The sequence below is a fragment of the Thiohalomonas denitrificans genome (assembly GCF_016841685.1).
GTDB classification, from domain to species: domain Bacteria; phylum Pseudomonadota; class Gammaproteobacteria; order Thiohalomonadales; family Thiohalomonadaceae; genus Thiohalomonas; species Thiohalomonas denitrificans_A.
In genome coordinates, this window is sequence record NZ_JAENYR010000016.1 from 1 (window position 1) to 56456 (window position 56456).

A 56456-nucleotide genomic window follows, 5' to 3' on the forward strand; every position below is an offset into this window, starting at 1 on the left:
TCGCTGGGGCTCCTCGCAATGACGGCTGAACGTTCGTCACCGATTCGGGGCCGCATGCGGCGGGTACGGCTCGCAATGACGGCTGAAGGTTCGTCATTGATTCGGGCCTGCGCAGCAGGGGGTACGGCTCGCAATGACGGCTGAACGTTCATCACCGATTCGGGGCCGCGTGCGGCGAGTACGGCTCGCAATGACAGCTAAATGTTCCCCAGTCGATTCGGTGTGCGGAGAGGGCTCGCAACCAAAAAGCCGCGCTTATCGTGAAATTAGCTGGTCAAACGAGGCTGTCCACCACCGGAAGGAAAGGCAGAGCATTGACCGGCATCCGTTCCGAATCGTTGCCGCACAATAGAGGATCCGGCAGGCGCACACCAAGCGCTACGGGGTCATTCGGCCGTTGCGAGGATCGCGCGCGCGTCGGCACTGAGCGGGATCAAATCGCTGCTGCTGACCTGGCCGATTCGGTGATACCCCATTGCTTGCAGATACATTCCGAGAATCGCCTGTGTGCCCTGGAAGAAATTCGCCACCCGCCGGGCGCCGGTATCCAAGTCAATCCGTCCGCGCAGCACGGGGTCCTGAGTAGCGAGGCCCGTGGGGCAGTGTCCACTATCGCATGCGCGGTAGTACTCACACCCCAAGGCAAACAGGGCGGCGGTGGCCAGCGCGCAGGCATCAGCCCCCAAGGCCTTCGCCTTGATGATGTCAGCCGGTGTGCGGATACCTCCGGTGGCGATGAGGGATACGCCTTTTCCCGGATGGCTGCGATTGTGCACATCGACCATTCGCCGCGCGAGCGGTAATGCCTGCACCAGAGGCATGCCGAACTGATCGCGGACCGCCACCGGTGCCGCCCCGGTTCCGCCGCCGAAACCGTCGAGCGTGATGAAGTCGGGCGATAGCGAGAGCGCCGCGGACATATCGGCTTCGATGTCGCCGGCGACCAGCTTGATACCAATCGGCTTATCGGGGAAAAGCGAGCGGAGGTGGTCCACGCGTGCCTCGAAGGCGGCCAGGTCGGGCAGGTCGGGGAAGCGGCCCGGAGAGTGCGCAGGCTGCCCGGGCTGGATCCCGCGAACCCTGGCGATCTCATCGGAGACCTTGTTGGCCGGGAGTTCGCCACCCAGGCCCGGCTTGGCGGACTGGCCCAATTTGAATTCGAACCCGTCCGCCAGAGCGCAATTTTCTTCGTTCCAGCCGAAGTATCCGCTCGCCATCTCCAGCAGGTAGAGCCCGGCAGCTTCGCGCTCCGCGGGCAGCATGCCGCCCTCCCCCGAGCCGATCAGCGTACCGGCACGCCGTGCACCTGTCGCCAGCGCGATCTTGGCTTCCCGGGAGAGGGCTCCGAAGGACATGTGCGAGACGAAGGCGGGCAGCGCGATTTCGAGCGGTTTGTCCGCTCCCGCGCCGATGACTACCGTAGTATCGATCGGCTCGTCCGATAGCCGCGGCAGATGGTGGAGCTGTGCGGGGCGAAGATGGAAATGGTCGAAACCGGGGAATGGTGAAAGATCGGTGGCCTCTGAACCCATGGCCTCAACGGCCGGGCCCTTGCCCTTTGCCAGCTTGCGGATTTCCGCCTTGCCGCGGGTATCGTCCGACCAGCGGCGCCAGCGCGCCTGATAACCTTCGAAGGTGGAAGCAGGCAGCGGTGGCACAGCTTCCGCATCCACCAGCACACGCCCCTCTTCGAGGCGGACGGGGAAAACCGAAATCCGGTCGCCGGGGTTATAGGGCGAGATCCCGGTCTCGAGATCGAAGTTCCAGCCGTGCAACGGACAGACCGCATCGCCGTCTTGCACCGAACCTTGCGACAACTGCCCCTCCCGGTGCGGACAGCGGTCATCCAGGGCGTGGACGGTGTGGCCCTGGAGGAACAGTGCCAGAGGTCTGCCGTTGACCCAAACCTCATGTCCCTTATGCTCCTCGAGTTCGTCGAGATCACACACCCGTTGCCAGTTCGCCATGAAAATAAACACCCTTACAAAGTAGACAACCGTTCCGCGCAATCTAACAGCTTCCGGCAGCGAGCGTCGAATCAGCACTGCGCTATCGGTTCACTGGCTCAAAATGGCATTCAGCATCCGCTTCCTACTGCCTGGGCCAGGTGAAACGAAAGGTGGTGCCGCGTTGCGCAGGGCTGGACTCTACACTGATGCTGCCGCCGCGGCTGGCGACCAGCTTGCGTACCAGGCCGAGCCCCATACCGCTACTAATGCCATTTCCCTGATCGAAAGAACGAAACATGTCGAAGATCCCCTCCTGCTGCGCAGGGGGGATCCCCGGACCGTCGTCGGTGATAGTGAATTCAAAGAAATCACCCTGTTCCTGCGCGTCGATTCGAATCCGGCCGTTGTCCCTGTCGTGGTGCTGAATGGCATTGCCGATGAGGTTAACCAGCGTCTGACGCAAGGGGAGGCGCTCGGTCTCCAGGGTGGGCACGGCTTCGCCGATTTCGATTCGAAACCCGCTGGCGGCAGCGCCCACTTCGGAAGAGATCTCGCGTATCAGTGCAGCAACGTCAATCAGCTCGGTTCCGGCCTCCGGATTATCAGCTTTGGAGAAAGCCAGTACGCGGTTGATCAGGTCATCCGCCTGCCGGGCACGATCGCGCAGCATACGCAGATACCTCCGCGCTTCGGGATCCAGGTTTTTGCCGTAGTCCTCTTCCACCACCATGGCCAGATTGGACATGGCACGTAGCGGCGCTTTCAAATCGTGGGAGAGCATATGGGAGAAACTGCGCAGCTCGTTATTGACGTGAGCCAATTGCCGCGCCCGATGCTGCAGCGCAGCTCGACTGTGAGCCAAGGCATTTTCCGTACGTTTGCGATCGGAGATGTCGAGCAGCATCGTGCGACACCTTTCCTGGGAACGGCTACTGTGTTCCGGTACGCTTTCCAGCAACGCATCGAAATCGCTGTAATCCTTCCTTCGCAGGCGCAATTCCGTAGCCCCAAAGTGGCCGGAATCCAATACCTGACGAAGATGACGAAAGAAGACCGATGAGTCTCCCGGGGCGACATGAGGCGCCAACGGCTGTCCAATCAGGTGTTCACGATCGACACCGAGCATGGCGGCGGCGGTGAGGTTGATCTCCAAAACCTGCCCGAGCCGGTCCAGGGTGAGATAGCCGACCGGGGCATAATCGTAGAGGTCCGCGTAACGCTCGCGGGTCTCCTCCAGAACCTGCTGAACTTCGCGTAGCTCACGATTCTGCGCCTCCAGCAGCTCCCATTGTGAGAGACTCCCGTTGCTTTCGCCCTGATTTTCCTGATTGCGTTTCATGGTTCCATAGGCCGGGGGTGCGTCCCGACTATTCCGGATCAAGGCCGACGACCGGTTCGGCGGTAATCACGGCGGCGGGAGTGTCGCTGTCACTCCGTAGCGGCGAAAGGGTCAAGTCCACGGTGTGGCGGTCCCCGTGACGAGTGAGATGACAAAGACGGAGCTGCTGATCCTCCGATTCGAGCCCGGCGCGTGCGAGGGCGTCGCGCAGTGCTCTCTGAGCATCGTTTACGAATAATTCGAAGATGCTCATGTCCATCGCCTCCCGTTCGGTATACCCATAGAGCCGCTCGGCGGCACGGTTCCAGCTGACGATGCGCCCATCCAACTCGACGACTGCGATGGCATCACTGGTCTCGTGCACCATGCCCGCGCGGCGGCAGGCAGTGGTCACGTCCTTGAGATGAGTAATGTCGACATAAGCCAGTACGGCCCCGTCGATGCGGTTGTCCTGTGTCTTGTATGGCCGTATTTTGATGTAATAGAGCCGTCCACTGTCGTCTTCGGCCTCGCGGGTGGCCGGGGTAAGGGTGTCCATTACCCGATGCGCCAGCTTCTCCAGGTCGGGCACCGCCACTTTGGCCCGGATGTCGCTGATTGGCCGGCCGATATCGCTGGGAATAAGATTGAGCACATCCTCGGCCATGGGCGTGAAGTAACGGATGCGCAGGTCGCTGGTGAGCATCACTACCGGAATACTGACGCAGGTCAACAGGTTCTGCAGATCAGCATTGAGCTGGCCCAGCTCACGGTTGCGCGCCTCCAGCTCCTGATTCACAGTGGCTAGCTCTTCATTGGTGGATTGCAGCTCCTCACGACTGGTTTCCACCTCCTCGTTGTTGCTCTGCAATTCCTCATTGCTGGAGAGAACCTCCTCATTGGCGATGCGCAATTGCTCATTGACCTGCTCCTGGTCATCGATGATCGATTGCAGGTATTCGCGAGTCTCAGCCAGTTCGTGCTCCAGCTCGGCCACTCGGGCACCGACAGCGCCGCTCTGAGTGACTGGCCGATGTTGCATCAGCACAGGCTCGAACACCACCAGGTAATAGGCCGGAACCCCCGCGGGCGCCTCCAGCGGCCGCACGGCCAGATTGACCCATTCGCCGCCACCCTCGTTGTGGAGCGAGATATGCTCCTTGCGGGCGGCCTGGCCGGTCTTGATCGCCTGATTGAGCAAGCTGCGCAGGGGAATAACCAGATCCCCCTTTACCAATTTCAATAGATTCAGACTGGCAGCGCCGGGGGCGGGTTGCAGGTAATGGCCGGCACGACGGCCGCGAAAGTGACAGACTTGTCCGGTCTCGGTGACGACCACCGCCGGCGGTGCGAAGTAGTCGAGCAAGCAACGGTCCGCCGCCTGTTCCGGACTCCAAGAGGTGCGTGCCGCAGGTGCGGGAGCGGTCTGTGGTCTTTCCAGAGCCGCCGTATTGCCGAGCGCGCGGCTGTCGTAATGGACCCGGGTCGTCACCGCCTTCTTGCGATAGATCTTATTCCGGGTGTCAACGGCCGAGAACAGATCCGCCGCGCGTCCGGTGCTTTCCGAATGGCCCAGGAGCAGGAAGCGGTCGTGGTTCAGTGCGTAATGGACCACTTGCAGTGCGCGCTTCTGCCAAGCCGGCTGAAGATAGATCAGGAGATTGCGGCAGCAAACCAGATCAATGTGTGAAAAGGGCGGATCGCGCAACAGATTATGCACAGCGAAGACACACAGGTTGCGCAGCGGCTTTATCACCTCATAGCCTTCCGGGCTATGGACAAAGAAACGCTGCAACTGGCTTCTGGAGAGCTTCTCCACCGCCTGTTCGGAATAGACGGCACGCCGGGCCTGCTCGATAACCCCGGCGTCCAGGTCGCTGGCGAAGATCTGGATGGAAACCCGGTCGGCTTGATCGCCGAGGAATTCCAGCAGACTGATCAGCACCGAATAGACCTCCTCGCCACTGGAGCAGGCGGGAACCCAGATACGTACCGGGGCGTTTACCGGTCGTCCCTGAATCAGGGCCGGGAAGACCTTTTCCTGCAACGCCTTGAAGCTCTCCGGCTCGCGGAAAAACTCGGTCACATTAATGAGAATGTCCCGGAACAGGGCATCCACCTCCGCCGGTTCCCGTTTGAGGAGAGCAACATAATCCGGCAACCGATCACAATGCTTCGACACCATATGTCGCCGGACCCGACGCCAGATGGTGGCTTCCTTGTAGCCGGAAAGGTCGTGACCGGTACGGCGCCGAAGGAGCTCGAAGAGATCATCCAGCTCCTCGCCTTCAATCTCCTTGAAACTCGGCTCCTTGAGCGTTCGCAGGTACGGGTGACGAGCGAGGCGGGCCAGCTCGGTGGCGATCTCGGCCGGGGGTAATACCCCATCGACTCCCACGCTTGCGGCGTTCTGCGGCATGCCCGGCTGGGTGGCGGACTGGGCATCCTGAGCAAAGGTAAGACCGCCGGCATTGCGGATGGCCTGGAGGCCGACGGCACCGTCGTGACCGGCTCCCGAAAGGATAACACCGATGGCGACACTGCCCCGATCCCGGGCCAGGGAACGGAAGAATCGATCGATGCGATCCGGCGAGATTTGCTGCTCTTCCGGCTGCACATGAAGTCGGCCCTTTGAGAGACTCACGTTGCAACCGGGCGGGACTGTATAGATATGATTGGGTTCGATCTCGAGGCCGTCAGTTGCCTCCTGCACCGGCATGTCGGAGTGGTCCTGCAGCAACTCCGAAAGAATACTCCGGTGCCCCGGAGCCAGGTGCTGAACCAGCACGAATGCCATACCGGTATCGTCAGGCAGGGCCCCCAACAGTTCGCCGTAAGCGCCCAAACCGCCGGCGGACGCACCGATCCCGACTACCGGGATGTCAGCGCTGCTTTCGTCGGAGCCCACGTCTTCAGTTTCTCTATTCATCTCCCCGCGTCATCCGAGCCAGTGCCAAATCACCACCCTCCGCAGGCGACCGCATATTTTGAAGCGAACGGTGCAAGCCCTTGATATCGGGTCGACAGCCCTACGACGGCATGGACGGGAGGTAGAGCAACGCATGGAGCAGCTGCCGAGGGATGCGGCCGTCGAACGTACAGGGACTCATTCACAAACACCCCGATATCAAGGACTTATATCGCTCGCCAGCATGGAAGGTTAGTATGCGCTACCCTGGAAGGCGAGCGGGCGAGATTTGATCACGACCGTATGAGAATAAAAACCCCATACAGAATAAGTTTAATACGAAACTCCGTCCACAAAAAAACGGGCCGAGCCCCGGATCCTCCACAATCGGAGGGCGGGGCATCGGCCCGTCCTTATTGGCGAGCTCGAACGCGCCTTCTGGCGCGTTTCGGCTCAGCCGGTCAGCAACGCTTTACTGAGGGGTAACGTTGCTGGCCTGGGGACCCTTGGGACCATTTTCCAGGGTGAAGCTTACGGGCTGACCTTCGGCGAGGGTTTTAAAGCCGGAGCCCTGGATTGCACTGAAGTGAACGAAAACGTCTGCGCCGCCATCATCCTGAGAGATGAAGCCAAAGCCTTTGGATTCGTTAAACCACTTCACGGTACCTGTAGACATAATAATCTTTACCTTTGAAAATCAAATATATAGAGGGTTGTGCGTACAGGTAATGAAGAGGCGATTCGAGGAGTATCTCTGAGGCACTGCTGAAATTACCAATAACAATATCTGTAGCAAGCCAAACTATAGGCTGATTTCCGAGGGAATGCCAGAACTATTTTCAGGCTGCACTCACTCACCCCCTGTCCGGCCGCAAATCATAACCGGGGCCGCACCTCCATGTGCCTGATTTATGTTCCCTATTCGACCTTTATGTAGGCGAATTCTTCCGATTGTAGCTCAGCGATCCGCACGACCCCGGAAGGGACCGCTTCGACCGGCTCATAGAGCTGATCTTCAGCGACTCCGGCCTGGCGGCGGGTAATGCTGCATAACTCCAGCTTCACTCCCCGGTCGCTCAAGGAGAGCAGTCGGCCCCTGATGCTCTCCCGACGCTCCGCCAGTTCGGCATCCTCGGCGAAGGGGGTGTCGGCCAGCTTGTCGTCGGTGAGAAAGCGGATACCGTGGGCGACGAACACAATGCGCAGGTCATAATCGACCAGTTCGTTCTGGTAGTGGTTCACCATGTTGTTGATGCTGGTCAGCATGGCGCTGAAACGGCGCGGGTCGGCAAAGTCGGCGTGGTAAACGACCTTGACCACATCATCGGAGAAATCCGCAGCATTCGTCCGCCCGGAAACCCAGCTCGTTGCGAGCACAAGGAGCGACACAGCCGCCAATAACCCGCCGCGTCCGAGAGCCGTGCCGGTCGGGATCACTTTCATAACGCCTCCTGTAGATGACCGATCATCGATGCACTACTATTTCGTGCCGGGCGCCCTTGCTCGCACGAAGACTGAAAAAATGACGGTATCAGGATGCGGCCCGGGACTCTAACAAGATAGCCGAAACGACCGGCAAGGACATCCCCTCTTCCGGCCCGATACGGTCGGTTGGCTCGCCGGCCAGCCGGAAAGCGCCAACTCGGCTAACATGAGAATCATGCAAGGAATTCAGGAGTGACCATGGAAGTCGGAAAGCCCGTTCTGGTTGTTTTTGCCGTTCTCTTTTTGGCCGTGGGGTGCCTAGGTGGCGGCGGGGCCGCTGTTGATAACGACGGGAATACAGGCTCCACTGACGGCGCGCACTCGGTCACGATGACAGTGGTAGCCGATGGGCTGGAGAATCCCTGGGCACTCGCCTTTCTGACCGGCGGCGATATTCTGGTGACGGAGCGCCCGGGCCGGTTGCGGCTCATTCAAGACGGCAATCTGGTCGAGGAGCCGGTCACCGGGCTGCCGGAGGTGTGGGTTGGCGGGCAGGGGGGACTCCTCGATATCGAGCCGCATCCCGACTTCGCGAATAACCGGCTCATTTATTTCTCCTATAGCGCAGGAACAGCTTCGGAACAGACCACCCGGGTGGCTCGGGCCCGGTACGAAAACGGTGGTCTGTCGGAGTTACTGATGGTCTTCGAGGCGGAACCCTACCGGGACAGCAGCAAACACTTCGGTTCGCGCCTCGCTTTCGATAGCCACAATTTCCTTTATATCAGCCTGGGAGAAAGAGGTGAGCGTGACCAGGCCCAGGACCGGCTCGACCACGTCGGCTCGATCATCCGCATCCATGACGATGGACGGGTACCGACCGACAACCCCTTCCTCTCTGCACCGGACGCCCGCTCCGAACTGTTCAGTATCGGCCACCGTAATCCCCAGGGGCTCGCCCGGAACCCGTTCAGTGGCGATATTTGGAGCCATGAGCACGGACCGCAAGGTGGTGACGAAGTCAATCTCATCCGTGCCGGTCTCAACTACGGCTGGCCCGAGATCACCCATGGCACGAATTACGACGGCACCCCCATTGGTCCGACCCAACAGGAAGGAATGGAACAGCCGCTTTACTACTGGGTTCCAACCTCGATCGCACCATCGGGCATGACGTTCTACACCGGGAATCGATTCTCCGCCTGGCAAGGGGATCTCTTCCTCGGAGCACTCGCCGGACGTGCACTGGTACGCCTGCAAGTAGCGGGGAACGAAATCACCGGGGAAGAGCGGCTACTGGAGAGCGAACAGATGCGAATACGGGATGTGGCCGAGGGACCGAACGGCTATCTATGGATTGTGACCGACCATAATCCGGGACAGCTGATACGCCTGGAACCGTCGGAGTAGCAGCCCGGTTCATCCCGGCTTTACCGAGTACGGAGATAGAGCTTTTCGACCTTTTCCCTGGCCCAGGGTGTACGGCGCAGAAATTTCAGACTGGAGGCGATACTTGGGTCGTTGGTGAAGCATTTAATCTTTATGCGTCGACCCAACTCTTCCCACCCGTACTCCTCCACAAGTCGGGTAAGCATCATCTCAAGCGTCACACCGTGCAACGGGTCGCGGTTACTCCCCTCACTCATCGCCGCCACCACCGCCCGCGCCGTCCATTTCCGGTTTAATCTCAACCTTTTTTACCCGAATCGGGTGACCGGCCAGCATGGTGCCGTTGAGGTTCTTCATCGCGGCCTTGGCCTCACCGGACCTGGGCATCTCCACGAAACCAAAGCCTTTCGAGCTATTGGTCTCTTTGTCCATGACCAGTGAACAGGACTGCACACTTCCGTAGGCCTCGAACAGCTCCCTGAGCTCTTTCTCTGTGGTGGTTCGGGCGAGGTTGCGAATCAAGAGTTTCATGTACCAAATTCTCCGATTGGGAAAGCGGGGCGAGCCGTGAGACCCGGCTGGCATTTAGCCATCAGCAGCCGTTTAGCTTAACCGAACCGGCCCGCAAATACCGGCTAGCGCATTACCGCCATCCATGGCGGCATGCTTCGCTCTAACTCCTCCATCCATGGAGTCGTGCGGCCAAGCCTGATTGGCCTCGTGACGGTCGCTATTCTCGGACAAGTTCCTAGCAGGCTCACTACTGGTGTCCGATCAACAAAAAGACCTTCGAGTCGTTGATCCGCCCCAATATCCACGTGTTGGGCAACGCCTCCGTCTCTGCCGGCATGCCCAAATCCGGCTATAGCGCCAATGTGCAGGCCAAGGTCTGCGCAAGGACCATATCGGACATGCTCAACAATCGGGACCCGGGTGATCCTTCCTACATGAACACCTGCTACAGCATCGTTCGCAAGGATTACGGGATATCGGTCTCCGTGGTTTACTCCTTTGATGAAACCAACAACCAAATCGTCAAGGTGAAGGGCGCTGGCGGGCTCACCCCCTCCGACGCCAGCGATGAAGCCCTGGCCCGGGAATCCAGGTACGCCCACGGCTGGTTCCACAACATCACCAATGATATGTACAGCTGATTCCAACCTGCCAAAACCGAAAAGAAACGGGGCCTGCAGGCCCCGTTTCTTTTCCCGCATCCGACCCCCCCCGCACGACGGCGAAGCGGCAAATGCACGGGACTGAACTACTATCGGGAAAAGAGATAGCGTTGATTGCAGCCATGGAGGGTCTCCACCATGCACAAGACACTGGACGATTTCAAAAACCACTTTCCGGATGCTTGGGCAGCCTACGAAAATCTACGGAACACCTGTGATCACGACGGGCCACTCGATAAGAAGACGGTCGAATTGATCAAGGTGGGGATTGCCGCAGCACAAGAACATGAGGGCAGTCTGGTGTCCCATGTATCACAGGCGCAAAAAGCAGGCGCAAGTCCCGAGGAGATCTATCACGCGGTGCTGCAAGCGACCGGGATTGCCGGCTTTACCGTCACCCTGCACGGGATGCGTACCGCAAAGACCTACATCGAACAGTGAACCAGCTGGCGGCGAGCGGGTTCGGGTTGCCGGGAACATCGACCCGCTGGCGACCATCGTCTCGGAAGCGCTGCAGTTGACTGCAGCCCCCGAGGTGCCGTTCACATGAAGCGGCCCTCCGGTTCCGTTCGAAGGAGGTCTCCTGTTCCAGAACGGCGCGGCTGAGCACCGACCCCTCCTCCCTCTATTCGGCCGGTTCGATGGTCGACTCTTCAACGAGTGTGGGATAGAAGTAGCCCATACCGAAATCGATATCGAGCTTAACCGTACCGGTGGCGCGCACCCGATCGCCGACGTCTGCGGTCTGTTGGCTGGTAAAGATCAACGGATCGGCATCACCCGACTCGTCCACATCCTGAATATGGACGAAGTTGCGGTTCATGATGCCATTATTCGCCTTGACCACCTCCCCTATGACAGAGATCTGCTCGCCGCCCAAGTCCGCGCGGTTGGCATGTACATCGGCTACCGACAGGGTTTCGGCCGGCGCGGCCGAAGAGAAGAAGAGTGCTGCAAAAGCAAGCGCAGAACACGGCATCGATTTCATAGGCATATCCTCGTTGGTGAACCCCCGTTCTACCACACCGACGCAGTGAGAAAAACTTGCCGCTGAAGATTAGACGATGTCTGGAACGGCAGGGCCGGGTGATACCGCCGGAGTTTCGGCCATGAGGTGACCTTGAGCGAGGTTACAGGGTGGTACCAGGGAACTTACCGCTCTGGACGAAAGCCTGGTGCAACAAGGAACCAGAACGAAGATGAGTCAAATAGATTGACTATTCTGAACGAAGAAGGAATCTGGGAGGGACCGCAATGGCTAAACGCATCGTAATCTGTTGTGACGGGACCTGGAATGACGAAGAAGACAACACCAATGTTTTCCGAGTCAACGAATTAATCCCCGAGAGCGTAACCGATGGAACGGAACAGGTGGTGCGTTACGACAGAGGAGTGGGAACGGGCTTCGGAGAGCTCATGCGGGGAGGAATTGGTGGTTACGGGCTTTCGGCCAAGATCCTGGAAGCCTATGAATTCCTGGTTCGGAACTACGAAGAGGGTGATGAAGTCTTTCTCTTAGGATTCAGCCGCGGTGCATTCACCGTTCGCAGCCTATGCGGCTTTCTGGGTGCGGTAGACGTACTCGCGCCGAGTGAGATTGGCCTTATTGACGAGGCCTATGAGTTCTATCGCCACAAGGCCTACGATCGCAGCCGTTCGACTTTCGCATCGAAACTGCGCGACATCCCCCGGCGCCGGTTCTGCGCCAAATTCCTTGGAGTCTACGACACGGTGGGTTCGCTCGGCATTCCGATTCCCACCTTCGCCCGCATCCTGCCGGACCGGCTGGTAGACTTTCATGACACGAATTTGGGCGACAATGTCGAGAACGCCTGCCATGCCATGGCCATTGATGAACGCCGAGGTCCATTCAAGGCAACCTACTGGACGGATGCCCCCGGGTGGGCCCGGCACGCCGACGATTCAGTTGTGCGTCAGACCGTCTGTCAGGTGTGGTTCCCTGGAGTGCACGCTGACGTTGGCGGCGGATACAAAACGCGGGATCTTTCAGACATAGCCTTACGCTGGCTTTTGCGACAGGCTGAGGGAAATGGACTGAAAGTCGACTGGGATGCGTTCGACTCGAGTGCTCGCCCCAATCCTCTCGGAAAACTACACGATTCGATGACCGGGCTCTGGAAGATGATTCACCACCTCTCATGGTCAGTCGATCCCTACGTGCGTCCCATTGGACCAACTCAGCGCCAGCAGCGTGGTGAGCCGTGGTCGGTGGTCACCGAACGGATTCACGAGTCCGTCTTTGAACGGTTGCAGGCCCTTGGAGAAGCGTACGCGCCCCCGAACCTCGTGCTGAACGGCAAAATCCGAACGGATCTCCGTTCGGTGGACCGCTTCATCGAACGCAAATATCCACGGTGTGAAGCCCATGAGGAAGCCCAAATCGGTGAGGCCCGCTGCACAGTTATTGATTGGTCGAACGCTGGAGTGCGCTTGTCTGTAGACGCCCGAATGAAGGTCGGAGCTTCTGTGCTGATCGAGACCCAGCAAGGAAATCATCCCGGCTGGATAGTATGGAGCCGTGGCAATCAGGCTGGTGTGGCGTTCGAGGAGGCGGCGTGATGACAGCCACTGGTCCGGCATGGAGTCCTGGCTTCGTTGCAGGCAGCCAGCGCTACGGCGGAGCCTCTGAGATAGCGGGGACCAAATAAGGGAAGGAGAGTCAATGTTCTGCTTCCCCGGTTGACGGTGCGGCATTCGACCAGCCATCTTCAGTGCTATGCCCTTCTCGATTGGAAAACTGCGCCACGAAGTCCTCGCCGAGCTACTGGAAAAGATCCCGCTCGACGATCCCGCGATTGTGGTCGGGCCGGGGATCGGCATGGACTGTGCCGTTTTACGCTTCGGCAACCGGCTTCTGGTTGCGAAGTCCGATCCGGTTACCTTCGTGAGCGATGAACTCGGCCATTACCTGGTTTCAGTCAATGCCAACGACATCGCGACTACCGGCGCCCGTCCCCGCTGGCTTCTCGTCACTCTTCTGCTGCCCGAGCAGAAGACGGACCATGCCCTTGCCAGTGGTCTCATGGATCAGATAAACCGCTCCTGCCGGGAACTCGGCATTGCCCTGGTAGGCGGGCATACGGAGATTACCTGGGGGCTCAACCGACCCATTGCCGTTGGCGCAATGCTGGGGGAGGTTGACGAGGGGCAGCTGATTACGCCCCGCGGGGCTCGCCCCGGCGATCGGATTCTGCTGACCAAGGGCGTCCCTATTGAGGGTACGGCGATTATAGGTCGGGAGTTGGCAGCGGAGCTGACAGCAAGGCTCGATAGCAAAGCCGCCGCCGCTGCCAGGGCCTTCCTGCATGATCCCGGAATCAGCGTAGTGGCAGACGCCCGAATTGCCACCGCTGCCGGACGGGTCACGGCCATGCACGATCCCACCGAAGGGGGTCTTGTCATCGCTCTGTGGGAACTTGCCGTGGCCAGCGGCCGCCACCTTGCCGTCGATCCGACAGCGGTTCCGGTTCCGGAATTATCGCGGCAAATCTGCAGCAGCATGAATATCGACCCGCTGGCGACCATCGCCTCGGGAGCACTGCTGGTAACCACGCCCCCCGACGATGCCACCCGCATAAAAGCGGCCCTCCTGTCGGAGAAGATCATCTGCGCAGACATCGGTGAAGTGGGCGAAGGACCGGCCGGCCTGGAGCGGCTCACCAAAAATGGCCCTGAATCCTGGCCGTTGCCGGAGCGCGACGAATTGACCCGCCTGTTTGAAAATCGGGATGGCTAGGAGCCTGCTAGCGGTTACCCGGACGGGCGCTCCACCCGCCGGAATGTTCGGCACTGCCAAGCCGCTGCTACCTGCTTTGACGCCTCAACCGGTGTCGGGGCTACAACTCCGAAGTGCACACCTGCACATCTTTTAAAGTGGAAGCAACCTCCACACAACGCTTAAGGTTCCTATAGTCCGTCACCGTGCTCTCATAAACACCCACAAGTTCGTTATATCGGTTGGTCAACTCGTTCTGTTTGTCGAGTAGACCTTCATATTCATTGGCCAAATCATCCAATTCTGATTTGCAGACGAATCCTTCCTGGCTGCACTCAAAACGATCGAAGCAAACGGCATTGTCACCGACAATCTTGTCGCCATAACCAAGACAGACCATCTTCTGGCTGTCAGGGCACGACAATCCGGCTCCGTATGCAGATGCGCTGAACGAGATCATAAAACCGATGAACGACACTAATCGTTTCGATGCGCAAACAGATTGAATCATTTTCCTGGTACCTGGTTGGATTTATTGACTTTATCCGGGCCTCCAAAAAACCGGCAAAGTGTTTTCATTTTCGTGTAACTGCTCACTCCCCCGTCATTCCCGCGGAGGCGGGAATCCAGAGAGCGGCGGCATGGCTCAAAATGGATCCCCGCCTGCGCGAGGATGATGAATCTCCTATGCCGCGCATGATCAACCGGGGCGAGCAGTTACGTTTTCTTTTCCTAACCAGGACAATGTGCAATTCGTTGCGAACTATCCGTGACAGCATCGACGAAAAACCAAAGCGGTTAATGTGGCATATATGAAGTGCTACTGAGCGCAGCATCCGAGTGTGATTCGAATCACGCATTCACAACGAGAGAGAAAATATCGGGACAAAAAAGACGACCAGTGCACGATACCCCGCATCTGCAATGTTCAACACAAATCGCCTCCTCATAGGCCGGCCCGCCACTAAAGGCGGTCCCCAACCCCTCTCCTTGGAACCGTGGAACAAAACATACAGCGCACTTCGATGCACCATTTTCCAATCTACAGAACCTGGCGTTCGCGATGTCGGAAAAAGGTTTTCTCAATCTCCACCAGGATGAGCAGCACCACTCCGAAGGCCAGGATGCGGCCCCACTCGGCCCAGCCGAGCGCAGCGGTACCGAACAGAAACTGAAACGGCGGGGCATAGGTGAACAAGCCCTGCAGAATCACCAGCACACCCACGGCTATGAGTACTGCGCGGCTGCCCAGGATTCCGGCGCGGTTGAGCACGGGCTCCAGGATGTAGCGGCTATTGAAGAGATAGAAAACCTCTCCCATGACCAGGGTATTGATGGCCACCGTCCGAGCAATGTCCGCATCCGCTCCCCGCCACTCCATCCACAAGAAGTGGCCGAAGGTGCCCACCACCAGCAGCGCCGAGACAAATGCCACCCGCCAGATCAGGAAACCCGCAGCAGCTATCCTCCCGGGCGGACGCGGCGGGCGCTGCATCACTCCGGGCTCCGTGGGCTCGAAGGCCAACGCCAGCCCCAGCGTTACGGCAGTGACCATATTCACCCACAGCACCTGGGCGGGGGTGAGAGGCAGGGTGAGGCCGAGCAGAATGGCGGCCATAATGGTTAAGCCCTCGCCGCCATTGGTGGGCAGCAGGAATAATATGGCCTTGCGCAGGTTGTCGTATACCGTGCGGCCTTCCTCCACCGCGTGGGCGATGGAGGCGAAGTTGTCGTCGGCCAGCACCATCTCGGCGGCCTCTTTGGAAGCCTCGGTGCCCTTGATGCCCATGGCCATGCCCACATCGGCACGTTTCAGCGCCGGGGCATCATTGACGCCGTCACCGGTCATGGCCACCACATGCCCGTTGGCCTGGATGGCCTTGACCAGCCGCAACTTGTGTTCCGGAGTGGCGCGGGCGAACACGTCCAGATTGCGTACGATTTTCTCCATCTCTTCGTCGGAGATCGATTCCAGCTCATGACCGGCCATCACGCCACCCTCGGTGCGGATGCCGAGATCATTGGCGATGGCCCGGGCGGTGACCGCGTGATCACCGGTAATCATCTTCACCACGATGCCCGCCTGCTGGCACTGCCTGACTGCCTCGATAGCCTCGGTACGGGGCGGATCGATGATGCCGCAGAGCGCCACCATGGTGAGTCCGCCGCCCTCCACGTCGGTGAACTCCAGCGTAGTCTTTCCCGGGTCGACGTCCTTGGACGCCAACGCCAGGAGCCGTTGGCCGCGTGCGGCGATTTCGTCCATCCACCTTTCCCAGCGCCGGGGGTCGATCTGCCGGTCACCATCCGGTGTTCGTTCCGTGCCGCACAACGCCAGCACCCGCTCCGGTGCCCCCTTGAAGTACAGGATGCTCTGATTACCCTCGTAGTGGTGGTGGTGGAGTGTGGCCATGAACTTATAGGAAGAGTCGAAAGGGATCACATCGTCACGCGGATAGCGCTCGTTGATTTCCGTGTGGTTCAGGCCGCCCTTGAGGGCCGCCGTGACCAGTGCACCCTCCGTGGGGTCGCCTTCCATTACCCACTCGCCGTCCCGCTGATAAAGCTCGGAGTCGTTGCACAGCAGGATCCCGCGCAGGGCCTCCCAGAGCACCGGGTGGTCGGCGGGGTCCACGTCCTGACCATTGCGGCTGAAGCCACCGCGGGGCTCGTAACCTACCCCGCCGAGCTCGAATGTATCCTCGGCGGTGACCAGTAATTTCACGGTCATCTCGTTGCGGGTCAGGGTGCCCGTCTTGTCGGAGCAGATGGTCGTGACCGATCCGAGAGTCTCCACGGCCGGCAGGCGGCGGATGATGGCGTTGCGCCCCGCCATACGCTGGACGCCGATGGCCAGCGTGATGGTCATGATTGCGGGCAGGCCCTCCGGGATGGCGGCCACCGCCAGGCTGACAGCCGCCAGAAAGGTCTCCACGACGTCGTAGTCGCGCACCCAGAAGCCGAAGGCGAAGGTAAAGGCAGCTAGCGCGATGATGACCACCGACAGCCAGCGCCCGAACACGGCGATGTCGTGCAGCAGCGGCGTGGTGAGCGTTTCCACCTCGCCCAGCATGGTAGAGATGCGCCCGATCTGGGTGTCGGCCCCGGTCGCGACCACCACACCGCGGCCCTGACCGAAGGCCACCAGTGTGCCGGAGAAGGCCATGCTGAATCGGTCGCCCAGGTCCGCATCTTCGCCCACCGGATCGGTCTGCTTGTCCACGGCCACCGACTCTCCGGTGAGTATCGCCTCGTCGATGCGCAGGTTATGGATGCGGATCAAGCGCAAATCGCCCGGCACCTTGTCGCCCGCCTGCAGGAAAACGATGTCGCCCGGCACCAGCTCCTCGGCCGGAATGGTGCGACGCTGTCCATCACGCAGCACCTGCGCCTTGGGAGAGAGCATGTCGCGTATGGCATCCAGGGCGCTTTCCGCCTTGCCCTCCTGGATGAAGCCGATAATGGCGTTGATGAGCACCACACCCAGGATCACGCCGGTATCCACCCAGTGCTGAAGGTACGCGGTGCCGATGGCGGCAACAATGAGGATGTAGATGAGTACGTTGTGGAACTGAAGCAGAAAACGCTTGAACGGTCCAGTCCGCTCCGGAGGCGGGAGGCGGTTGGGGCCGAAGCGCTCCAAACGCTCCTTCACCTGATCTGCGCCGAGTCCATTCGTCGAGACATCGAGGATGCCCAGGACATCGTCCGCCGCCAGACTGTACCACTGCGTATCCGGATGTTGCATGTCGGTCATCAAGGGTGTCCTATAAGGATCGTTTTGAGCTCGACGACGACAATTCGCCAAGTAAAATCACAGTATACGTCCCCGGTCGGAGACAGGCGGGCCCGGTGTTTTCCTTCGGACTCCATCGGTCGCGGAAAACCCGGGAGGCTGTCCACCAAACCATGGTAGGCCTACACTTTAGGCTTGAATAACGGAACTTTCGTTCACAGAGCCAGAGCGTCGTCTCGCGGCAGACAGACGAACGAACGGGAACCAACTCGGAGTCGATATGGATTCTTCCGCGAGGGAGCGGCTGCTCGCTACCGCTCTTTGGACACTCATCGCCTTTGCAGTTGGTTACCTTCTGGTGGCAGCGCAGGCGCTTATCATCCCTTTCATTGTCGCCATTTTCGTCTGGTACCTGCTGAATGCGCTCGCAATCTCATTCGGCTCTATCAGCGTGGCCGGGGTCCAGGCGCCTCGCTGGCTGCAGTTCGTGCTTGCCGGCTTGGCTCTTCTCGTCGCCACCAACCTGGTGATTGGCATCATCGCCGCCAGCGTCGGTGAATTGATCGACGCTGCACCGATCTATCAGGAGAATTTGCGAAGCCTTATCGAAAGACTGCAGCAACGGTTCGGATGGGCCGGTCAGCCGGGAGCTTCGCAGTTGTTGGGCGAGTTTGATCTGGGCAGGCTGATCCGCAGGATCGCTGCCGGATTCGGCAGCCTGATCGGCAATCTCGGTTTGATCGCGGTCTACCTTCTCTTTCTCTTCCTCGAGCAGCGCTACTTCGGAGCGAAGCTGGCTGCAGTGCTGCGCACCGAGGAGCGCCAGCACCGCGCACGCCGCCTTCTCCTTGAACTCGACCGCGACGTGCGCACCTACCTGGGAGTCAAGACCCTGGTAAGCGCTCTGACAAGCCTCGCCTCGTGGGCACTCATGCACTGGGTGGGTTTGGATTTCGCCGCCTTCTGGGCACTGCTGATCTTTGTGCTCAACTTCATCCCCAACGTCGGGTCCCTGGTCGCCACGGCCCTGCCCACCCTATTGGCGCTGCTCCAGTTTGCCTCCCTAGCGCCCTTTCTGATCCTGCTGTTCGGCATCGGCAGTATCCAGATGCTGGTTGGTAACGTGCTCGAGCCGCAAATCATGGGCAGATCGCTGAACATGAGCCCTTTGGTAATCATCCTTTCGCTGGTTATGTGGGGCTTCATGTGGGGAATCGCCGGAATGTTCCTGGCCCTGCCGATCACCATGATCGCCATGATGATCTTTTACAACTTCGAGAACACCCGCTGGATTGCCCTGCTGATGTCGCGAGACGGACAACTGCGCAAAGGCTGACAATGTTACGGCGGGAGGACCGGGGCCTACGATGCGGAGAGGACCGATACCTGCACCATTGGGTATTTGCGTGCCTTTGGTGATCACAGTCCGCCCCTGCTGTTACCGGTGCATGGTAGAATTCTCGGCCTTCCTGTCTTTTTTCCTTGCACAAGGCCCAATCCCGGAGCAACAAATCGATGAATACTGAACAGGCGCTGCAAGAACGCAGCGAGTCCAAATGCGAGCTGTGCGGTTCGACCGATGCTCTCGGCCATTATGACGTGCCGCCCGACTCAGATGGCAGTGCCGATCAGTCGGTGCTCGTCTGCAACGCCTGTCGTGAACAGATCGAGGATCCGACGAAAGTCGAAGTGAACCACTGGCGCTGCCTGAATGAGAGCATGTGGAGTCAAGTGCCGGCGGTGCAGGTGATGGCGTGGCGGATGCTCACCCGCCTTGCTGCGGAGGGTTGGCCGCAAGAGCTGCTGGATATGCTCTATCTGGACGACGAAACGCTGGCTTGGGCGAAGGCGAACGGTGACGGAGAGAACACTGAAGAGGGGGTCGTGCACCGCGACAGTAACGGCGCGAAGCTCGCAGCCGGCGATACGGTCACCATCATCAAGGACCTCGACGTGAAGGGGACCAGCCTTACCGCCAAGCGGGGCACCGCAGTGCGTAGAATCTCACTGGTGCCGCACAAACCGGAACAGATCGAGGGGCGGGTCGAAGGGCAGCAAATTGTCATCCTTACCAAATTCGTAAAAAAGGCAAACTGAGGCCCGGCAAACAGATGGTGAGCCACCAGGGACTGGTTTCTCCCGGAGGAATTGGGAGATGCAATCAACAATAGGAATGAGATTGCCTTCCGGCTAAGACACTGCAGAGAACCAGCGACCAATGAATGAATGCCCTGGAGTTCGGAGGGAAAACAGGACGGATGGCCGCCGGGTAGGATCTGCGATGAGCAACGGAAATCTGCGCCGATCCGGGAGCGCCTAGCTCCCTGACTATAATTGCGGCAAATACGGTAATATTCCATTTACATTTAGGAATGGAATTGTGCAAAAGGAAGGGCGGACGCTCCCGATCTCGATGGCCGTCGTGTTCCTGAGCCTGGTGGGCTTCGCCGTGGTTCAGGAATACCCGTTCGCATCCAAGCGGCCACAAGAAGGGCAACAGCCCGCGGAACCCACCCTCGAGATTGTCGAAGTCTCGGCCCGCCTCTGGCAGGACCCGTTCGCCGCAGTTGCCCGGCATCTGCAAAAGGAAGCATCGCCTCAAGGCATGGATAAAGCGCGTCACCCGGAAAGCGGAGAGCCCTCCGCAGTGCAGACCTTTGGTATGGATTCTCCTTCCAATCCCCAAACAGAACATCATTCTGTCACGCGCCTTCACGAGGAGATACACACTCACCTGAAACAGGCCGAATCACTGACCGTTCTCTGCGGAATGCTGTTCGGCGCACCTTACGCCGAAGAGGCGGAGCTGCGCCGGTGGTGGCGCTATGCGATTGTATCGGCACTGGGTAAATCGGGTTACGTTCCCGAGAGCGGTGATAGCATCAAGTTCTTCCGTCCCCCTCAAGAACCATCCGCACCGCCTTTGCCGCCGGCGCCCTATGAATGGTTTGTGCCCACCCGGAGTACGACCGGAGAAGACCCGGTACTTCTGCTTTGGCTCAACGACGATGCCATATCCGCGGATCGCCGCCCACTACGCCGCCTGACGAGACTCCTGTCCGGGGTTGTGGATACGACGACAAACCGGCAGTTCGACATCAGGGTTATCGGCCCGGCCGGCACCACCACGCTGTCGCACATGGCTCGTGAGGTCCTCAGATTGGCCCACCCACCCATCGAACCTGAGGGAGACAAAGGGCGACCAAAGCGGCACTTGGCCATCTCCACGCAGAGCGCTGCTGCCGACGACCGGAGCTCACCGGGCGATGGCGTATCGGACGGCAGCTCCATCACACAATACAAGGACGCGTTGAAAGGACTGGGAGGATTGACATTCCTCACGGCTACGGCAACAGCTGACGACTGCCTGATTCTTAATCGGGCGCTCGGTTGCGGTCAGTCGATCAACGATGTATTCGGCAAATTCGGAGAAGATGACGCGGGAAACCCCCTGCTACGGTTCACACGCACCATCCCCACCGACACTGACTTGGCGCGCAAGCTCGCACGCGAACTCGAGCTTCGAGGCGCCCTCCGGGTTTCGAAGCCTTCAAACATTGTGCTGATATCGGAGTGGGACACGCACTACGGCCGCGCTCTGCCCGACGTCATGGAGCGGCAGTTCAAGGCGCGGGCACGGTATGTCAGGATTGATCGTTTCAACTATCTGAGAGGACTGGACGGCCAGTTACCCGGCAATGACATCAGCGATGACAAAAACCCGTCCGAGAACGCCGAGGATGACGAAGGGTTTGAGCAGGAGCGCGCCGCCGGGGTCTCCCGCTATGATTACTTGCGCCGACTGGTCGCCGCCATCCAGCGCCTGAATGATCTCGCACCGAGTGACAATCGGGTACGGGCGATCGGGATCCTCGGCAGCGATCTCTATGATAAACAGCTTATCCTGCAGGCCCTCAGTCCCGTATTCACGGATGTCCAATTCTTCACGACTGATCTCGATGCGCGACTACTGCACGCGGCGGATTTCTCCTGGAACAGGAACCTGCTTGTCGCCTCCGGATATGGGCTCGAGCTGGCCCGCGAATACCAAGGCGGCGCTCCGCCATTTCGCAGCGGCTACCAAACCGCCGTTTATCTATCGGGCCTTCTGGCGTTTGGCGGCGGGATAGAACCTCCCTCCGTCTGTCCCTCTCCCCGAATCTTTGAAGTCGGCAGAAGCGGAGCGTTCGATCTCAGCGCTTCCCCCGCCCCGAAGCCTTGTCCCGCCGGAGCTTCAATTGGGGCAGCCGCCTCCGTGCACCCGAATCCGCCCGACTTCTTTCCCTCGACCGAAAAATGGCTGGAAGCACTCTTTTTCCTCATCGCCGGGGTCTATTTTGTTTACTACACCTCATCTTCCGTGAAAGACACGCTCCACGCGATGACGGAAAACCGGTCTCCCTGGAAAGTGGGGCTGTTATGGATAACAGGCGTTACGATTGCCACTTACCTGGTTGTCCATTTTGTGGGTGGGGCACTCGAAAACGAGCCATTTTCGCTTACCGACGGCGTCAGCGTGTGGCCCAGCATTTTGCTGCTGCTAACGGCAATTGCGCTTTCCATAACACTCATCTACTTTGCCGTGCAAAACCTTTGGCTTTCCTCACAAAGGCTTGACGCGCGGCTTTCTTTTGGCGCAACCGGCAACAAGAGCCCGAGCCGGCATTCACTATGGTCTTACATCCAATGGATTATTGATGCGCTGCGACAGATTTTTCAAAGGAGGCGCACACCTCGGGAACCTCACGCCACCGGCGACACGGGTGCGGGACAGGCAAGCGACAGCTTGGCGTCATTCGACAGGGCATTCATCTATCCTTGGCGAAGAAACAGGGACAGCGATAATCCATGCGGGGAAAACATCTGGGCAGAATATACCTTCCGCGGCCGCCCTGGTTTACGCTTCTTTCGAATTTCGATCCCGTTTCTGGCCTATTCGGCCGTCGTCTTCCGGATTCTCTCCACCAGCGACTACCAGATACCTGTCCGCGGTGCCCTGGCCTCCGTCTACGCGGAATCAATAAGCCTTGCTGCCTTTTTACTCATGAGCCTTCTGACGTTTCTAGTGGTCGACGCCGCCCGTCTGTGTCGCCGTTTCACCCAACTCCTGTGCCGACCCCGGGTCACCTGGAGCACCGATTCCAAGGAGAAATTCAAGGACACGGCGGGAGAAACCATACCGCATGACGAATGGGTATCGCTTATCATTGTCTCCGAGCGCGCGAACAGAGTCGCCCGCCTCATCGTCTATCCCTTCTTTGTCCTTCTGCTCCTCATCGTTTCGAGGCTCTCCTATTTCGATAATTGGGACACGCCGCTCGGGATCATCCTCATCTACCTGACACTCGCCACATACGCCTTCGTGAGCGTGTTCATTTTGCACCGTGCGACAGAGCAAGCGCGTCGATCGGCTATCGATTCTCTCGAGGACAAAATGATAACGGCCTATCACAACAACCAACAGGCCGATGAGTACCGCATCGTTATCGATCGAATAAAAGGGCTACGTGAGGGCGCATTCCGGCCACTGGCCGAACAGCCCGTGATCCAGGCCCTGCTCCTCCCCTTCGGCGGCGGCGCCGGTCTGATCCTTCTTGACTATTTGGATTGGCTTCGCTGATCGTTCCGGTGAGACGCTTGCCGTTACTTCATGCTCCACACACCGCGTTCCTGATTGGACGGCCAGGAGACCGAAAGTGGTTGGCGGCAATAACCACCTGCTGCGGGAAGCGACGATGGTCTATCGGGATATGATGCCTGGATAGTAAACGAAATCGTCCGTCCACCGACCTTGGTCGATTGGTCGCCCCTGAGCCCGGACGAACAGTTCCATTTGCTGCGAGCCTGCTTGGCAGTTCGTTTCTTACTTTCCGTTACTGTCTGTTACTCCTTGCCAGTTGATTAGCAAACACTCATTCAGCTAACGTGTGCCCAATCCGATTTGGCCCCAGATAGTAACCTTTCTTTCCCGAATCCCGGCATCTTCTCCAAAAAGAACAGAGAGATGAATAATGCTCTACCAATCCCAATCCGGTCCGCTCAAGGGGATGAACCCTCGGGTTACCATCATTGCCACTTCGACCATGGTGTTTGCCCTTATCGCCGGGGTCTTCCATACCGAGCGTACCGCAGCGGTCATCAGCAGTGTGCGCGCCACGCTAGACCCGATGCTTGGGTGGTATTACCCCCTGCTGGTGGCCTTTTTGCTGTTTTTTATGTTGTGGCTGGGGACGGGCCGCTACAAGAACGTGCGGCTGGGTCATGATCGGGAGTTGCCGGAGTTTACCTTCTTTTCCTGGATTACCATGCTGTTCGCGGCCGGCACCGGCATCGGGATCATCTTCTGGGCGGTGGCCCAGCCGATTCTTCAATTTCAGTCGAACCCGTTCAGCGGCGAGAGCACAGCGGCAGAAGTGGCGACCATCGCGATGCGCCTCTCCTTTTTTCATTGGGGCCTCCATGCCTGGGCCATTTTCTCATTCGTCGCCATGGTACTCGCCTACTTTGCCTACCGGCATGATCTGCCCCTGACCATCCGCTCGGCGCTCTACCCGTTCCTCGGTGATCGTATCTACGGACCGATTGGCGACGCCGTAGATACCCTGGCCGTATTCGGTACCGTGTTCGGCATCGCCACCACCCTGGGTCTGGGGGTGCAACAGATGAATGCAGGTCTGGGTTTCGTGTTCGGGTTGCAGTCTTCAGTGGAACTGCAGCTTGCCATCGTCGGTGGACTGATGCTCATTGCTACCATTTCAGTGGTTTCCGGTGTCCATCGGGGAGTGCGCATGCTGTCCGTTGCGAACTTCTGGATCAGTCTGGGCGTGGCGCTATTTGTGCTGTTCTTCGGACCTACCCAGTACCTGATCAGCTCGACCATTCAGGCCACCGGGGATTACCTCCAGAACCTTCTGAGCATGGCCTTCTACACCCACGCGAATCATAATAGCGATTGGCAGGCGGATTGGACCATTTTCTTCTGGGGCTGGACCCTGGCCTGGTCTCCGTTTGTAGGCATGTTTATCGCCCGCATCTCCCGCGGCCGCACCCTGCGGGAGTTTGTCATGGGGGTGCTGCTCGTCCCAACCCTGATCAGTATCGTCTGGATCGGACTGCTCGGCGGCACCGCCTTGCATCAGGAGCTGTTTGGCTCGGGTGGCGTGGTCGAAGCGGTCAACCGGGACGTTACCTCGGCCCTTTTCGTGACTATCGAAAAGATGGAGCTCGGAACCCTGGGCATTTTCGTCAGCGCGGTGGTGAATATTCTGATCGGTACCTACCTGGTCACGTCGGCTAATGCCGGCACTCTCGTGGTCACTACCATCCTCGCCGGCGGCGATCCGGAACCGCCGACCGCGCATCGTATCGTCTGGGGGATAGTCCTGACGCTACTGACCGGCGCATTACTGCTTGCCGGTGGACTGGAAATCCTTCAATCAGCCGTCATTACCGCTGCCCTGCCGTTTTCGGTGGTCATTATCCTCATGATCCTGGGAACCCTTCGAGCCCTCGAAGCCGAGGCCTTCGCCCCGCTGCCGGGCGTGCGCTCCGAGACACCACACGAGCTCTGGATCGTGCCCGCGGAAGCCGGCGAAGAGGCATTGGCCTACGCGATCAAACAACCGGGCCCCGCCCAGCCCGGGGAGGGAGAACAGGCTTCGACGACTTCGGAGGACGAAACCGTTCCGGCAAAACAACGGGCGAAACCGGCTCTTGAAGACCAATCGATAGCCTAGGAGCCTGTCACACGTCTAATGGCGCCTTTAGCGAGGCGAGAAGCGGCAAGATGCAAGGCACTTGCCGGCAAAATCCTGCTGCTCAGTCCCGCCTTCGTCAGGAACGTGGAATGGACAGGCAACGATTTCGAGCCGATGCCCGGGTTTGAACATCCCGAAATCTATCGGGCACTGGATGGCTGGGGCCATGGTGCGATCACCGGCAAAATCCGCGAAGCCTGTGAGAGGCTGATTGCGGCACTCGGCGAAGAACGGGCCCTACGCCTGGCTACCGACTTGCGCGTGACGAGCCCGAAGGACTGGATTAATAGAAGTGCCCTTTAGGGCCGGGACCAGGAATTCAATCAACTCTCACCCTTTATCGAACTCTGACCCTGTATCGGGCGGGATATGGAGTGGCCGAGGTTGGGTGTCAAAGGAGGAATAGTCCCCCGATACTGCACCGGGGAATTATCGCCGTACTCTGTTTTGGTCGCGATAGTAATCTGCGGTTCTGATTATTTGGCGAAGCCAATTTTTCGCTATCTGAGGTCATCGATATATTTTGTGATATCGACAGGCTCCAAATTTGCATTCCAGCTTGCGGCACCGTGATCTGAAATGCGTTTTTCCCATTTTTTAATGCGTGAGCGGAAGACTTGTGGGTCGGTATTGTCTTCGCTCAATTTTATTACATTCATCGCAGCGATATTAATGTTTTCAAATTCATTCTTGTCGAAACTGCGCTTGATACCTGGCTTGAGTTCCTCTTTCATGTCGCTGAAGATAAAAATAATCTGAGTGCCCGCCATTGTGGTCTCGAGACGACCTTTGCATAGCATCATCGCGCCACTGATGTCTGTGTATCTGGCACTGGTCTGTTCCTTCTCAAACTTGTCAAGAACCTGCGCAAACTCAATCCTCTGCTGGTTGGCTTGCGAAGGCCGGTAATTAAGCTTCAGCTGCCCCTTTATGTTCTTTTCATCGTAACTGCTGCTGTCAATGGCAATAAGAAAAAGGCTGTCGCCGGGTAATAATTTCGGCAATATTCCCGCCTGGATGATCTTGACTATCTTTTTCTTTTCCTTCACATAAGTGCCGGAAGTGTCGGCGAGCGCGCATATTGCTGTCTCATATTGCTTGTTATCTGAACATGAAGAAAGCAATAGTGCTGAAGCCGCGGCAAAAAGAGTAAGAAGTATTATCCTGAAAGACACTGTGTTGACACCCTGCATAGAATTCAAATTCATGACTTGCGTTTGATAAGATTGCCGATCTGTGTCGGGATAATGATGTAGGCATCATATAGATGAGTAACGGCTTTCATGATGGTGTTGATCAAGTGGCCCAACATGCCAATTAAATATCCCAGCAGAGTCGTAAGCAAAATCAGCAGTTTACTAAAAACGTGTTGGCTGGTTTCGATCAGCATCTCAAGGGGAACCGCGACCATCGCAAGGATCCACGGCAATACGAATCCCAAAGTGGCCTGCCCGATAACGGTGATTTGAGAATTGTCGGTGTTGGTGGTCGTAATCTCTTTGTTGGCTAATGCCTGTGTTGTTGCCGCGTTCGTTTCGGCTATATGCTCGCGTAACACAGCAAGTGCTGCCTCAACCGATGCGAGGAAGAATAAACCTAACAGCGATGCGTATAAAAGAATACGTCGTTTGCCGAGGGTCATCCCGGCTATCTGAGGAAAAATACCCGTTATGCCCAGCGCCTCCATCAAGAAAATCCCAAGCACGACTTCCAGTGTAACGATTACCAAGGCAGAAACGTCGGAAACTTGTAGTCCAAGAACGCGCGTACCCGCTGGAACGAGCTCCGACATGGGTAATGCTATGAGTTGGAAGTTAATGAAAGCGCCGAATCCAGCGACGACAATCACCAGCATTGAGAAAATAAATAACTTCATCGCCTTGGAGGAGAGCATATCGATGGAGTCAGCCCCTCCATTTCTAACGCTGTCATACTCCTGCATATATTTTTCGATCTTGCCGGTTGTTTCGAGAACCAGCGAGATCTTGGAGTTTACGACGTTCATTACTTTCAGAACCTTATTCCATGTCGGAGATAAGGAACTGAGTATTTTGTGTCTTTTGGCGGCGGTTTTGCGCATTTCGGCCAGAGCTGTCTTTTCACCGTCGATAGCGGATTTATGCAGCTCCTTAAGCATTTTCTCTATGACCCTGTCTCCAGAGCCCGCCCCTTTAATCCGCGCAATGGATTCGACGGCATCGGTCCAGCCGGGAGCTTCAGGGACAACCTGACCACACTCCTTGAAATCGGCATCGATGTTGGCAACACTTTCATCGAGTTTGAGATGTAGCGCAGGATAATCGGCGAGATGTTTGGTGTAACTGGCCTCCATGCGTCTGAATTCCTGGGCAATCTTTTGCTCACAGTCAGCGATGCTCGATTCGAGTAAAACTTTCTTGTTCTTCTCCCGCATCTTCGCAACAACCGATTTTATCCAGTCCGAGGTTTTGGTCAGTCCACCGGCAATGCCCTCATTGAGGCTGTCGAGAGCCGCATGCAGCGGAGTGCGAGCCAAATAGAGGAATATCATGCTCGCAATGATCAGTACTGTGATCGAGAGAACCGGCATTTCAGGCCAAAAGTAAAGACTACTCATCTGTTGCTCCTAGAGTTCTTTTTTCGATTCTTTCTATTTCTGTGACTACTCGCCCCCCTCCGCCATTCCCGCGAAGGCGGGAATCCAGGGGCGGCATAATGGATCCCCGCCTTCGCGGGGATGACGGATGCTCTGTATCGTGCAGGGTCTCGAGAGTGGACCTGGACGAGTAGTTACCTATTTCTACAAATTGATTGCTCTTCCCCAAAACCCGAGATCAACAATTTGTGCTTATTATTCAATGAGTTAGCCAATTTTGGCTCGTTATGCTTTTTAGTTGGGTAGTCTATCGCGATAACTAACAAAAATTATGTGACGAAGTGCAAAATTAAGGGATCGGAGTATCGATCAGACGGAGAGGAACGCTTTGAACCTTATCAGCGGCATGGTACGCGGTCACCGACAGCAAAGACGAGAAGCGCAGGCGCAATGGATCGGCCAAGGTGGCCGTGCGCGAACCCCGCGCGAGAGCAAGCTCACCGGCAAGGGCTTTGAAGTGCCTACCATCGTCTGCCTTCAGGACCACGCGATAAAGGACTGCTGGTGTTTGGCGCCAGTGCCCCGAAAGCCTCGGCCGCAGAGATCAAGCGGTGCTACGGAAAACGCTGGAGTATCGAGACCTAACTTCCGCGACATGCGGGATTCGCACCCGCTGGGTTGCTAAAGAAGGTTTCCGCCTATGAAGTCATTCCGTCGGTTCCCTCCGTCTACAGGCTTGCTTGGCGCAAACCCCATCTATCGTCTGTCTCTATTCCCTGTCCAGCGCTGCAAATGCCTTCATGAGCTGTGTGGCCTCTACTTCAGGGCTTACACCGCAAGCTTTACATATCCAATAGAACTCGACGATGTCGATGCGCCTTTCTCCCAACTCATACTTGGACACAAAGGAGTGCTCCTTGCCCAGTCGGCGGCATAGCTCCCTTTGAGTCAGTCCGGCCCGTTCCCGGATCTGCCTGAGTGTTTCGCTTAGCAGTCGGCCCTGGGCGCTATGTATGGTCTTGCGCATGTCCCCATAATCGGGGCATTATTAGGCTGTCCCCAAAATAGGGACGCTCTTTCGATGAGTGTAGTAGGAGAACCTCCGTTTCAGTGGCGGCCCGCAATCTCTTCTGGCTCGCGACCGCGAAACCGGCAGGCACCGCTACTGCACTGAGACGGTTTACCACCTACATGGATACGGATATGAGGCTACTGGTCGCCGAAGATGAAGATATTCTTCAAGCCCTGTATGGCTTATTACTGCAACGGTGGGGATATCAGTACGATCTCGCTACGAACGGTGCTGAAGCCGTCGCATATGCCCGACTAAGGGGGCACGAATACGATCTTTGCATCATGGATGTGCACATGCCGAAGCTGGACGGTTTGGAGGCCACAAGGATCATCCGGCAAGAGGCCGGTGACTTCCCAATCCTGGGCCACTCGAACGACGAAAGCCTTGAGCAAAAATGCGTGGAATCGGGGATGGACGGGTTCCTTCCGAAATCATGCGACCCGGAACGACTCCGTTCCGCCATCGAGGCCCTGACGTCAGACTCCATTGCGGTCAAGCGAAGAGGAACGGGCGCGGATTGATCGATCAATGATCACCAGTGCACGATGAAAGACCTGACCTGCTCGCCCGAACCCTACCTGCTCGTTATCTCCGGCCACACCCTGAAAGCGCTCCGGAAAGGCGAAGCCCTCGGCGCCAGCTTTGCGGTGCTCTCGCCCATCAAATACACCAAGGCACACCCTGATATCCTGATATCGAACCTCTGGGGTGGGACGGATTAGATAATCGCCGCTCAGCTCAAGATACCCCTCTATGCCCTCGGCGGCATCAGCACGGACAACGAGCAAGAGGCGATCAAAAGAAGCGCGAACGGCGTGGCAGGGAACAGGGGATACTGGAAGGCCTAACGATAAGTTTGGAGCAGTTGGAAGATTAATCGACTACGACCTAATTATTCTGTGCCTTCTGCGCTTTTGGGGGCAAAAATTTATTGCGACAAGATGCCGTGGTTGTACTACAGGCCCTTTAGTCCGCCAGTCGCATTCTGCTCACCCCGGAAGATCAATAGGTGGTTCGGTTCAGAAGCGAACCAGACGAACGAATGCCACGCCAGATTGTCTACGGTCTTCTTAAAGGCCGGTGTACTTCGATCCGCATAAGCAGTCACGAAAGCGACCTGGTCCCGCGGGAAACCGGCCGCATCGGTAAGTTTGAGAAGGGCTTTCTGGCGCCGATCTGAAATTGGACCGTCAGTGGCGACCACCTCGACAAAAATGATCAATGGCTCATCTTCTCCGAGGTCTGCCAGAATCATATCCGGTAGATTCTTATCCGGCTCAATGGTGAGACCAATTTTTGCGGCGAGAGCATCGTCGCGACTAACAACCTTGTTTCCGCTTTCGCTCAGCCACAGGACGACGGGTTCAATCAGAAAACGACGTGAAAACTCTTCGATGACTGCTTGCGAGATCACCGAGCTCGGGCCGGGCGCGAGTCGACGGGTCTCGCCATTGGGGAAAGTAACCACGACGCCGTCCTTGGAAGCGGCAGCGCCGCTCTGCTGAATGGCGATGCGGGCCAGCGCACCCCTGGAAAGATTGGCCTTTCGCCAAGTTTCGATCGCCAACTCGAGCTCATCACTCTTCAGGCCCGGCTCGAAAAGTGCGGCAAAACTCGGTGTCAGCGCATACCTCGGCTTACTCGACGTGGTTGGAAGATCGGTTCGCAGATGAACGGCCCCCGTCGCCACCAGTCCCTCACGCAAGGTCTCATCGCGGATCGGCTCACGGGTATTGTCCGCATACCAGCGATGTCCCGGAGTGTGAAACCCGGGTTTCAGAGCCTCTTTGGCATAGGCAAGCCGCGATCCCGGATCACCCTTTTTCGCCTGCTCGTCAGTCATGCGGTAGACGTGCTTCGGAGCGAGAAAGCGACCGCTACCCTCAACGGCGCCGATGTAGAGCATCGTGAAAATGGTGCTGGCCGCCAGTTCACGGATACAGTAGTTCCGGTTGGGCGTGCCGTCCGGAAAGATCAAAGGCAGGCGCTCGGCAATTTCCTCCCTCGTGACATAGCCGGGGAGCTCTCTAACTTCCTTCATCGGGGGTGAATCCATAGAGCCGGGCGCATTCTTTTTCTATCCGTTGCTGTGGTGCCCCTGCCCGGACGAGTGCAGCGAGCGGCTTCATCGCATCGGGGGCCGGAAGCGGCAGTGCCTCCAGTTCGTAGGCGGAAACGGCCACGCTGCCGCTCAGGCAGCGGAATACGGCATCAACGGTACCGCTGTTCAGAAAAGCGGTCAAAACCTTCGGGCTGACCTTCGGGCGCTTCATCGTGGTCCGAATCATGTTGAGGTGATTCTCCACCACGGCACCGCCGTGTTCCCGCAGGAAGCCGGCAGGCAGTTCGGCGGCAACCAGCCGACGACGCTGCTCCTTTGCCGTGGTCCGCTGGAGCAATACGCAAGGGGCGTCGATGACCAGCCAGCCGTCACGCGCCGTCACCGCGAAATAGGGCAGGTGGTTCCGCTTCTCCGCCCTGAAGACGAACCGTCCCTCGCCAGTAACCGCCTCGGCCCAGATGAGCGGAAACCGCCCGTCTCCCGGAGCATTACGAAGCTGCTTCTTGTGACGGTTCCAGACCAAGGGTCCGGTACTGACCTTGTAACCCCAGTCCGCCAGCCGATGCTGCATTGCGAAGGCCTGCCGAATGAGGTCCCCCTGTGCTGCGGTGCGTGGCACCAGCCACGGGCCGGAGGCATCTGCGGGCAAGGAAAAGTCCCCGGCACGGTGCACGTGGAGGCGCCGGTTCTCCCCCGCGGTAAGCTTGTATGCGGCGGCACTGCGCCGCTCTCCATCCATCCGGTAACAGGCAAGCAGGGTCTCCTGCAGGACGTCCTCGAACACTCCCTTGCGGGCGTCGATAAAGTCAAAGCTGACGGGCGGAGCTTCGGCCGCGAGCGTCCGGCGCAGGTTCTTGAAGTAGCCGCCGGCAAGAAAAGAGGTGGGGCTCACGTAGGCGATTACTCCACCATCCTTGACCTGGCCCAAGGCAATGTCGGTAAAAAGGCCGTAGAGATTGGCATGGCCGTACAGTGTGCGGCGAAACCGCCGACGCCGCTCTTCACTCAGGCTTATCCGACCGTACGGGGGATTGCCGACCACCAGGTCGAAACGCTTATCGGGGAGCTCCCGGGCAAGGGTATCGCACACGGTGACCAGACTCTGTAGCCGCCGACCGGCACGGCGCGTATAGGGCAGCAGGACCGCATCCACGGCCACTTGCGACAACCAGGCCGCGAACGGATCAATTTCATAGCCGTGTAGCCGCGCGCCGATGTTCTGCAACAGGATTGCCGGCGCACAGTCACCCAGGGCGTTGACCATGCGCTGCGCCACCGGCGCAAGGAAGGCTCCGCCTCCGCAGGCGGGATCGAGCACGCGGCAGGTTCGCCAATCCACACCTGCTGAGCCCGCCTGATGCAGCAGGCGCTCCGTAAGCTCGGGCGGGGTGTAGTAGACGCCATGGGCCGATCGCCACGCTGGCGGCAGCATGACATTGTACAGGAGGCCTATCTGGTGAACCGCACACTCAGCATCAAGTTCGCCGGCAGCCTTGCCGAGATTCTCTGCCAGGACCGATGCCGAGTCGGCCAGTGGCGCCAGTTCCACGACCCCATGTATCGACCGGAACTTCTCCGTCCCGCCAATTTCCTGCCAGTACGCGGCTACAACTTGCGCACAGAAGCCTCGCGCAATCGCAAGCCGTGCGTCGGCCTCTTCCTCTGCCGCCGACAGCGCACGCGCCATTATCCGGCCCGAAGCCAGCGCCTCCCTCGCCAGTGCCGGGCCAGGAGAAAACAGGTTGTGCTCGTTCAGGAGATCTGCCATCAGCCGCGCCATTGGGAGTCGCCTCTCCTTGGTCATCTGCTATACCGGTGATCATAAATACACCAGTTAAGCCTGCACCGCAACGGCGATGCAGGAGGGGATCTAACCACGTGTATGGATTGTGCCGGTTTACAGCCTTTGGGGCCAGGCGGCGGGATTGGATATTGTTGCTCTGACCCTAATGATTCCGATGTTGAGCAAAAATGCCTGGAATCGGGGATGGATGGCTTCCTTCCGAAATCATGCGACCCGAATCGACTCCATTCGGCCATCGAGGCCCTAACGTCAGACTCGATTATGGCCAAACGGAGAGGAACGGGCGCGGATTGATCGATCAACGATCACCAATGCACGATGAAAGACCTGACCCTCTTGCCTGCTAGGGCGAGCGAGGCTCCAGCCTCCCTGAGAGAGGCTGTCTGGAAGGGAGCGGGCTCTCAGATCAGGTGTTCGCTAACTTCGCCACGCTCCTTTTTGGTGATTGCGGCGTGCACCGGTCGCAGTTCGGCCACCACCAGGAGCATTCCCGTGCGGCACACCGGGCAGCGTTCCTGGGGGACGCGCCCGGGCACCGGGTCCGCCGCTTTGGGTGTCGAAAGGGGCACTTGGACGGCAAGTACGCTCCGGATTTGGCGCAGCCGCTCGCGCCGGCAGCCGTTGGCCAGGAAGCCGAAGTGACGCACCCGCATCAGCCCCTTCGGCAGAATATGCAGGAGAAAGCGATGCACAAACTCGTGGCCTCCAGGCGCAGCATCTTCTGCCATTCACCATCCCGGTAGTCCTGTAGCGAAAGCTCACCCGTGCTCATCAAGCGCTTGCAGGCGATGGGGGTGATCGCGATCCGTTGGGTGTAGCGGTGCTGATATGTACTCAATCCGATTGAAGCAGGGTTAGCAAAGCCTGTTGGCGATTAGATCAGACGCAGGGTTTGCATGGCTTATTGGCGACAGTGGCGCAAACCGCGCACCAAAGTCAGGAATCTGCTGAAACTCGGCGTACCCATTCAGTCCGCGGTCGCGTGCGGCATCACCAGCAAAGGCCCATGTCGTAGCTCCAAGACACCGGGGATACAGCAGGCAATGCCTATTTGAAATCTCAGGGACTCTACGCGCTGCGGGATGGATGGATCAAGCTGCACTATCCTGAGTAAAACGTCCTGTGCGGCCCCGCATGCAGGGTGTCGTGGGGAGGGAGGGTTAGAGACCCTCCCTTACCCGATTAACTAATACGTTCCAGCATGTTGATGCCGTTCCGCTAGTTTCCATCTCTTCCCTTCGAAGCACCTATTTCTTTCACGCTGCGTCTTAATGAAATGGGCATAAACAGCGCCAAGACCACCAAGGGAAACAAGAAAACCGCTATGACTTTTAAAACCAAACTTCTTTTCGCGAAGAGATAGATCGCGAATTCAATGTAAAGGAAAATCAAGCCGATCGTGATAGCCAACTCGACCGCTTGCCTGATACCCCACACATGTGCGGCAGCGCCAAATGCCGTCATGACCAGAATTATTCCTATATAAGCCTCTGTTCTGCCTTGCTTGCTCATTCAAAGGCTAACGGCAAAGCTGAGGGGCCGAGGAAAGCGCGTAGCGCTTTCCGAGGTCCCTCTCAAGGTTGGGCGCAAGCTCACTTCTTTGCGTGCGCATTGGCGCAAATTTCTTCCCTCATCTTTTCGTCTTCGGCCACTGCGGTCTGGTAGGTGTTTAGGAGTTCGTCAATCCATCCCTTCGTCCGGTCGAGTTCGATGATTTGCTTTTCTAGCGCACTAACCGAGAGGGAACCGAAAGCGGCCTGCGTGTTCGGAACCATACCTGCAAGCTCGGTAGCACGCTTAAGGTCTCGCTCGTACTGTTCCTGGAACCGCTGCATTAGCCCAGAATGCAACATTCCTCGCGCATTCAGTACAGCCTTTCGCGATTGCAGCGCCCTCGGCAATAGATCAACCAAGCTGACTGCCGCGACATGCGCGGCGTTCCTCAATTTATCCAGTTCCAAGCGGCGGTCCGCTTCCCTGACCTCCCTTGAATGTCGATATGCCACGAATCCCATGATGGAGCCGGCGACCCCGGTGAGTGCCCCGATGATTCCGGTCCACATTCCAACATAGGCGATAGTATTCGAATTCAATCACCACCTCCTGCCGAACTGCGCCCAACGTCGCGTTCACCGGCTTGTCCGGTGCAATGCATGGTTATATTTTTACTTACCACTTGCACCCAACTCAACCTTTATCTTATCAACAAGATCATCAAGCTTTGTAGCCTTACTGAGCACAATACCTTTTTGTTGCTCCATCGATTTTAAAATAGATGGCCTTGTAAGCGAGGGGAACAACCAAATCAGTTTAGTTAAACTAAGGATGATTCGAATTTCCGGGCAGTTTGATGGAAGTTCTGGACGAGATTTAAACAAGTACGGCAAGTTACGCTTCAGGCAACGGAGGAAACAAATGTGCCTTGGTGTATCAAGAAAGACTATGAACTCTGCGTTATCTCGAACTGTTTTTGACACTCCCTCAATGACCCAGTTGTCTTGGATGACCCATTGTTGCTCACCAGCCGCTCTCTCTACTTTTGAAGCAGCAATCCATCCCTCTTTCCAAACTACACTATCTAAACTCGCTACCGGTATAGCTAGAGCTTGGCCTAGTTTTTTGGCCAGCGTCGTTTTGCCAGAACCAGCATTACCTGTGATATGTAGTCTCATATTTCCTCAATAATATAACGCCGCGCTCACCGGCTTGTCCGGTGCACCGCTTGGTTAGGCATCTTTATTTTCAACATTGTTCTTGCGTTCCAAAATTGATGCTATATTGCCTAGTTGCTTGCCAATCGCATCCAGGCTCTTATTCGTTTTCAAAAATATTGTATTATTTCGTCCCTTCATTGCTCGGCTAAGTCATACGCAGGGCTATTGCCCGCATGCATCTTCGCCATGTACTTAACATCAAGTACTGATACATCCTTGCCGTTCTTTTTTCTGCGCAAGGGGGTCATATAGTTATACGTGATTTCAACAGGAACTTCGTCACCAATTTCCGAAAGCAAGCCCCCGTACTGCCCAGCTTGATACCTCAGTGCTTTCCCTGGCGCCAATATCGGAATTTTTATATTCAAGAAGCTTGACCTATCTATGTCGCTCGGTCCGTTAATCCCCCAGCAGTTAATAGGGATAGGATTCGAGAAAGTTACATCTCTAGCTGTGCCACCGTCATGGTTACATATGACAAGGTCTATCACTGAGCCAACATCATTACTTGGTTCATAATGTGCGATTACGTTTGGTTTTGACTGCCGATAAACTGCTAGATACGCAACAGCGACCGCAAGAAAGGTAGCTATGGGGCTGATTATGTAAAATAGAATCTGAAAGTTTGTTGGATCAGTTAGCATATTAGTACGTCCACGTATTATCCTTGATGCCTAACGCCCGCAACACGCGCGGCTTTGCAGTGAAGGCGAAGCCGCAACGAAAAAGACGTCGCTGTGCCTGCGATTGTTAAGCATTCATTGCGTCACAGTGGGCGAAAAATACTTCGTCATTGGCAATCTTGCCTAATCATACTGGTGCTCGATATATCCGATACCAAAGAGTGTCACCACCAGTAAAGCAGATGCTAGGATTCTGAAACAAAACAACCTGAACTTGTTTGCCCAATCATGTCTAGCCTCAAGCTTCAACTCCTTTTCTTTGAGCGCCACCCCTTTCGCGACTCTTCGGAGTTTAAGTCCTGAAATGCTCTCTAGAAACGAAGAAACTTGATTAAGGAGTTTTCAAGGTCGTCTTTCAGTACAAAAAAATCTTCGGGCTCATCAGCATCAATAGCCTTATCTTTCAGTTCTTCCAAAGCCGCAAGATCAAGTTCCTCTAGCCTTTTCTCAAAATCTTCTCGCACTTCCGCCCTTGTGCGATTATCAGGAACACGTATTTGAGGAGGTTCATAGCCTCCCACACTGTCCGAAAGTGCTTGTAAATTTTGCATGATACTCGAAGGATCGAACCGTCCAGCCATATCGAAACCCTTTCTTTCGCTTAACCGTGGTTTATACAGAATACGTAATTTGTCATGTTATACCGATTCTGTATAACACCGTGAAAAACCGAAAACCGTCTGAGCACTGCTACATAGGCCAAGTGGGCTTGTTGTAAGTGGCGCGATCGGCGTCTGTTCAGGTTTGGTCGCTTTCGGCTGCATGTCGCAATCCTGCTATCTTGTTTTCACAGACTTCCGCCGTCAGTTCCTTCAAATCCTCAACCCGTTTGGCGATGGCGCTCAGTTCTTCGTCGGTGATGGCGTACCGCTTGCTGTAGCGGGCGTCGACGTAGGCGCGGCGGAGGAGGTCGAAGAGACGTTTGTTTTGGTCGGTGTCTTTGGGGAAGACATCGGTGAAGCGGGGGTCGAAGCCGGCGGCCTGGTTGATCAGGTTCTGGAGGTCGTGCTCCTTGGGGCGGTAGCCGGTCTGGACGAGGAGGAGACAGGTGATGTAGCGCTCGGCCGATTGGTGCAGCTGGAATGCGGCGATCTTGAGGCGCCCACGGGACTGGTAGAACCCTACACCCTCAAAGAATCCATCGGCGCTATCCATCCACTCCTCGAAATACTCCTCCGCATGTCGCAATCGCGTTTTTGGCGGCAACTCCTTTGGCGGCCGTGCCAGCTTGTAGCGGCCGGAGTCATAGAGCAGGTACCCCTCTTTGAGGATGTCCATGAAGAAGTAGCGCCGTTCGGAGAGCATCTGGTTGACGTGGTGGATGGTGTGGACGATGTAGTTGACGCGGGTGCCGTCTGCTCGCGGCTCCAGGGCGTCTTTGAGGTCGTTGTCGTAGGCGACGTTGCGTTCGCTCTTTTTGTCCGCGGTGACGATGAGGATGTCGAAGTCGGAGTGGTATTCGTAGGTGATGTGGTCCTCTTCGTAGCGGTCTTCGACCCAGTCGCCGCGGGCGTGGGAGCCGAAGAGGATGATCATCTCGATATCGTGGCGCTCGCGGATGGCGGCGACGATTGCATTCAGCTCGTCGAGCTTGGAGGCGGGTAGGTGTTTGGGCCGTTTTTTCATTTTGTACCAGGCCGGCGGGCCGGCGGTTTCCATGATTGCGCTCATGCCCGGTCCTCCCTGTCGAAGAACTTCGAGTTGATGTCGCGGACACAGGCTTCGAGGCAATCCAAATCCTGTTCCAGCCGGCTGGCCAGGTCCTGGAGGACATGGGCACAGGCGGCCCGGTCCACATCCTGGAGGTCGGTGGACGGCAACAGCAAGTCGGCGAGCAGGCGCACTTGCGACGCAGCCAGGAGGAGCTCCTCCCTGGCGTTTTTGTGTTCTTCCATAGTGTTCTCCTGATAGTTCTTCCGTGTGTCCCCGGGGCAATCCTTCTGGGGCACGATGAGCTATCAGGTGCGGCGGGTTTGTTTCCCTGGTGCCCGGGTGTTAGGCGCAGAGGGTTTTCTATTACGCCCTCACTCGGACCGACTTCACCGGGTGCTTCGGCCGCCTGAATCGGGTTTATCGTAATCGATGGGTGGGGCAAGCACAAACAGCGGCCTCGATGTCGGATCGAACGCACATCGATGTTGATGTGCGGAGTAGTGCGCGGGAGAGGGTGTTACTCAGGATCGGCTATTCCGAAGTAGCTCCTCTAGTGGCGCAACAATGGAAGGCAAGTCATTCTGCACTATCTCCCAGATAGTCTTCGGATCGGCACCGAAGTATTCGTGGGCGAGCAAATCGCGCAGGGTCCGCATTTCTTTCCACGGAATGCCGGCCGCCGACGCTTGGATTTTTCCCGGAACGTGGTTGGCTGCTTCACCGATGATCTCAAGGTTACGGATCACCGCGTCCAGAACCATTTCATTATTGTTGAAGCTTTCGAAATCCAGCCCTTCCGTGAGCGCTGTATCTTGGCGATGCTCTGCAAGATGTCGCGGATACGAAAATCCCACTCCCAGCAGCCTGTCGGACTTAGGTGCCCGTAGCGAGAAAGGTGGGAGAGTGAGACCAGATTTACCCGATTTCGAGGCGAATTGTTGCTCTACGCAACGAGAAATCGGGGAAATCTGGGCCGCTCTTCCATCGGCGCATGCCTACAGGGATGTAGACATTAGACAACGCAGGAGCATGTTGTCGAGTAGGAGCATCCTAAGTCCGACAGGCTGCTAGAGAGCGGATCGCGCGGCCGTTGCCGCCGCTCTCACCCGTTCCGGTGCGGTGCCACCAGTGAGGGGGTGGATGAGCCTCAGACCTGCGAACAGCGCTCGCGGAGTTCGGCTTGCCGCGCCGGAATTATCCAAGAACACCCTTCTGCGCATGCCTTCTCGACTTTTGGCCGAAGTCGCATCGATCTGAGGCGGCAATGCCTGTTATGGCAATTGTGGGATTTCCTTCGTCTTCTTACGATGGGTGTCCACGTAAGCCGTCGTCAAATTAAGATCTATCATGTTTTTTGATCCCCTGTCAGGTTGGCTATCCCTTGTAGCTTTTTCATTCAGCACCCCCAGGTTTCCGGTTCGTGATCGCGGCGGCGAAATCATTCAATACCTGGATCGTCTCCGTTGCATAGTGCTCCGACAGTTTCTCTTGTAATACCTTGAGGTCACGGTGCGCAACCGTAAGCTTACTCTCCCCTAGTGCGGTTATCTGGATGAGAAACGAGCGACGGTCCACTGGGTGCTCTTCCGTAGAGAGGATTTTGGCGCGGACGAGCTCGTTTACCATCACACTCGCCGACGCACGGGTAATTTTCAGGTACTTGCTGATCTGCGTGACGGTCGGCTCAGGGGCGCTTTCCAGAAATGTCAGCAAACGAAACTGAGATACCTTCAGCCCGGAATACATAAGTGATATAGCGGTGTTCCGCTCTAATTGCTGCGCGGCATGGATTAGCGCAACGACATCCAGCTGTTCCATCAATGGGGTTCTCTGCGCTCGTTTGTTAAGGCAACTAACAAAATATTTCTATTTGTCACCAGCCCACGTGAAGGTTTAACTGATCTGCACGAGGAAAAGACTATAGGGAATCTCGGCTGGCAGAACAACGCTAATGGTCTACACGTCCCGTGGCTGATTCCGCGCACTAAACACAAGTAGAGGAACAAAGGATATGACGGCAAGCACCACACCACACGCAGAACAGAAAACGGATATGGAGATACGGGTTTCAGCACTCGAATCTGAGCTAAAGGCACTGAAATCCCGGGTACCCGAAGATCGGGTCTCAATCATTCTTCTATCGGATAGCTTCGACAAGGCCATGGCCGCGTTTATGATGGCTAATGGCGCTACGGCCATGGGCATGGAAGTTTCTATGTTCTTCACCTTTTGGGGGTGTAGCGTGATCAAGAAGGGCCGCAAATTGAAGGGGAAAAAGTTTTCGCACAAGCTCATCAACACCATGCTTCCTGGCAGCAGTCGCGATCTGGCCCCGTCGAAGATGGCATACGGGCGGCTCGGGCGGCGGTTTTTCAACTACATGATGAAGGGGGAAATGGCTTCACTGGAGGAACAGATAGAAATCGCCAAGGAGTCCGGCGTTCATTTCCAAATCTGCGCACCATCACTGGGCTTGATGGGATTCGAAGAAGATGAATGGGTCGTTCCCGTAGATGTCTGTGGCGTCGCAGCCATGTATGGCGCTGCTCTCAATGCCCGCACCGCCTACTTCATCTCGTAATCCAACGTGCAGCCACTATGCCGAAACGGTTCCGTCTGGCAAGTCAGACGAAGCCGTTTCCCGCGAAACGAAGGCTTGGCCATTATGAGAATATCGCGGTGACATTTACTTGATGAAGCCATTCCCCGGATGGAGTTCCCTGTCACTAACTGTGCTTGATGTGTGTGTGGAATCCAGACCCATTCTTCTCAATGTCTTTGGCGCCAAATGCACGTGACGGGACGTGAATTGGCGCCTTGCCAAAAAAAACGGCCCCGAGTCCGAAGGGTTGGATTAATAGAAGTGCCGCATGCCGAAGTCTACTCAAACCGCCCGATTCGAAGAGTCAGCGGCCAGCAGACGCGGCGAAGTTTGGACGGGTCACCCCAGGCGTCCTCCAGCACTCTTCGGATCTCTTCGACTGCATCACGGCGGGTCGCCTCGGTGAAGCGATTGGTGGCCGACCAGCTGTTGAGGTAGCCCAACAGACGCGCCAAATCCCAGTGCGCCTCCATTGAATAGCCAAGCGGCTCAATTTCACGGAACGGAAACGGCAGCCCGCGATAGCCGTTTTCGACAAAACGCCGTTCCAGTGGCCAGTATGGCTCCAGCACATGACTGTATAACCGATCAATCACCGCATCTACAGCCTCATCCACGCTCAGAAGGTTATAACACCAAACGGCAATGACACCGCCCGGTGCCAGAACCCGACGCACCTCAGTGTAAAAGCGATCGACATCAAACCAATGCAGTGCCTGCGCCACCGTGACCAAATCCACCGATCCCTTTTCCAATCCGCTCCGTTCTGCAGGGGCAACCCGGTAGACCACCTTTGAGATCGGTTCCGCAGCAGCGAGCTGTTCCGCACTGGCGTCTGTCGCAACCACCGATTCAAAGTGCGCCGCGAGTCCGAGGGCGGCCTGCCCGGAACCCGTTGCACAGTCCCACGCCTTTCGATGCGAAGGCGCCAGATCCGCCAGGTACTCGAACAGTGCTGCCGGGTAACCAGGTCGATAACGGGCATAGTTCCCTGCCAGAGCGGAAAAGTGGTCACGAAAGGCTGTCATCGATCGTTTCGTCCATCTCTTGGGCGGACCATCACGTAAAAAATAAATGGCATAGGGGAAACGGCGCGACAGGGCCCGGCGCACAGAACCGAAAACCTTTGTATAGAGTTCGGGCTGCTCCTCAATGGAGATCATTACCCGATCGAGTTCCCCAATAAAAACGCGCCCAAGGCTCTCCTTTTGGCGTGCATACCACTCGAAAGCGGTGCGGATATCGGCCTACTCCTCCTTGCGTAAAATCAGCACGGGTCAGTCCCTTAGAACCCTTTCCCGAACCTCTTGCCATGGCGTCCCCTGCGACGGATCAGCGTGATAACTCGAGTCTCTTTTCCAGTTCATCTTTGTGCCACTCGGGGACAGCCACCGCCTCGGGTAGTTCGGCGATAGAGTCCCAAAGGTCTTCAACGAGCTGGATGCGCTGGTCGAGGGGTATTCGGCTATGTCCGAGGCGGATAGTTTTTCCATGATCACTCTCCGGAGCGTTTGCCCTCGTCCCTGCTAATCGTCTCAAGTGAGACTACAACAGAGCGCGGGCGGCCTGCACCCCGGCTTTGACCTGTTTCGGTGCCGTTCCGCCGATATGATCCCGCGCCGCCACCGATCCCTCCAGCGTCAATACCTCAAACACATCCTCGCCAATCGCACCGGAGAACTGCTGCAACTCCTCCAGGTTCATCTCGGAGAGGTCGCGCCCGGTGTCCACGCCCAGCTTGACGGCCTTGCCGACGATCTCGTGGGCATCCCGAAATGGCACGCCCTTGCGGACCAGGTAGTCGGCGAGGTCGGTGGCGGTGGAGAAGCCGCGGCGGGCGGCTTCGCGCATGTTGTCGGGTTTGACCTGGATGCGGGCCATCATGTCGGCGTAGACGCGCAGGCAACCTCTGACGGTGTCGATGGTGTCAAACAGGGGCTCCTTGTCTTCCTGGTTGTCTTTGTTGTAGGCCAGCGGCTGGCCCTTCATGAGGGTTAGGAGACTGGTAAGGTGGCCATAGACGCGGCCGGTTTTGCCTCGCACCAGTTCGGGGACGTCGGGGTTTTTCTTCTGCGGCATGATGGAGGAGCCGGTGCAGAAGGCGTCGCCGAGGTCGACCCAGTCGAACTGGCTGGAACTCCAGAGAATGAGCTCTTCGGAAAAGCGGGACATGTGCATCAGCAGCAGGGAGGCCCAGCTGAGAAACTCGATGGCGAAGTCGCGATCGGAGACGCCGTCGAGGGAGTTGCGAGTGGGACGGTCGAAGCCGAGTTCTTTTGCCGCGAAATCGCGGTCGATAGGATAGGTGGTGCCGGCCAGGGCAGCGGACCCGAGGGGCATGACGTTGATGCGCTTGCGGCAGTCCTGCAACCGTTCGGCGTCACGCTGGAGCATCTCGTTCCAGGCGAGCATGTGGTGGCCGAAGGTGATGGGCTGTGCCGTCTGCAGGTGGGTGAAGCCGGGCATGATGGTGTCGGCTTCGTGCTCGGCGAGGTCAATCAGGTTGCTTTGCAGGCGCTTCAGTTCCGGGGCAATGGCCGCGTCGATTTCGTCCCGCAGATAGAGACGGATGTCGGTGGCGACCTGGTCGTTGCGTGAGCGGCCGGTGTGCAGCTTCTTGCCGGCGTCGCCGATCATGTCGGTGAGACGCTTTTCGATGTTCATGTGAACATCTTCCAGGGCGATGGACCATTGGAAGTCGCCCGCTTCGATTTCGGCCTCGATCCTCGTCAGGCCGCGGATGATGTCATCGCGTTCTGCCTCGCTGAGCACACCGACGTGGGCCAGCATCCTGGCATGGGCGATGGAGCCGCGGATGTCCTGCTTGTAGATGCGCTGGTCGAAGCCGACGGAGGCACCGAAGGCCTCGACGAAGGCGTCGGTGGGTTCGGTAAAACGCCCGGTCCAGGGCTTTTCAACGGTATTTTCGTCAGTCATTGCGGGACATAACCGGTCGGGGAATGGAATGGGGGGAGTATAACACTGAAGGGCTAGTGGCTAATGGCTAGTGGCTAGTGGCTAGTGGCGAGTGGCGAGGGATGAGGGATGAGGGATGAGAAATGAGGGATGAGAAATGAGAGTTGCCTCTCACCCTTTCACTCCTCGCCCCTCGCCCCTCGCCACTCGCCCCTCGCCACTCGCCACTAGCCACTAGCTAGCCACTAGCCAGGGTTACCTGAGGACTTTGTCGTGGTTATGATGCAGTTTGAATGCAGAGACTAGCGAATATGGCGAGCGAAGCGACGGACAGCGATCAACGGGGAGGTTTCCTGCCGGACTTTTGTGCCCTGCCGATGGTGTTTGGGGTGGTGGTGCTGTCGGAGCTGTTTGCCATTGTTCTGGTACTGGCGGGCAGTCAGCCGGAACGGATATGGGATGATTTGGCGCTGAGTTCGCTGTTCATGCAGTGGGCGGGACTGTCCGGGGCGGTGCTGCTTTGTGTTTTGCGCAAGCCGCTCAGCCGTTTGGGGGATATCGGTGCGGGGACGGCAAGCTACCTGCTGTTGGTCGTGCTGGTGCTTCTGCTCAGTGAGGGGGCCTATCACCTGCTGCTGGATGGGCTGCCCGGTGAACCGGAGGGACACTTTCAGTTTGTCGCCCGCAATCTGGCCGTCGGCGCCATCGTCGCGGGGATCATCCTGCGCTATTTCTATATCCGCCATCAGTGGCGGCTGCAGGTGGAGGCGAAGTCGGAGGCGCGGCTTCAGGCGCTGCAGGCGCGCATCCGACCGCATTTCCTGTTCAATAGCCTGAATACCGCCGCCAGTCTGACCCATAAACATCCGGAGCTTGCCGAACAGGCGCTGGAGGATCTGGCTGACCTGTTCCGCGCGAGCCTGAGCGACAGTCGAACCCTGGTGCCGTTTGCGGACGAGCTGTCACTGACCCGCGCTTATCTGGCCATCGAACAGCTGCGGCTTGGCCACCGGCTCAGGATCAAATGGGATGTGGATGCCATTCCCGATCACTGGGCAATACCACCGCTGGTCCTGCAGCCGCTGGTGGAAAACGCCGTCTATCACGGGATAGAGCCCCTTGCCAGCGGCGGGACGATACGCATTAATGGCCGCCGATCCGGCCGATTTATCGATATCGAAGTGGTCAATCCGGAAATGGAAAACGGGACGCCCCGCACCGGCGGCAACCGGATGGCCATCGATAACATCCGTCAGCGTCTTGCCGGCCGCTATGGACCCGAAAGTGAGCTGGTGGTGGAGCGAAAAGGCGACGAGTACCGGGCGCGGCTGCGCATTCCGGAAAGGAGTGAGGATTGATGAAGGTGTTGATTGTAGATGATGAGGCCCCTGCACGCTCCCGGCTGCGGCGACTGCTGGAGGGACTTGATGCGGAGGTGATCGGCGAAGCGGCCGATGGTGAGGCCGCGCTCAAGGCGGCAGCCGAGGGCAGACCGGACGTTGTACTGCTCGATATCCGCATGCCGGGTGTGGATGGGTTGGATGCCGCACACCGGATGGCCGAACTCGATTCCCCGCCGGCGGTGATATTCACCACCGCCTTTGAACAGCATGCCCTGGAAGCCTTCAACCTGGAGGCGATAGATTACCTTCTGAAACCCGTCCGACGCGAGCGCCTGGAGCGGGCCTTGGCGCGGGTGGTCCAGCGCCTGCCGGGCGAAACGGAAAAACCCGACTCCCTGCGCATCCAACAAAGAGGGGGCGTACGCCTGCTGCCGCTGGCGGCCATCATCTATTTTCAGGCCGACAGCAAGTATGTGACCGTTTACTACGAGGGGGGCGGCGAGGCACTACTGGAGCAGTCCTTGAGGATCCTCGCGCAGCAATTCGGTGAGGGGCTGGTTCGCATCCACCGCAATGCACTGGTAGTACGTGAGCGATTGCTGGGCATGGAGCGGGTCGGTGGCGGTTACCGCGCGATTTTGGCAGGCACTGCCGAACGGCCCGAAATCAGCCGGCGACACGCCAGCGAGGTGAAGGCGCTGCTGGAGGCTGTATCCATTTGAATTCCCGGTTTATTCACACCCGCCGACGTAGCACCGAACGGGGCAAAGTCAAGCTGAACCTGGTTAGGTGCAACCTCTCTCGTGAACGTTTAAGTGTCTGATTTATAATGCCATATTCCGAATGGTTAAAAATTACCCAATCTAAATCGAAGCGCGAGGTGGTGCGGCGTTGAAGCACATTTCCTCAAACCATCCACAAAGTTATCCACAGCTTTTGTGGACAACCGGGAAAAGCGCGCAGAGGCAGGGACTTAGGACCTCAAGCGAGAAATCACGTAAAGAGTTTATGGTAACTCGGCCTACGGCAAACCAGCGCGGGGACTCAGTCCAGATTTTAATCCGGAAACTCGATGGCGGCGGCGCGGACGGTTTTCTCCCGGAGCTGATCAAGCGCGGTCTTGATGCGGCGATCGATGTAGTCACCATAAAAATCGGGCGTGGTCAGGCCGACCATGTTTTCCGCCAGCTGCCGTCCATCGCTATCCACATAGACCAGGGTCGGCGTTACCCGCACCTCATAACGCCCGGCGAAATCAGAAACGGAAACGGAAGTACCGTCAAAGTCGGTAATGCGGCGAAGGTTCTCCAGATCGACACGGCGAATGATCACCTTTTCCGTGTAATCGCCGCTAATCAGCATCGGCTCGAGGAAATCCTCCTCAACGCGCGTGCAGTAATAGCAATGCTCCGCATAGAACATCATCAGCAGCGGGACGTTACGCTCCCGCGCCAGTTTCCCCTCAGCCTGCAGATCACTGGTGACCGGAACGGTTACTCCGGCAAATATCGGCATCGCGGCCATCAAAGCGGTAAGCAGCAGTGCCCGCGATAGCAGTCCCTTCATCTCCATCCCCTCCTCCAGGGTGGTCTACACGGTTCAGGATAGACGGCCGGACACAAGCCGGGCAACAGGCATTCGGGCGACTGCGTACCTGGAAGCGAGGGCAAGAGGGTGCGTTTACCCTGGGCGTTCGACATAGTTTGAAGCAAGTCCTTGATACCCCCCGGCTGTGGAGAGATCCTTGTCCGCTCGACGACACGCAGACCATGGCTCGCCTGTACTCGGGCAGATAATCGGGCGTTAGCCCCCTCAGGCCGGGACCGTGTATGATTGGACGATACCATTTTCGCGGCCCTGTGCCGCCATCAATTGCCACGAAGCCTAATGTCCAGAACGATTCGTATTGCAACCCGCAAAAGCCAGCTTGCCCTGTGGCAGGCGGAATTCGTCGCCAGTGCCCTCAAGCACGCCCACCCGGATCTCGAGGTGGAGCTCGTCACCATGGAGTCCAAGGGCGACAAGATCCTCGATGTGCCGCTCGCCAAGGTCGGGGGCAAGGGGCTGTTCATCAAGGAGCTGGAGGACGGCATCCTGCGCGGTGATGCCGACATCGCCGTGCATTCGATGAAAGACGTACCGGTGGAGGAGGAGATCCCCGAGGGACTTCACGTACCGGTGGTCTGCATCCGGGAGGACCCCCGCGATGCCTTCGTCTCCAACCATCATGACGGTTTCGAGACACTGCCCGAAGGTGCCATTGTGGGCACATCGAGCCTGCGCCGGCAGTCGCAGATCATGGCGCTTCGCCCGGATCTGCAGGTGAAATTCCTGCGCGGCAACGTCAATACCCGACTGGCCAAACTGGACAATGGTGACTATGACGCCATCATTCTGGCGGCCGCGGGACTGAAACGCCTCCGGTTCGAAGACCGTATCACCCAGCTGCTGGATACCAGCGTCAGTCTGCCTGCGGTCGGACAGGGGGCGGTGGGCATCGAATGCCGCAGCGATGATCCTGCGATGAATGAACTGATTGCTGTCCTCGATCACCGGGAAACCCATATCCGGGTGACCGCCGAGCGTGCCATGAGCCGCCGGCTTGAGGGGGGTTGCCAAGTGCCGCTGGCGGGCTACGCCGAGCTGGAACACGGCGTGATCGTCCTGCGCGGACTGGTCGCCCGTCCCGACGGTAGCGAAGTGGTGCGGGGCAGCATCAGCGGCCGTCCGGAGGATGCCGAGGAGTTGGGCAGGGTGCTCGCCGAAGACCTGCTCTCCCGCGGCGCCGGTGAAATCCTCAAAGAGGTCTATGCAGAAGGGTGAGTTGAAAGGGTTGCGGGTGCTGGTAACGCGCCCGGCTCATCAGGCGGAGAACCTTTGCCGTCTGATTGCGGCAGCCGGGGGCGAGCCGGTCGCCTATCCGACCCTGGCGATTACCGCTCCCCGTGACCCGGAGGCGGCGCGGCAGGCATTGGCTCGGGTTTCGACCTACGACATCGTTGTTTTTATCAGCCCCAATGCGGCCACCTTCGCCTTCGAACTGCTGAAAAAACCTCTTCCGCAAGGGCCTACCGTAGCGACCGTAGGCAAGGGCACCGCGGCGCAACTGGAACGACTCGGCCGAGTAGCGGACCTGATAGCGGAGGGCGGCGACAGCGAGGCCCTGCTCGCCATGCCGCAACTGGATGATGTGAGCGGTTGCCGAGTCTTGATCATCAGAGGTGAACAGGGTCGCGAACGGCTCGCCGACGGGCTCCGCAGGCGCGGTGCCGCCGTGGACTATGCCAACGTCTATCGGCGCTCGATGCCCGAAACGATGCCGGACATCGACCCGACAGCGGTCGATGTGGTAACCGCCACCAGTTTCGAGGCGCTGGCCAATCTGGAGCGACTGATTGGGATCGAACGGAACGAAACACTGCATGTACTGCCTCTGGCCGTTTTCCATCCGCGCATTGCCGAAAAGGCGCGTGATTCCGGTTTCCGCGGCCCCCTTGTGGTGGCCCGGGAACCGGGTGACGAAGCCCTGGTGGCTGCTATTGCAGCCTGGGCGCAAACCAACCTCCAGGATTAAGACCCGATGAGTGAAAAGAGCGGGCAGGACCAAACCGAACAAAAAGCGCCGACCAAACGACCCGACCGCAAACGACCCGGTACCCGGCAGGAAGCGAAAGCTTCCGGTAAGTCGGCACCGAAGCGAAGCGGACCCGGTGCCAGACAGGACGCGAGCCCTTCCGACCAACCGAAGCCAAAACGGGGCGGAGGCGGTGCTCTTTTTCTGGCATTGCTGGCGCTGCTTGTGGCCATCGGAGCCGGGGCAGGTAACTGGTACCTCTGGCAGCAACAGCAAGACACTACCGCTCGGGTGGTGGCCACCAACAGCGACTTGCACGATTCCATCTCCGAACTGGAGGCAGGCATCGACCGTCGTATTCGGCAGCAGTCCAAGGAGATCACCGAGGCCGCACGCAAGGGCGATCTGCAACTCGAAGCCCGCACCCGCGAGCTTCAGCAGGCCATCGTCGAGGTGCGCTCCCGTCTGGGCCAGGATCGTACCGGCTGGACCGTGTCCGAAGTCGAACACCTGCTGCGCATTGCCAACCACCGACTGCGCCTGGCACGTGATGTGCAGGGCGCAGAGGTAGCGCTCAGAGAGGCGGAGCAACGGCTAATCGCCTTGGGGGACCCCGCTTTCCTGCCGGTGCGAGAGGCGATCTCCAAAGAGATGCAGGCACTACGCAATATCGGCGGTGCCGATTGGAAGAATGCGGCGATCCGGCTGACCGGTCTTATCGACACGGTGGACGCTCTGCCTGTTGCGGGTCCCTATCAGACCGAACAGCGGGGCACGTCAGGGATCGAAGAGCCGCCCCGGGCGCCTGAAAACGTCTCGAACTGGAAAGAGTTCCTGGAAGCCGTGTGGAGGGATATCCGCTCGTTGGTGGCCATCCGCCAGCACGAAGAAGCCGGTGCCCCGATTCCACTGCTTGCTCCGCAAGAGCGCTATTTCCTGCACCAGAACCTGCGACTGAAACTGGAAACCGCGCGCTTGGCACTAGTCGAGGGTAATCCGAAAATCTACCGATCAAGCCTGGCCGAGGCGGGAGAGTGGCTGAACCGCTACTTTGCCGGAGAAGCCGCCGCTACGCGCGGGGCACTGGAGACCCTGAAAGAGGTGCAAGGCATCGAGGTCAGCCCCGAACTGCCGGAAATCAGCGAATCGCTGCGAGTCTTGAAGCGCGTCCGAGCGCACCTGACCGAAGAAAAGCGAGAGACCGCTTCCGAACAGACGCCTGCCACGACCCCGGAGTCCGAGCCCAATGAACGGGAGGAGGCTACGCCATGAAGTTCCTCCTGATAGCGCTGCTGGTTCTGGTAGGCGTGGTGGGACTGGCACTCCTGGTCCAGGAGGACTCCGGTTATGTCTTGCTCTCCTGGGGTGAATGGACCGTCGAATCCAGTCTCAGCCTGCTGTTGATCGTCATCACTCTGACTTTCGTCGCGCTTCACTTGTTGGTGCGGCTGCTCGTCAACGGTTGGCGGATTCCCGGGCGTATGGCCCATTGGCGCCGGGAGCAGAGGCTGCGAAAGGCCCGTCGCAGTACGCAGCGCGGCCTGCTGGCCCTCGCCGAATGCGACTGGAAGCGTGGGGAACGTTATCTGATCCGCAATGGCGCCGACAGCGAAATCCCGCTGATCAATTACCTCGGCGCGGCGCGCGCGGCACAGAAGCAGGGTGCCGACGAACGCAGGGACAGGTACCTGGCCCAGGCCCATCAGAGCATGCCGGAAGCTGAGCTGGCGGTGGGGTTCACGCAGGCCGAGGTCCAACTCTCCCATGGACAGACCGAGCACGCCCTGGCGACGCTCATGCACTTGCGTTCCATCGCACCCAAGCACGGTTATGTGCTCAACCTGCTGCGTCGCCTTTACGAACAGCTGGGGAGCTGGAAGGATCTGCTGGAACTGCTTCCGGAACTGCGCCGGCAGAAAGTACTGGAGCCCGAGGCGATAGACACCCTGGAGCGCAAGGCCCATGCGAAGCTTCTGCGCCGGCCGGGCCAGAGCGCCTCTTCGCTGCGGGAGATCTGGGAGCGGGTGCCCCGCGGACAACGAAATGGTGAACTGCTGCGTCTCTATGTGGAGGAACTGCTTCGGGTCGGCGAAAACCAGGATGCGGAGAAGCTGCTGGTTGGCGGCATTCGCCAGATCTGGGATCCGGAGCTGGTTCGGCTCTACGGGTTGGTTCAGTCAGACGATCCGGGTCGGCAGCTCTCGGTCGCCGAGTCCTGGCTTGCGGATCACGACCGTCAACCCGACCTCCTCCTTAGCCTCGGCCGTATCGCCGTCCGCGCCGATCTTTGGGGCAAGGCGCGCGCCTACCTGGAGGCGAGCCTCGGCGCCGCCCCCCGGGCAGAGACCTATTGCGAGCTGGGACATCTGCTGGCGCGACTCGGCGAGGGAGAGAAATCCCGGGAATGCTTCCGAAAAGGGCTCGAACAAGCCACCGGCAGCGCCTGCGCCGCCTCCTCGGGAGGGGAAAAACTGCCTGTGCCGAACCTGGCGAAAGCTACCGGCTGACTTCCCGGTCCCCTTCCCTTCACCCTTTCCGAGAGAGGGCCGGGGTAACGGGATATCCGATCAGTCCTTGGCCCATTCAAAGGCATCGCCAAAGCAGTGATCGGCCTGCAGTCCCTTCTCCCCCAAACTATCTCGTGCGGTGTAGACCATATCGGGATGGCCACAGGCATACATTTCGAAGCCGCTCAGGTCGTCGAAGTCGGCGGCGGCAGCGTTCTGCACATAGCCGGTGCGCCCTTTCCAATCGTCACCGGGGCGCGAAAGGACGGGCCGGTAATGGACATTCTCGTGCTCGGCATCCCAGCGCCTGGCCAGCTCGTCGAGGTAGAGTTCATCGATCGATCGCGCGCCCCAGTAGAGATAGATGGGCCGGGTGCAGCCCTCGGCCAGGGCGTGTTCGATAATTCCCTTCACCGGGCCGAAACCGGTACCCGTGACAAGCATCAAAATGGGGCGATCCGAATCTTCGCGCAGGAAAAAGCTGCCGTGCGGGCCCTCGATACGGATGATGTCGCCCTCCTTCATCTCGGAGAAGGCGCGTTCGGTGAAACGACCGCCCTCGACATGGCGGATGTGGAACTCCAGCAGGTCATCCTGGTGTGGTGCATTGGCGAGGGAGAAGGAGCGCTTCCGACCATCCTCCATAATGAACTGCACATATTGACCGGCGAGAAATTGCATGCGGCTCTCTTCCGGGAGCTTCAGCCATAAGCGCATGACTTCGCCAATCCGCTCCAGGCGGCTGACCTTTGCCGGGTATTGCTTGACCGGTATCTCTTCTGAAGCGGCAATTTCATGCACCTCGACCGCCACATCACCTTCCGGCTTGGCGATGCAGAACAGCGCATAGCCCTCTTCCTGCTCTTCACCGGTAATGGCCATCGGCTCATCGTCATATCGGACTTCGCCCCGCCTCACTTTGCCCTTGCAGGCCCCGCAGGCACCGTTACGGCAACCGTAGGGAAAGGCATATCCGCTACGCAGCGCCGCATCAAGAATGCTCTCATCATCTTCGGTGTTGAAGGCGTGGCCGCTCGGTTGAACTTCGACTCTACTCATGGGTGGTCCTTTGATCGCATTCAGTCAGCAAAACTAACCCGAATGTTCACCCAAGGGCGCCACGAACACAAAGATAATGACTATTATCGGAGGCCGTGGCGCCGGAGGCGCTGAACAATTCGGGTTAAAATAGTCAGGTATTAGACTAGTTTGCCACATTCGGGTGCTGTTTTGGATAGAGTCTTTATTATCGGTTTTGGCGATGTCGGGCGCCGCGTGGCCGCAACGTATCGAAGTTCAGGCACTGTCGTCAGTGGCCTGACCCGTCATCCGGAGTCGGCCGACAGCGATCGGGCGGGGGTTCGAATGGTGCTTGGCGACCTGGATCGAGCCGCTACGCTGGAGGAACTGCCGACCGCCGGTTCGCTGGTGTACTACTTCGCACCGCCACCGCCCGAGGGAATTAGTGACCCGCGCATGGCGGCCTTCCTTGAAGCAGCTTCGCAAGCCCCTCCGATGCGCGTGGTCTACATCAGCACCAGCGGCATCTATGGCGATCGTGCCGGCGCCCGGGTGGATGAAACGGCCGAACCGCATCCCGAAACCGATCGAGCACGACGCCGTCTGGATGCCGAAAACCGGCTACGGGGCTGGGGCCGGCAACAGCAGGTCCCGGTGGTGATCCTGCGGGTAGGCGGGATCTATGGCCCGAGGCGGCTACCGGTTACGCGGCTGCGCAAGAGGTTGCCGGTGTTGCGGGAATCGGAATGTGGTTACACCAGCCGTATCCACGTGGAAGATCTGGTCGCCGCCTGCCGCGCCGCCGCCGAACGTGGCCAGGCGGATACCATCTACAACGTTAGCGATGGACACCCCGGTACCATGACCGGCTACTTCAAGGCAGTGGCGACAAGGCTGGGTCTGCCGGCGCCTCCCGAAGTGTCGATGGCCGAAGCGGAAGACCGGCTCAGTGCGGCGATGCTCTCCTATCTGACCGAATCGCGCCGCCTGGACAACCGTCGCTTGACGGAAGAGCTGGGCGTCAGACTGCGCTACCCCGACCTGGAGAGCGGGCTGGCAGCCATCGACCCCGCCCGGGAACTGGCCTCCTGAAGGTCGGCCTTCAGGCCATCACGATACTCAATGCCGGACCATGACATTGCGGAAACAGTTGACAGCCAAACTATCGATAATTAGACTCATTCTTAATCCTGATGCGTCGGCTCGGGATTTAAGAGCAGCCGGCGGATTATGGGGACGACCGTGGTACGGCGGTCCGTCCCGGGGACTGAAAACCGTCCCTGTACGGTGCACCACTTGCTGAGTACTACCCCCTTTACGGCAGCTCACCCGCTGCCGTTTTTTTTTGCCTTCGAAACATCGCCCGGAACCGTAACACGGAGCACCGACCGCGCCCGGCTGCTCACCCCCGGATCACTCCAGTCTGACTGTCGTGCCGGCCTGAAGTCCGACCTGCAGGGGCCAATTCCCGGCCGGGCAGGATCACTGCACACCGGGGAGGGCCCATGGGAAGTCCGGGAGTGGGTAGGGAAGTATGCACTTTCCATCCTGTTTTCCCGTGAATGTCGTTTGGAAGAAACGCAGTAGCGTACCGCTCAACCCGAGTGGACGCAGTTGCGGCCCGCGTGCTTGGCGGCATAGAGAGCGTCGTCCCCCCGTTTCAGCAGGGCATCGGCGCCTTCGCGGGGTTGATACTCGGCGATTCCGAAGCTGGCCGTGATGGACCCGACCGGTGGGAACGGCGCCCGCTCCAGTTCGGCCCGCAGTTTCTCTGCCAGGGTCCTGCCACTATCGAGCTGCGTTTCGGGGGTAAGGATGACGAATTCCTCGCCACCCCAGCGCGCAAGGACGTCGGCCGAGCGCACTGCGTTTTGCAGGCATGAGGCAACATGCTTGAGGGCCCGGTCGCCCACTTCGTGGCCGTGAGTATCGTTGACCGACTTGAAATGGTCGATGTCCAGCAGTATCAGCGTCACTGGACACTCATAGCGGTCTGCGCGGTCCAGCTCGCGCTCCAGGTGTTCCGTGAAGCGGTGCCGGTTGAACAGCCCGGTGAGGAAATCGTGACAGGCACGGCGCTCCAGCTCTGCCTCCAGCGATTTGCGGTCGCTGATGTCCATTCCCACACCGACGATGGCGGCCCGTGTGTGCTCGGGCTCGTCTATCGGCATGGCATTGATGATGTAAGGAATCTCCCGTCCCGTAGCGGTCTGCAGTTTTACCTCAATGGAAACCCCCGCGGCCCTGGCGGCGGTGAACGTCTCAACAAAGGCCTCGAAGTCGCTCTCGGCCGCCAGGTCGGTCAACCGCATCTGTGCCAGGGTCTCGGAGGTGTACCCCAGTTCCCGCTCGAGATTGATATTCCAACGCAGCAGCCGCCCCGAGAAATCCAGAAGAAAAAAGACTTCCGGAAGGCTGTTGATCACCGCATTGGCAAACTGTTTTTCCCGCACCGCGATCTGCCCGGCTGCGGTTTCCGCCTCCTTTCGATCGCTGATGTCGCGGCAGATGGTAGCGAGAAAAGCGGGTTCCCCCCGCTCATCCCGCGGAGCCAGAATCACCTGGGAAACCGGCAGGTCGCGGCTTTGGGTACGGATAACGCCTTCGGACTGCCAGATACCGTCCCGCAACGCCGTCGGGATACCTTCCTGCCGGATCCGTTCAGAGGCCTCACCGGAAAAAAGGCTGCAGGAGGCGCTGTTGCTAATGCCGCAGCGATCCAGAAGCGCCCGCGCCGTACTGTTGAAATAGCTGGGGGCAGCGTCGACATCACCGATACAGACGTAGTCGGGACTGGCCTCGACCACGGCCGCCAAGCGCTGACGCTCCTGATCGGCGTATTCGCGCTCGATGATACCCGCCAACGTATCGGAAACGGCACGGACAAAGGCCGCTTCGGCATCGTTTTGCACATGGCCGGCGGAAACATAGAGGTTGAGGACGCCGAGCACGCCTTTGCTGGAGAGGATTGGCTGGCAATAATGGCCATGATCGACGATGCCATCGAGACAAGCCGGGGGATCGTCACCCAGCTGCGGGCGGAAAACAGCGGCACCCTGCGCTGCGGCCTGGCCGCAATGGCAGTGCCCGAACGGAATACTGCCACATAGACGCTGCTGCTGGGGGTTCAGGTGACGCTGTATCACCAGGCGCAGCTCCCTGCCCCTGGTCAGAAAAATGGCTCCCCCCTTTTCGAACCGGAGCCAGGAGACCTCGAACAGGATATCCAGAACCTTGTCCAGCTTTTCGATCAGGGAGACCGGACGCAGGCCCAGGCTCAGAATCCGGCTGAGGGCCTCCTGTGCCTCTTTTTCCTTGCGCAGCGCCCTCTCCGCATTCTGGTGATTCTTTTCCAGGCGAAGGAAGTAGATGCCCGCCGACAGCTTGTCCGCGAGCTCACCGAGCGCTTCGGCTTCCTGTTGATCGAAGGTATCAGTCCGGGAGGCATGGATGACGAGAGCGCCGTAGATCTCTTTGTTCCAGCGCAAGGGCAGGGAGATGCAGGCGTGATAATCTCCGGATTCAGCTTCGTCGCGCCAGGGTGCGAAGGATTCGCTATCGAGGGTACTGCGGACAATGACTGTTTTGCCGGTGCGGATCGCGGTACTTGTGGGGCCGGCTCCCCTGAGCGAAGAGCCCCGCCCGGCGCACACCTCATCCAGATAGCCGGCTTCATATCCTGCGTACGCCATCGCTTGCAGGAGCTGAACCGTCCCGTCCTCGCCAGGGTAGGCAACCCATGCGAAAAGGTATGCGCTCTGACGTACCGTGACATCGCATATGCCCTGGAGCAAATCCGCCTCGCAGCGGGCCGAAGTCAGTACTCCAGTCGCAGCACGGACTGTTGCCAGTGCCCGATTCATCCGGGATCCCACTCCCCTGCTATCTCCATCCACAATCCTTTATCCGCCTGTTCCTTATGACCTGCTCCGGTTTTCTCCCAGCCCGGGGTGCAGGAACGAGTATAGCGTGAATCAGTTCACATTCCGGCAATTCACCCGGATTAATCGGTTCGTGTGGGCCGGAAGCCGTTAATCCGCCTTCTGCGTGCGCTCCAGCCCCGTCCATGAGAGCTGGACGACCTCGGGCAGCAGACGCTCCAGGGCACGGTTGGCAGCCACGACTCCACCATACGCATTATCCGTCGGCGCCGGTTCGAAGGTCCGCAATGTACGGGTGACAATGATCTCTCTACTGGCCATATCGATGACGACGGCGCGTAGCGCGATTTCGAGCCGACTGATGTCGCCGCTGAAGTCGTGGATCAGATAAAGCAGCCGCGTCTGCAAACGCCGATCGGCCCGCAGCCGTTGAGAACCGTCCACGACCGCACTGAACACACCCCCACCCTCCAGTGCCTCGACCAACAGCGACTGCAGCATTTTCGGTGGCGGTGCGGCCCATTCGTTGAACGCAAAATAAGCCAGTTCGAAAGGCTGTTCCCGATACGCTATGCCCGTGCTGGCAAATCCGGGATTGGCAACCGGTGTTGCCACCTCGATCACCGGACCATCGGCCTCCAGTGAGTGCGCTCC

General features: G+C 58.3%; 52 protein-coding genes and 1 pseudogene (1 of these 53 running past the window's edge). 21 read left to right on the forward strand and 32 right to left on the reverse strand.

Annotated features, from left to right (window positions below):
• Nucleotides 1-386: 386 nt before the first annotated feature.
• From Q7L05_RS05170 to Q7L05_RS05190, 5 genes are all read right to left on the reverse strand, one after another.
• A complete protein-coding gene (locus tag Q7L05_RS05170; protein WP_303902956.1) occupies nt 387-1967 on the reverse strand; it encodes a glutamate synthase-related protein in 1581 nt (526 codons plus the stop codon).
• 124 nt (nt 1968-2091) lie between these two features.
• On the reverse strand, nt 2092-3288 hold the full coding sequence (locus tag Q7L05_RS05175; protein WP_303902959.1) for a sensor histidine kinase: 1197 nt from the start codon (nt 3286-3288) through the stop codon (nt 2092-2094).
• A gap of 28 nt (nt 3289-3316) precedes the next feature.
• The gene (locus Q7L05_RS05180) at nt 3317-6196 is read right to left on the reverse strand and encodes a chemotaxis protein CheB (protein WP_303902962.1); all 2880 of its coding nucleotides are present in this window, start codon (nt 6194-6196) and stop codon (nt 3317-3319) included.
• A gap of 451 nt (nt 6197-6647) precedes the next feature.
• Nucleotides 6648-6851, reverse strand: a complete 204-nt coding sequence (locus tag Q7L05_RS05185; protein ID WP_092996985.1) for a cold-shock protein — start codon at nt 6849-6851, stop codon at nt 6648-6650.
• Between the two features lie 242 nt (nt 6852-7093).
• Entirely contained in the window at nt 7094-7618 is a 525-nt protein-coding gene (locus Q7L05_RS05190; RefSeq protein ID WP_303902967.1) for a DsrE family protein, read from the reverse strand.
• A 240-nt stretch (nt 7619-7858) separates the two neighbouring features.
• Here Q7L05_RS05190 and Q7L05_RS05195 point away from each other — a divergent pair, with 240 nt between their 5' ends.
• Nucleotides 7859-9010: a PQQ-dependent sugar dehydrogenase gene (locus Q7L05_RS05195; protein WP_303902970.1), complete on the forward strand. Its 1152-nt coding sequence runs from the start codon at nt 7859-7861 to the stop codon at nt 9008-9010.
• Between the two features lie 20 nt (nt 9011-9030).
• Here the strand turns inward: Q7L05_RS05195 and Q7L05_RS05200 are convergent, their stop codons facing one another.
• Nucleotides 9031-9246 (reverse strand): VF530 family protein, encoded by a 216-nt coding sequence (locus Q7L05_RS05200; RefSeq protein WP_303902973.1) that lies wholly within the window; start codon nt 9244-9246, stop codon nt 9031-9033.
• The gene (locus Q7L05_RS05205; RefSeq protein ID WP_303902975.1) at nt 9239-9520 is read right to left on the reverse strand and encodes an RNA recognition motif domain-containing protein; all 282 of its coding nucleotides are present in this window, start codon (nt 9518-9520) and stop codon (nt 9239-9241) included. Before Q7L05_RS05205 ends, Q7L05_RS05200 begins: the two co-directional genes overlap by 8 nt.
• A gap of 266 nt (nt 9521-9786) precedes the next feature.
• On the opposite strand from Q7L05_RS05205, the gene Q7L05_RS05210 reads away from it, so the two are divergent.
• Both Q7L05_RS05210 and Q7L05_RS05215 read left to right on the forward strand, forming a co-directional pair.
• Complete coding sequence (locus Q7L05_RS05210; RefSeq protein ID WP_303902978.1) at nt 9787-10143, forward strand: FCSD flavin-binding domain-containing protein; 357 nt, start codon at nt 9787-9789, stop codon at nt 10141-10143.
• Nucleotides 10144-10302: 159 nt separating this feature from the next.
• Nucleotides 10303-10605, forward strand: a complete 303-nt coding sequence (locus Q7L05_RS05215) for a carboxymuconolactone decarboxylase family protein (RefSeq protein WP_303902982.1) — start codon at nt 10303-10305, stop codon at nt 10603-10605.
• Nucleotides 10606-10789: 184 nt separating this feature from the next.
• On the opposite strand, the gene Q7L05_RS05220 is transcribed toward Q7L05_RS05215, so the two are convergent.
• Nucleotides 10790-11152 carry a hypothetical protein gene (locus Q7L05_RS05220; protein WP_303902983.1) on the reverse strand — a complete coding sequence of 121 codons (363 nt, stop codon included), beginning with the start codon at nt 11150-11152 and terminating at the stop codon, nt 10790-10792.
• 266 nt (nt 11153-11418) lie between these two features.
• Between Q7L05_RS05220 and Q7L05_RS05225 the strand changes: the two genes are divergently transcribed.
• Both Q7L05_RS05225 and Q7L05_RS05230 read left to right on the forward strand, forming a co-directional pair.
• On the forward strand, nt 11419-12744 hold the full coding sequence (locus tag Q7L05_RS05225; RefSeq protein ID WP_303902986.1) for a DUF2235 domain-containing protein: 1326 nt from the start codon (nt 11419-11421) through the stop codon (nt 12742-12744).
• 157 nt (nt 12745-12901) lie between these two features.
• Nucleotides 12902-13921 (forward strand): AIR synthase family protein, encoded by a 1020-nt coding sequence (locus Q7L05_RS05230; protein WP_303902989.1) that lies wholly within the window; start codon nt 12902-12904, stop codon nt 13919-13921.
• Between the two features lie 100 nt (nt 13922-14021).
• Here the strand turns inward: Q7L05_RS05230 and Q7L05_RS05235 are convergent, their stop codons facing one another.
• Together Q7L05_RS05235 and Q7L05_RS05240 are read right to left on the reverse strand one after the other, a co-directional pair.
• Nucleotides 14022-14411, reverse strand: a complete 390-nt coding sequence (locus tag Q7L05_RS05235; protein WP_303902992.1) for a hypothetical protein — start codon at nt 14409-14411, stop codon at nt 14022-14024.
• Nucleotides 14412-14942: 531 nt separating this feature from the next.
• Nucleotides 14943-17657, reverse strand: a complete 2715-nt coding sequence (locus tag Q7L05_RS05240; RefSeq protein WP_303902995.1) for a cation-transporting P-type ATPase — start codon at nt 17655-17657, stop codon at nt 14943-14945.
• Nucleotides 17658-17916: 259 nt separating this feature from the next.
• On the opposite strand from Q7L05_RS05240, the gene Q7L05_RS05245 reads away from it, so the two are divergent.
• From Q7L05_RS05245 to Q7L05_RS05265, 5 genes are all read left to right on the forward strand, one after another.
• The gene (locus tag Q7L05_RS05245) at nt 17917-18972 is read left to right on the forward strand and encodes an AI-2E family transporter (protein ID WP_303902998.1); all 1056 of its coding nucleotides are present in this window, start codon (nt 17917-17919) and stop codon (nt 18970-18972) included.
• Nucleotides 18973-19151: 179 nt separating this feature from the next.
• On the forward strand, nt 19152-19733 hold the full coding sequence (locus tag Q7L05_RS05250; protein ID WP_303903001.1) for a PhnA domain-containing protein: 582 nt from the start codon (nt 19152-19154) through the stop codon (nt 19731-19733).
• 283 nt (nt 19734-20016) lie between these two features.
• Entirely contained in the window at nt 20017-23256 is a 3240-nt protein-coding gene (locus Q7L05_RS05255; protein ID WP_303903005.1) for a hypothetical protein, read from the forward strand.
• A 391-nt stretch (nt 23257-23647) separates the two neighbouring features.
• Entirely contained in the window at nt 23648-25372 is a 1725-nt protein-coding gene (locus tag Q7L05_RS05260; protein ID WP_303903007.1) for a BCCT family transporter, read from the forward strand.
• Nucleotides 25373-25507: 135 nt separating this feature from the next.
• On the forward strand, nt 25508-25696 hold the full coding sequence (locus Q7L05_RS05265; RefSeq protein ID WP_303903010.1) for a hypothetical protein: 189 nt from the start codon (nt 25508-25510) through the stop codon (nt 25694-25696).
• A gap of 197 nt (nt 25697-25893) precedes the next feature.
• On the opposite strand, the gene Q7L05_RS05270 is transcribed toward Q7L05_RS05265, so the two are convergent.
• From Q7L05_RS05270 to Q7L05_RS05280, 3 genes are all read right to left on the reverse strand, one after another.
• Nucleotides 25894-26568, reverse strand: coding sequence for a hypothetical protein (locus Q7L05_RS05270; RefSeq protein WP_303903013.1), 675 nt, complete (start codon nt 26566-26568; stop codon nt 25894-25896).
• A 29-nt stretch (nt 26569-26597) separates the two neighbouring features.
• Complete coding sequence (locus Q7L05_RS05275; protein ID WP_303903016.1) at nt 26598-27989, reverse strand: hypothetical protein; 1392 nt, start codon at nt 27987-27989, stop codon at nt 26598-26600.
• A 748-nt stretch (nt 27990-28737) separates the two neighbouring features.
• Nucleotides 28738-28995, reverse strand: coding sequence for a helix-turn-helix domain-containing protein (locus tag Q7L05_RS05280; RefSeq protein WP_303903018.1), 258 nt, complete (start codon nt 28993-28995; stop codon nt 28738-28740).
• A gap of 164 nt (nt 28996-29159) precedes the next feature.
• On the opposite strand from Q7L05_RS05280, the gene Q7L05_RS05285 reads away from it, so the two are divergent.
• Together Q7L05_RS05285 and Q7L05_RS05290 are read left to right on the forward strand one after the other, a co-directional pair.
• On the forward strand, nt 29160-29564 hold the full coding sequence (locus Q7L05_RS05285; protein ID WP_303903021.1) for a response regulator: 405 nt from the start codon (nt 29160-29162) through the stop codon (nt 29562-29564).
• 24 nt (nt 29565-29588) lie between these two features.
• Nucleotides 29589-29765 (forward strand): hypothetical protein, encoded by a 177-nt coding sequence (locus Q7L05_RS05290; protein ID WP_303903024.1) that lies wholly within the window; start codon nt 29589-29591, stop codon nt 29763-29765.
• A gap of 233 nt (nt 29766-29998) precedes the next feature.
• Here the strand turns inward: Q7L05_RS05290 and Q7L05_RS05295 are convergent, their stop codons facing one another.
• From Q7L05_RS05295 to Q7L05_RS05305, 3 genes are all read right to left on the reverse strand, one after another.
• Nucleotides 29999-31084 (reverse strand): BsuBI/PstI family type II restriction endonuclease, encoded by a 1086-nt coding sequence (locus Q7L05_RS05295; RefSeq protein WP_303903027.1) that lies wholly within the window; start codon nt 31082-31084, stop codon nt 29999-30001.
• Nucleotides 31071-32873, reverse strand: a complete 1803-nt coding sequence (locus Q7L05_RS05300; protein WP_303903030.1) for an HsdM family class I SAM-dependent methyltransferase — start codon at nt 32871-32873, stop codon at nt 31071-31073. Before Q7L05_RS05300 ends, Q7L05_RS05295 begins: the two co-directional genes overlap by 14 nt.
• A gap of 437 nt (nt 32874-33310) precedes the next feature.
• Nucleotides 33311-33637, reverse strand: a complete 327-nt coding sequence (locus Q7L05_RS05305; RefSeq protein ID WP_303903033.1) for a transposase — start codon at nt 33635-33637, stop codon at nt 33311-33313.
• Between the two features lie 150 nt (nt 33638-33787).
• Here Q7L05_RS05305 and Q7L05_RS17400 point away from each other — a divergent pair.
• Nucleotides 33788-34023 (forward strand): annotated as a pseudogene (locus Q7L05_RS17400) (group II intron reverse transcriptase/maturase); the annotation flags it as partial.
• A 104-nt stretch (nt 34024-34127) separates the two neighbouring features.
• Here the strand turns inward: Q7L05_RS17400 and Q7L05_RS05310 are convergent.
• From Q7L05_RS05310 to Q7L05_RS05350, 9 genes are all read right to left on the reverse strand, one after another.
• Nucleotides 34128-34421, reverse strand: coding sequence for a hypothetical protein (locus Q7L05_RS05310; RefSeq protein WP_303903035.1), 294 nt, complete (start codon nt 34419-34421; stop codon nt 34128-34130).
• 80 nt (nt 34422-34501) lie between these two features.
• Nucleotides 34502-35002: a hypothetical protein gene (locus Q7L05_RS05315; protein WP_303903038.1), complete on the reverse strand. Its 501-nt coding sequence runs from the start codon at nt 35000-35002 to the stop codon at nt 34502-34504.
• A gap of 72 nt (nt 35003-35074) precedes the next feature.
• Nucleotides 35075-35581, reverse strand: a complete 507-nt coding sequence (locus Q7L05_RS05320; protein ID WP_303903041.1) for a hypothetical protein — start codon at nt 35579-35581, stop codon at nt 35075-35077.
• 176 nt (nt 35582-35757) lie between these two features.
• Nucleotides 35758-35991, reverse strand: a complete 234-nt coding sequence (locus Q7L05_RS05325) for a hypothetical protein (protein ID WP_303903044.1) — start codon at nt 35989-35991, stop codon at nt 35758-35760.
• Nucleotides 35992-36617: 626 nt separating this feature from the next.
• On the reverse strand, nt 36618-36887 hold the full coding sequence (locus Q7L05_RS05330) for a hypothetical protein (RefSeq protein ID WP_303903047.1): 270 nt from the start codon (nt 36885-36887) through the stop codon (nt 36618-36620).
• Nucleotides 36888-37044: 157 nt separating this feature from the next.
• Complete coding sequence (locus Q7L05_RS05335; RefSeq protein ID WP_303903050.1) at nt 37045-37977, reverse strand: HEPN domain-containing protein; 933 nt, start codon at nt 37975-37977, stop codon at nt 37045-37047.
• The gene (locus tag Q7L05_RS05340) at nt 37974-38201 is read right to left on the reverse strand and encodes a hypothetical protein (protein WP_303903053.1); all 228 of its coding nucleotides are present in this window, start codon (nt 38199-38201) and stop codon (nt 37974-37976) included. The genes Q7L05_RS05335 and Q7L05_RS05340 overlap by 4 nt, the downstream gene beginning before the upstream one ends.
• 279 nt (nt 38202-38480) lie before the next feature.
• A complete protein-coding gene (locus Q7L05_RS05345) occupies nt 38481-38813 on the reverse strand; it encodes a HepT-like ribonuclease domain-containing protein (RefSeq protein ID WP_303903056.1) in 333 nt (110 codons plus the stop codon).
• Nucleotides 38814-39351: 538 nt separating this feature from the next.
• The gene (locus tag Q7L05_RS05350; RefSeq protein WP_303903059.1) at nt 39352-39777 is read right to left on the reverse strand and encodes a MarR family winged helix-turn-helix transcriptional regulator; all 426 of its coding nucleotides are present in this window, start codon (nt 39775-39777) and stop codon (nt 39352-39354) included.
• Nucleotides 39778-39970: 193 nt separating this feature from the next.
• Between Q7L05_RS05350 and Q7L05_RS05355 the strand changes: the two genes are divergently transcribed.
• A complete protein-coding gene (locus Q7L05_RS05355) occupies nt 39971-40540 on the forward strand; it encodes a DsrE/DsrF/DrsH-like family protein (protein ID WP_303903060.1) in 570 nt (189 codons plus the stop codon).
• Between the two features lie 299 nt (nt 40541-40839).
• On the opposite strand, the gene Q7L05_RS05360 is transcribed toward Q7L05_RS05355, so the two are convergent.
• The 3 genes from Q7L05_RS05360 to argH all read right to left on the reverse strand — a co-directional run bounded on the left by Q7L05_RS05360 (nt 40840) and on the right by argH (nt 43498).
• On the reverse strand, nt 40840-41724 hold the full coding sequence (locus Q7L05_RS05360) for a class I SAM-dependent methyltransferase (protein ID WP_303903062.1): 885 nt from the start codon (nt 41722-41724) through the stop codon (nt 40840-40842).
• A 169-nt stretch (nt 41725-41893) separates the two neighbouring features.
• Nucleotides 41894-42100 (reverse strand): addiction module protein, encoded by a 207-nt coding sequence (locus Q7L05_RS17405; RefSeq protein WP_317623094.1) that lies wholly within the window; start codon nt 42098-42100, stop codon nt 41894-41896.
• Between the two features lie 6 nt (nt 42101-42106).
• Entirely contained in the window at nt 42107-43498 is a 1392-nt protein-coding gene (argH, locus tag Q7L05_RS05365) for an argininosuccinate lyase (protein WP_303903065.1), read from the reverse strand.
• 272 nt (nt 43499-43770) lie between these two features.
• On the opposite strand from argH, the gene Q7L05_RS05370 reads away from it, so the two are divergent.
• Together Q7L05_RS05370 and Q7L05_RS05375 are read left to right on the forward strand one after the other, a co-directional pair.
• Nucleotides 43771-44835, forward strand: coding sequence for a sensor histidine kinase (locus Q7L05_RS05370; protein ID WP_303903068.1), 1065 nt, complete (start codon nt 43771-43773; stop codon nt 44833-44835).
• A complete protein-coding gene (locus Q7L05_RS05375; protein WP_303903071.1) occupies nt 44835-45542 on the forward strand; it encodes a LytR/AlgR family response regulator transcription factor in 708 nt (235 codons plus the stop codon). The genes Q7L05_RS05370 and Q7L05_RS05375 overlap by 1 nt, the downstream gene beginning before the upstream one ends.
• Nucleotides 45543-45876: 334 nt before the next feature.
• Here the strand turns inward: Q7L05_RS05375 and Q7L05_RS05380 are convergent, their stop codons facing one another.
• Complete coding sequence (locus tag Q7L05_RS05380; RefSeq protein WP_303903074.1) at nt 45877-46386, reverse strand: thioredoxin family protein; 510 nt, start codon at nt 46384-46386, stop codon at nt 45877-45879.
• 321 nt (nt 46387-46707) lie between these two features.
• On the opposite strand from Q7L05_RS05380, the gene hemC reads away from it, so the two are divergent.
• Genes hemC through Q7L05_RS05400 form a run of 4 tightly spaced genes read left to right on the forward strand, consistent with a single transcriptional unit; the run spans nt 46708 to nt 50901 of the window.
• A complete protein-coding gene (gene hemC, locus Q7L05_RS05385) occupies nt 46708-47643 on the forward strand; it encodes a hydroxymethylbilane synthase (protein ID WP_303903076.1) in 936 nt (311 codons plus the stop codon).
• Nucleotides 47630-48394: a uroporphyrinogen-III synthase gene (locus Q7L05_RS05390; RefSeq protein ID WP_303903079.1), complete on the forward strand. Its 765-nt coding sequence runs from the start codon at nt 47630-47632 to the stop codon at nt 48392-48394. The genes hemC and Q7L05_RS05390 overlap by 14 nt, the downstream gene beginning before the upstream one ends.
• 6 nt (nt 48395-48400) lie before the next feature.
• Nucleotides 48401-49666: a uroporphyrinogen-III C-methyltransferase gene (locus Q7L05_RS05395; protein ID WP_303903082.1), complete on the forward strand. Its 1266-nt coding sequence runs from the start codon at nt 48401-48403 to the stop codon at nt 49664-49666.
• Nucleotides 49663-50901 carry a heme biosynthesis HemY N-terminal domain-containing protein gene (locus Q7L05_RS05400; RefSeq protein WP_303903085.1) on the forward strand — a complete coding sequence of 413 codons (1239 nt, stop codon included), beginning with the start codon at nt 49663-49665 and terminating at the stop codon, nt 50899-50901. The genes Q7L05_RS05395 and Q7L05_RS05400 overlap by 4 nt, the downstream gene beginning before the upstream one ends.
• 60 nt (nt 50902-50961) lie before the next feature.
• Here the strand turns inward: Q7L05_RS05400 and Q7L05_RS05405 are convergent, their stop codons facing one another.
• The gene (locus Q7L05_RS05405; RefSeq protein WP_303903087.1) at nt 50962-51960 is read right to left on the reverse strand and encodes a CDP-6-deoxy-delta-3,4-glucoseen reductase; all 999 of its coding nucleotides are present in this window, start codon (nt 51958-51960) and stop codon (nt 50962-50964) included.
• A 171-nt stretch (nt 51961-52131) separates the two neighbouring features.
• On the opposite strand from Q7L05_RS05405, the gene Q7L05_RS05410 reads away from it, so the two are divergent.
• Nucleotides 52132-53013 carry an SDR family oxidoreductase gene (locus tag Q7L05_RS05410; protein ID WP_303903089.1) on the forward strand — a complete coding sequence of 294 codons (882 nt, stop codon included), beginning with the start codon at nt 52132-52134 and terminating at the stop codon, nt 53011-53013.
• Between the two features lie 503 nt (nt 53014-53516).
• On the opposite strand, the gene Q7L05_RS05415 is transcribed toward Q7L05_RS05410, so the two are convergent.
• Together Q7L05_RS05415 and Q7L05_RS05420 are read right to left on the reverse strand one after the other, a co-directional pair.
• Nucleotides 53517-55784 carry a sensor domain-containing diguanylate cyclase gene (locus tag Q7L05_RS05415; RefSeq protein ID WP_303903092.1) on the reverse strand — a complete coding sequence of 756 codons (2268 nt, stop codon included), beginning with the start codon at nt 55782-55784 and terminating at the stop codon, nt 53517-53519.
• A 168-nt stretch (nt 55785-55952) separates the two neighbouring features.
• On the reverse strand, nt 55953-56456 hold the 3' portion of the coding sequence (locus Q7L05_RS05420; protein WP_303903095.1) for an ABC-type transport auxiliary lipoprotein family protein. It continues 108 nt past the right edge of the window; 504 of the gene's 612 nt are visible here — the last part of the coding sequence; its start codon lies off the right edge, out of view; its stop codon occupies nt 55953-55955.

What these genes read in the sequence shown, in the direction of transcription:
- Q7L05_RS05170 (WP_303902956.1), bottom strand. Translation starts at nt 1,967, where the DNA reads ATGGCGAACTGGCAACGGGTGTGTGATCTCGACGAACTCGAGGAGCAT.
- Q7L05_RS05175 (WP_303902959.1), bottom strand. Translation starts at nt 3,288, where the DNA reads ATGAAACGCAATCAGGAAAATCAGGGCGAAAGCAACGGGAGTCTCTCA.
- Q7L05_RS05180 (WP_303902962.1), bottom strand. Translation starts at nt 6,196, where the DNA reads ATGAATAGAGAAACTGAAGACGTGGGCTCCGACGAAAGCAGCGCTGAC.
- Q7L05_RS05185 (WP_092996985.1), bottom strand. Translation starts at nt 6,851, where the DNA reads ATGTCTACAGGTACCGTGAAGTGGTTTAACGAATCCAAAGGCTTTGGC.
- Q7L05_RS05190 (WP_303902967.1), bottom strand. Translation starts at nt 7,618, where the DNA reads ATGAAAGTGATCCCGACCGGCACGGCTCTCGGACGCGGCGGGTTATTG.
- Q7L05_RS05195 (WP_303902970.1), top strand. Translation starts at nt 7,859, where the DNA reads ATGGAAGTCGGAAAGCCCGTTCTGGTTGTTTTTGCCGTTCTCTTTTTG.
- Q7L05_RS05200 (WP_303902973.1), bottom strand. Translation starts at nt 9,246, where the DNA reads ATGAGTGAGGGGAGTAACCGCGACCCGTTGCACGGTGTGACGCTTGAG.
- Q7L05_RS05205 (WP_303902975.1), bottom strand. Translation starts at nt 9,520, where the DNA reads ATGAAACTCTTGATTCGCAACCTCGCCCGAACCACCACAGAGAAAGAG.
- Q7L05_RS05215 (WP_303902982.1), top strand. Translation starts at nt 10,303, where the DNA reads ATGCACAAGACACTGGACGATTTCAAAAACCACTTTCCGGATGCTTGG.
- Q7L05_RS05220 (WP_303902983.1), bottom strand. Translation starts at nt 11,152, where the DNA reads ATGAAATCGATGCCGTGTTCTGCGCTTGCTTTTGCAGCACTCTTCTTC.
- Q7L05_RS05225 (WP_303902986.1), top strand. Translation starts at nt 11,419, where the DNA reads ATGGCTAAACGCATCGTAATCTGTTGTGACGGGACCTGGAATGACGAA.
- Q7L05_RS05230 (WP_303902989.1), top strand. Translation starts at nt 12,902, where the DNA reads ATGCCCTTCTCGATTGGAAAACTGCGCCACGAAGTCCTCGCCGAGCTA.
- Q7L05_RS05235 (WP_303902992.1), bottom strand. Translation starts at nt 14,411, where the DNA reads ATGATTCAATCTGTTTGCGCATCGAAACGATTAGTGTCGTTCATCGGT.
- Q7L05_RS05240 (WP_303902995.1), bottom strand. Translation starts at nt 17,657, where the DNA reads ATGACCGACATGCAACATCCGGATACGCAGTGGTACAGTCTGGCGGCG.
- Q7L05_RS05245 (WP_303902998.1), top strand. Translation starts at nt 17,917, where the DNA reads ATGGATTCTTCCGCGAGGGAGCGGCTGCTCGCTACCGCTCTTTGGACA.
- Q7L05_RS05250 (WP_303903001.1), top strand. Translation starts at nt 19,152, where the DNA reads ATGAATACTGAACAGGCGCTGCAAGAACGCAGCGAGTCCAAATGCGAG.
- Q7L05_RS05260 (WP_303903007.1), top strand. Translation starts at nt 23,648, where the DNA reads ATGCTCTACCAATCCCAATCCGGTCCGCTCAAGGGGATGAACCCTCGG.
- Q7L05_RS05265 (WP_303903010.1), top strand. Translation starts at nt 25,508, where the DNA reads ATGCCCGGGTTTGAACATCCCGAAATCTATCGGGCACTGGATGGCTGG.
- Q7L05_RS05275 (WP_303903016.1), bottom strand. Translation starts at nt 27,989, where the DNA reads ATGAGTAGTCTTTACTTTTGGCCTGAAATGCCGGTTCTCTCGATCACA.
- Q7L05_RS05280 (WP_303903018.1), bottom strand. Translation starts at nt 28,995, where the DNA reads ATGCGCAAGACCATACATAGCGCCCAGGGCCGACTGCTAAGCGAAACA.
- Q7L05_RS05285 (WP_303903021.1), top strand. Translation starts at nt 29,160, where the DNA reads ATGGATACGGATATGAGGCTACTGGTCGCCGAAGATGAAGATATTCTT.
- Q7L05_RS05290 (WP_303903024.1), top strand. Translation starts at nt 29,589, where the DNA reads ATGAAAGACCTGACCTGCTCGCCCGAACCCTACCTGCTCGTTATCTCC.
- Q7L05_RS05295 (WP_303903027.1), bottom strand. Translation starts at nt 31,084, where the DNA reads ATGAAGGAAGTTAGAGAGCTCCCCGGCTATGTCACGAGGGAGGAAATT.
- Q7L05_RS05300 (WP_303903030.1), bottom strand. Translation starts at nt 32,873, where the DNA reads ATGGCAGATCTCCTGAACGAGCACAACCTGTTTTCTCCTGGCCCGGCA.
- Q7L05_RS05305 (WP_303903033.1), bottom strand. Translation starts at nt 33,637, where the DNA reads ATGGCAGAAGATGCTGCGCCTGGAGGCCACGAGTTTGTGCATCGCTTT.
- Q7L05_RS05310 (WP_303903035.1), bottom strand. Translation starts at nt 34,421, where the DNA reads ATGAGCAAGCAAGGCAGAACAGAGGCTTATATAGGAATAATTCTGGTC.
- Q7L05_RS05320 (WP_303903041.1), bottom strand. Translation starts at nt 35,581, where the DNA reads ATGAGACTACATATCACAGGTAATGCTGGTTCTGGCAAAACGACGCTG.
- Q7L05_RS05330 (WP_303903047.1), bottom strand. Translation starts at nt 36,887, where the DNA reads ATGGCTGGACGGTTCGATCCTTCGAGTATCATGCAAAATTTACAAGCA.
- Q7L05_RS05335 (WP_303903050.1), bottom strand. Translation starts at nt 37,977, where the DNA reads ATGAGCGCAATCATGGAAACCGCCGGCCCGCCGGCCTGGTACAAAATG.
- Q7L05_RS05340 (WP_303903053.1), bottom strand. Translation starts at nt 38,201, where the DNA reads ATGGAAGAACACAAAAACGCCAGGGAGGAGCTCCTCCTGGCTGCGTCG.
- Q7L05_RS05350 (WP_303903059.1), bottom strand. Translation starts at nt 39,777, where the DNA reads ATGGAACAGCTGGATGTCGTTGCGCTAATCCATGCCGCGCAGCAATTA.
- Q7L05_RS05355 (WP_303903060.1), top strand. Translation starts at nt 39,971, where the DNA reads ATGACGGCAAGCACCACACCACACGCAGAACAGAAAACGGATATGGAG.
- Q7L05_RS05360 (WP_303903062.1), bottom strand. Translation starts at nt 41,724, where the DNA reads ATGATCTCCATTGAGGAGCAGCCCGAACTCTATACAAAGGTTTTCGGT.
- argH (WP_303903065.1), bottom strand. Translation starts at nt 43,498, where the DNA reads ATGACTGACGAAAATACCGTTGAAAAGCCCTGGACCGGGCGTTTTACC.
- Q7L05_RS05370 (WP_303903068.1), top strand. Translation starts at nt 43,771, where the DNA reads ATGCAGAGACTAGCGAATATGGCGAGCGAAGCGACGGACAGCGATCAA.
- Q7L05_RS05375 (WP_303903071.1), top strand. Translation starts at nt 44,835, where the DNA reads ATGAAGGTGTTGATTGTAGATGATGAGGCCCCTGCACGCTCCCGGCTG.
- Q7L05_RS05380 (WP_303903074.1), bottom strand. Translation starts at nt 46,386, where the DNA reads ATGAAGGGACTGCTATCGCGGGCACTGCTGCTTACCGCTTTGATGGCC.
- hemC (WP_303903076.1), top strand. Translation starts at nt 46,708, where the DNA reads ATGTCCAGAACGATTCGTATTGCAACCCGCAAAAGCCAGCTTGCCCTG.
- Q7L05_RS05390 (WP_303903079.1), top strand. Translation starts at nt 47,630, where the DNA reads ATGCAGAAGGGTGAGTTGAAAGGGTTGCGGGTGCTGGTAACGCGCCCG.
- Q7L05_RS05395 (WP_303903082.1), top strand. Translation starts at nt 48,401, where the DNA reads ATGAGTGAAAAGAGCGGGCAGGACCAAACCGAACAAAAAGCGCCGACC.
- Q7L05_RS05400 (WP_303903085.1), top strand. Translation starts at nt 49,663, where the DNA reads ATGAAGTTCCTCCTGATAGCGCTGCTGGTTCTGGTAGGCGTGGTGGGA.
- Q7L05_RS05405 (WP_303903087.1), bottom strand. Translation starts at nt 51,960, where the DNA reads ATGAGTAGAGTCGAAGTTCAACCGAGCGGCCACGCCTTCAACACCGAA.
- Q7L05_RS05415 (WP_303903092.1), bottom strand. Translation starts at nt 55,784, where the DNA reads ATGAATCGGGCACTGGCAACAGTCCGTGCTGCGACTGGAGTACTGACT.